Consider the following 57,671-nt stretch of genomic DNA (forward strand, 5'->3'; position numbering starts at 1 on the left):
CCACAAGAAAAACAAGGAGAGAAGAGTAAATTAGATAGCCCTCAAAAAAACAAAAGGCAGCTTGCAAAACATTGATGGTCCATAAATACAAAAAATACATCAATCACCTCTCAAATTACAGACCTCCTACATTCAATAGCAGAAACCTACTCATGCCAACCATTAAACTTTATAAAGAAAACCATTATCCCCTCTAAGAGCAACCTTTATTCATTATGAAGACAAACATTATGCATTAAACTAGCTAACCATAGACCATGTTTGCCCCCAATATTAACCCTATCTCCTAAAAACATCCATCTCAAAAACAGGTAACAAGAGACGAAATAGACAAGAAAGCCGAATAAGCAAAAAAACTGTACACATAGAACAATTGATTAAAGGCCTCCTCTCTCCATAGAGATTAATAAGGGATAGATAGGTGTGTCTTAAATTTTACTATCTTCGCTCTGCAGGGGGTGTCAAGCATATATAAATAGGTAATAGTATGTCTTCTCAACTTATTTCAATACGGGATTTTCTTTCGAATATTACACAGGAACCTTTTTCGTCTTCTCTATACAGTATCTTTTTTATACAAGAAGAATCCCGATTTACGATAGACGGCACTTCCTATCATTCCCAAGGAAACATTGTACTCTTTCTCTCGCCTTACCAAGTTTTGACATGGCAAAAAGAGCCATCGAAGTACCGTTTACTCTCTTTTCATGGTGATTTTTACTGTATTGAATACCACAAATACGAGGTGGCTTGCAACGGTTTACTTTTTAACAATGCCTATCTCAAGCCTTATGTCGAAGTTGATGACAATTTACACGCATACCTGCACCAACTAACCAACCATATCTCCAAAGAGAAAGCCTCCGAAGAGGACGTACAGCCCTTTACCTCTTCTATTATTAAGTCTTATCTGCAACTTCTACTTGCTCTTTGCAGCAGACAAAAAAACTCTGTAGAAGTGGAGCAAAAAAGATTGATAGACCAGCAAGCCTCACTTTTCGAGCGATTATTAGAAGAATATCATCTCTCTGAGCGCAGAGTTTCTTTCTATGCCAATCGGCTGGGAATATCCCCTGAAGTTCTCAGCAGAAAAAGTAAACAAGCATTTGGAAAGACTCCCACACAACTCATACAAGATCGTGTTATCATCGCGGCAAAAAAATATCTTCACCTCACCAATAAAAGCATCAAAGAGATAGCCATGCTACTCAAATTCGAAGACGAATTCTACTTTAGTCGATACTTCAAAAAGGCAACAGGACTCTCTCCCAAATACTTCAGAGAAGAAGTAGGCATATCTATTATAGATCGCAATCCACCACCTCAGAAAGAATAGTAGGGCACAATGGAGGCTAAGGTATACTCTTCTATCAGCTCTTCGTCAAAATTATCCATATCATTATCACTTTTATCCATTCTCCACACTACGAAAAAGAGAGAATTTTGCAGGGTAGATATTATAAGAAAATACTAATTATGAAGAGTTTTATTGAACAAGTATTCCAAACATCCAGCAAAATAGTTCTCAACTTAGAGCGTCCCTTTTTCAACTTTATGCGCATATCCATCTTCGTAGTTATGGCATGGATAGGGGGACTCAAAGCCTGTCAATATGAGGCGGATGGGATTGTTCATTTTGTGAGCAATAGCCCCTTTATGAGTTTCTTTTACACCAAATCGAATAGTTACGTAGAAAACGAAAAGGGCGAGGTAGTTAAGGAGTATACCCTACACAAAAACCCCGAAGGAAAAATGGTACGTAAAAACATTGAGTGGCATAATGAAAACGGCACCTACCCTTTTTCATACGGATTGGGAACGTTCATCGTATTGATTGGTCTATCTGTACTCTTGGGCATTTGGTTTCCTCGTATCGGACTTATTGGAGGATTACTGACATTCGGGATGTCGATCGTTACACTATCTTTCTTGATAACAACCCCCGAGGCATGGGTTCCAAATCTGGGAGGAGATTTTCCCACTCCTCACTACGGATTTCCCTACCTATCTGGAGTAGGACGATTGGTAATCAAAGATATAATCATGAGTGCTGGCGGTCTGCTCGTAGCGTGGGGTGCAGCAAAAGAAATAATCAAACGCTAAGCCTCCCCCTATAAAAAGAGAGTGTGCTATTCTTCAATGTAGCACACCTCTATCTTTGCAGAAGGCTACGCAAAGTGAACTCCTATTAACTGCCTATTTCATATTTTCCTAAAAAGAGCTTTTACAAACTACTATATTGAAAAACGGCAAAAAAGATTTTCTCTTTTACTCCTAATCACAGAGCGAATAAACGTGATGATGATACTCAAGCATTCGTTCTTTAACAATCTCTCAGAAATCGCTTTCAGAAGAACTTCTGAAGCACCCCCTATCGAAGGGTCGAATTAGACACACATCGAGAACACAAATTAGATGCATATAAATATCCTCATTGGCATGTAGCAAAGATTTTCGACACTTATCATTTCCTATCGCTCCATGCCAAAGATGTATTAAAAACAACCATCAAAAAATCTCTTCCGCCAACAGCTTTTTAGGAGATAAAGTATCTTCTTCTAATCATTTCTATGAGGATGAGCTAATGATTCTATGCGTTCACAAACTAAATCGGCACTAATAACAGCCATAGGTAAACCGGCACCCGGTACAGTAGAAGCTCCTACATAAAACAAGTTTCCAAACTGCTCGTCAAAGTTGGCAGGACGAAAACCTCCAATCTGCATCATCTTATGCGAAAGTCCTAAGCCACTTCCCTGGTATAGATTGAACTCTTGCTGCCACTCTTGAGGTGTGTAGACCGTTCTCGAAATAATATCAGGAAAAATATCTCTGCCTATTCGATTGGAAAAGTCCTCCAAAATACTATCTACAATAGCATCTTTATCACTCCAATCCTTTTTATATTGCAGGTTAGGAACAGGGCACACAAAGAAAAGACTCTCGCATCCCTCAGGAGCGCAATTCGGATTGTGCTTAGATATGACATTTACATAGTAATAAGGCTTTTGTAGCGTATCAGGATCTTGAAGGATATTATTGGCATACTCTTCATAATTCGTACCCAAGAAGTAGTTATGCTGGTCTAATTGAGGCAACTTACCCTTGACTCCTATATAAAAAGTCAAATACCCCATAGTCCACTCCTTTTGCGCAAGCTTCTCTTCGCTATACGCCTTTCTTCGTAACACACGACCTCTAAAAAGAGCTGCATCAGCATTACACAAAAAGAGATCCGACTCATAACAACGTCCCTCCTTATCAATCACAGCGGTAAGCTCGTTACCATTGAACGCAAAGTCTGTAATCTCAGCATTGAGGTGGAACGTTGCCCCTCTCTTCTCCAACTCCGATATCAACCCGCGCACAATATTGTACATCCCCCCCTTCACATTATAGTAGCCATCGTGACAAAACTCGGTATAGGAAAGAAGGCTATAAATAGCCATTGTATCGAAAGGCGTGCGTCCAAGGAAAAAGGCTACCAAAGAGATAATCTGCTGAGCTTCTTTGGAAGAAAAGTGTTCGGTAACGTGTTTCCAAAAAGTCTTCAATAGCAGGGGGATATGACGAGGATTGACCCTCACGAGGGTAGTGATATAGTCGAAAAGATTATCAAAATTGTTGCGTATAACGATGTCAAAGGTATCTTCAAATAAAGCCTTGGACTTCTTTAGATAACGTTGCATCTTGACTTCAAAATCAGGCTCAATGCCCTCGAATTGCTGGGCCAATTTTTGGACATCCTTATAAAGGTGGTAAACCTTATCATCTCCCCGAAAATTGACCGAGTAAAGAGGATCTAACTCGACAAACTCAAAGGGCAATGCCACACCACATTTGTCCAAAAACTCTTTGAACACATAGGACATACTAAAGAAACTAGGCCCCGTATCAAACGTAAAACCATCCTTTTGGATTTGATTCAACCGTCCTCCAGGGGTGGCATTTTTTTCCACAAACACCACCTCATAGCCTCTTTTTGACAGGAGAAGACCACTCGCTAATCCACCTAACCCCGTTCCTATAATCGTTATTTTCTTCCTCATGACATATTATGCTTTTGCTTAAACTTGGCATAAAGATTATCCTTTACCCACTTAAAGTTAGGTTCTTTTGCCAATATTTTTTTATAGTACCCATCGGCTCGTTTTACCTCATCTAACGCATCATAGGCTTGTGCGATCTGAACCCAAAGAGCAAGCACGTTCCAGTCCTTACCCTCCACTTCACCCGACTTCATTTTCGATAAGTATAGCTTTTCGGCAATGAGGTAGTATTTTATCGCCTCACGCTTGGAACCTCCAAAGAGAGCGGGACGGTAATAATCAATATTGCCTAACTGAACATACCCAAAAGCATTATTGGGGTCTAATTTGACCGACTTTTCGGCAGCAGTAACGCTCTTACGCCCTAAAACAGGAGCCTTAAACTTATTAAGCCCTACCCTATACCCCAAACAAGCCGACTCGTAAGCATAGAGCAAGGCAGGTTTTATGTCACGCTTCCTAAGCGAAGCTATCCGCACCTCTACCCTATCCATATAAATTTTGGCTAAAGAGGTTTTCTTATTACCCATACACCACCCAATATAACCATACTCAAAGTTGAGTAAATCGAGTTCTTGCTCTACCGTTTTATCGGGTATCGTATGCATTCTATCAATAATACGCTTCCAAGACTCCATATCATTGAAGATATAGGCATTGTATATGCTCTCCCTTTCTGATGCCATAAGCGAGAAAGGGAAAAGGGCAAATAGCAATAAAAAAAGTATTTTACAACGTTTCATATAGATTAATTTATATCGCGCGACCTTTCCATAAAAACTGTCGACGCCTTTTATTATACCAAGATTTGAATATAAAAGCCCCGAGCATAAGTTGCTGGGGAAGCATAAGCAATATGTTGAAAAAAGGAGATTGTTGGGCGGTCAAAGAGACAAATAGCTTGTCAGTACGATGATAGAAATATAACCCACCAATAAAAAAGAAGAGCGAGTACAGATTATGGGCAAAATACCCAAGGTCGTTATAACCCAATAGAGAAGCGCAACAAAATAGGAATTAGAGTGTCCAAAGAAATAGGTTACATTTTTCGCAAAACCTTCCAACGCCCCACGCCAATCACTATACATCTTGCAATGAATAGACTTAGTCCCTGTGAGACACGCCACTCTATATTGACTCCGCTTGAAGTACCGAGCTATCTCTATATCCTCTGCTCTACTGTGTCGGTAAGTAGCATGAGGCCGTAGCTTCCAATAGCTATTACGACGAAAAAGCATACACTGCCCATTCGCCGCCGATAGAGAAACTCTTTTGGAAAGCCTAACCATTGGAAGAAATAGAAGTGTCAGAAGAATAATATGCATATTCGGCACAGAGACTTTCTCTGCCCAAGTCTTCATATCCTGAGTAGGAAATAATGTAAGTAAGTCTACCTGCCTTCTCTGAACATAGGCAATAGCACTCTCTACGAATCCTACTTCTATACGCACATCTGCATCAAGAAAAAGCAAAAAATCTCCCTTTGCTTCCATAGCAAGGGTATGGCAAGCATGGTTCTTGCCTAACCATCCATCTGGCAGAGTTGAAGAAGAGATTAGTCGAAAGCGAGTGTCTCGTGCACAATAATGAGCTACAACCTCTGCCGTACTATCTTCAGACTGGTCATCACACACAATAACCTCACAAATACTTTCGCTCCCCATCTTCTCAATGTCGGATAGGAGATGTCCTATATTATCTGCCTCATTACGAGCAGGAATAAGCACAGAGACATAGTATTTTTCAGGTAGCTTTATTTCATTGGAGTTTGGCAATCGCTCCAAAAAAAGCAAGTTCAGCAATGCTATCAATCCTCGCAACAAGGTAAACCCCAAAACAATATATGCTAAATACTCTATCATTCCACTACATCGGTTTGTTGTAATAAAGAGTCCGCATAAAATCTATTATAAGCTTCCTGCAATGCCTCACAAGAGAAAGTCCCCTCGAACTCCTTTATGTACATCGTTACTGTCGGCTTAGAATGCTCAAGGAAATCAACAAGATTGGCACTAAAAACGACCTGTACTCTTCCCTCATTATTCCGAACGATGCGTTCTATCCCCTGTTGAAAAAAGAACTCCGATTGATAAATTGATTGAAGTCTACCTTGAGGATAGATAAGTAGCATGTTCTTTGTATCTTCTAGAACTTCACGAGCATACTGCAAAGAACGAACAATCTCCCGGCTCCCTTTCTTCACTGAAAAAGCACCTGTACGATTGAAAAAACGATATCGAAGCAACTGCTCCTCTTGCATCATAAAGAAGAACTTACGCTTAAAGACTTTCCGCTTTAGATACATGGCCCAAAAACCATCCCACCAACCGATATGATTGGCTATAAGCAACACAGGCAATTCTCTATCTAAAAATGTTCCCATCACCCTTACAGAATGGAATTTACTCCTAAGCAGATATTCCGTGTAATATTGAAAAAAAGGGTAAACAATCGGATGATGCCTTGCTTCAAGCATAACTTATACTATCAATATAATCGAGAAGAAGAAAAACTGAATAGAAAATAGGAATAGAGCCATTTTGTTGCGAACACTTATATTCATCACATATCTCAACGTATGAAAAAGTAGGGCAAGAAATGCCCAGACTGCATAATTCTGTAAGGGAACTACATCTCCACCCCAAGACCACATACCCATGCGAGGTGCTACCTGTTCCATAACGACATCGTATCCTACCATAAGGGCAGAGGGTAGAACAATCCAATAGAGGGGGCTACGAGGAAAAGAACTCAACATAGCTGCACTTAAATAAATCAAGAGTACCCAATTTACCCCTATGATAAGAGGTGTATCAGCCACTTTCACCCCCAGCTCTGCACCATAGCTATAACTACCAAATACCACTCCTGTTGCCACTCCACACACCTCCACAACAAAACTCACCACGGCAACGAGAAGCATAAAAAACAATAGCTTAAGCCTCTGCTGAGTTTGATCATAAAAGCTCAAAAAGAGTATCGAGAGAAGAAGTACCCAAGGTGTCATACCTGCGTAAAGAGCTCTCATCTCTGGATGCCCTAATTGAATAGCCCCAAAAATGTAAAAGAGCGACATCACGCCCATTATCAGCCCGTCCGTCTTATTATAGTTTTGCATTGTTATTGATTTATCTTGTCTCCACTATTCAAAAAGAGAAGTTCATGCAAGTGAGGGAGAGCTTTTTGATAGATAATCTTAAACCAAGGAGTAAAAGATTCAGAATCCAAGATTATTTCTTTATCAAGAGCAGTATGAGACAAATACTTCCAATCCATTACCTCCTGTTGATTGGGTCGTGGATAAGCATCCGTGATGTAGAAAAAAACTCTATCATACTCATGCTCTATCAGATTATTATTAAGAGAGACTTTATAAGTAAAATCGAAAAGACAGATAAGATGCGCTGGACTAATCTCCATTCCCATCTCCTCTCTCATCCGTCTACAAGCCGCCTCTTCATACGCTTCCCCCTCAAACGGATGTGTACAACAAGCATTGGTCCATAAGCCTCCAGCATGATACTTCTCTTTCGCCCTTTGATGCAATAACCATTCTCCTTGGGTATTAAATACAAGAACAGAAACAGCTCTGTGCATTGCACCCTTTCTATGAGCCTCCATCTTCTCCATAGTACCCAGTGGATTATCATTAATATCCACAAGAACCACTCTATTCTTTACACTATTTGAAGTCATGAAATACAATTTGATTTTTGATTATTAAAGAGAGAAGAAGTAACCCTTTCTGATAGTTAGGTACACGAACTCTTGTCTTCACCAACCGTTCTGCGGGCGTCCTCTTTATTTTATTAAGCAAACCTCTATAATACTTGTAAGCTGTATACACTGCAAGACGAACTCCTACAGGCAACTTTTTTATGCCACTATAAGCCTCTTCAAAATCTTGCTCTATCTCTCGCACCAACTCTATTTTAGTGGCTTCGTTAATTCTATCTATGGAAAGATTGGGAAAATATATGCGCCCCAACACCAAACAATCATCTTGTAAATCTCGAAGGAAATTGACCTTCTGGAAAGCCGACCCTAATTTCATTGCTGGGTACTCCAGTTCCTTGAAAAGTTTTTCATCTCCTTGACAAAAAACTTTCAAACACATAAGACCGACCACATCGGCAGAACCATAAATATATTTGGCTGTCTCTTCTACTGTCTTATACTCTTTCTTCTCCAGATCCGCCCTCATACTGGAAAGAAAAGCCTCTATATACTCTTCGGAAATGCCATATTTACGAACTGTTAATTGAAATGAATGTAAAACAGGATTCGTGCTTACTCCCTGCTCGTAAGCCAAACGATAAGATTGCTCGAATGCATCTAAGAGTTCTTTTTGATTGTGCTCATGAAAAGAGTCCACAATCTCATCTGCAATCCTTACAAAACCATAGATACTATATATTGCAGAACGTATATTTTTAGAAAAAAGGCTTGACGCTGAATAAAAAGATGTACTGTACATCTTGGTGAGAGCACGACTCATTTCAAAAGAACAAGAGTGGTACTTTTGATAGTTAGAGGTATTAATATTCTTCATCGCGAAAGATTTATATTACACCTTAAAAAAGATATTTTTGTTCTACACTTTTGCCTCCCCATATTCGTTTCTTCTATACTTTCCCCTCTAAGTTACATAAAAACCCAAAACTACACCAGATTATTCTAAATAAATCAAGTATTATTTCCAAATCATTTTTCTACACTCATGACACTAATCAAGAATGTACTGTTTTTCAAGATCATATAACAAGTCTCTGAAAGTATTAAATGTTTGATAAGCAAAGAGGAGAATGTAGGGCTCTTTTATCTATCGAAATTCAATATCTAACACTAAGAGAGTGTTGAATAACATCCATATTCATGGGGGGGGGTATCGACCTTCTGAATAATATCTAAAAAAAGCTCTTCTCTTAAATTCGATTCTGAGCAATAGAGAAAGTGAATGCAGAAAATAAAAAGAACACCCTTAGAATTCAGTTCTAAGGATGCTCTCATTTAGTTCGAAATATGAAATTTGTATCAGTTATTCTTTACCACATCTCTCGCAGAGTAGCTAATGTTAAGAGCATCGGCTCTACGCAATTGATACTTGATATCTGATATAATCTTCATTTTTGTATCTGCATCTGCTTTGATAGAAATTGTCATGAGTTTTTTACGCTCATCTCTGATTTTGGTTTCTTCTTGTTTTACGAAATCGTATACCAACTCAGGGTTTTGAACAATCTTATCGTTAATCTGAATGCAGGAATTATTACCAAACTTGTCTCTATAAGCTGCTACAGGCTTTCCGACATAGAGGTAAGAAACGAGAGATTTCTCCTCCAATTTTGTTAGCTCCGTTGCTCGAGGAAGATTGTTGTACTCCACCTTTGCTGTTACTTCACGTATGCTGGTAACCATCATGATGAAGAACAAGAATGCGAAAATAAGGTCAGGAAGAGATGAAGTATTCAACTCCGGCATTTCTCTACCACCATTTTTATTAAACTTTCCCATTATCTATTCCTCCCCTTACTTTAAGTTTGACAAAGGCATTTCAGATACGTGCATAGGATAGGCCTCCAATACTTGCTTCTGCTTTTCTACAGACAATTCTTTGTAGGCAGTGCGGAAGCGAGCTATTGCAAACTCGTCCCAAACCTCATTATATGCCTTAAGAATCTCATTCTGTACATTGATGTACATTTGGTAGCTCGTTTCTACCTCATTTTTTAGAGATATTGCATAGCTTGAGGTGGTAACCTCTACTCGTCCTAAACCCTCAATATCACGAACTTCCTTTTCAGGTAGTTCTGGATTGTTTCTTGGGTTTACGATGAATTCCTTTACACGATTCTTCAAATCATCTATAGGAACAATGATCGTCCTATCGCCAGCTGAAGTTTTTTTCAGTATGGCAATCTGGTCTCTACGGTTAACGAGCAACTGCATAATGTTGCGGTCGTTAATCTCAATATCCTGACGTTGTTCTTCTTTGGGTACAAGTGGCGGCAAGCGACGCTTAATACCCTTGTCGGTATCCATTGAAGTAGTTATCAAAAAGAATATCAGAAGAATGAAAGAGATATCGGCCATCGACGATCCATTAATGGAAGGTACTTTCTTTTTTGTTTTAGCCATTGCTCTTCGGTTTTAGATATTACTTCTTTGATATAGCCTTGCGGATAGCCCCCCAGATCATAGCAACTATAATAGCAACTACAAGCACATAGCTTGAATAGAGTACCATATCGCTGGTCTTAAGCCATCCTTCTGTTAGATACTTTTGGGAATCTTCGTTTACTCCACGCATCGTTTCTGCACTACCATCTCCTATTGCGTAAGTTACACCCAAGAGAACAAAGAGTGCCACAATAGAAAGAAGAGAAGTCATACCCTTTTTGGGGTTACGAGAAAACACGCCAAAGAAACTGGACAAAGAAAAACACACTGTAGTTAGTAGCGTGATGACTACCAACGCATAAGCCCAATAGAGATAAGCTCCTGTCAACTCGTAGGCTTTGTTTGTGCCTTCCATATGGGAACCTCCCAAGAAGAGGGCCACAAACATAACCACGGAGATTACCAACAAAAGCAGTAGTACTCCACTAGATATTTTGCGACTTTTAGTTACGGCCATAGTTGATATTACTTAGCGTTTGAGGTTGTATTTGATAACTAAATCCAAGAGAGAGATAGAAGCATCTTCCATTTTGTTAAGGATAGCCTCTACTTTGCTAAGGATATAGTTATAGAAGAGTTGAAGGATAAGAGCTACAATAAGACCTGCAATGGTTGTGATAAGAGCTACTTTCATACCTCCTGCTACAACTGTAGGACTGATGTCTCCAACTTTTTCAATTTTGTCGAACGCCATAACCATACCCACAACAGTTCCTAAGAACCCGAGAGATGGAGCCATAGCGATGAAAAGAGTAATCCAAGAGAGGTTCTTTTCCAAAAGACCACCTTGTACACCTCCGTAAGCTGTGATAGAACGCTCAACTACGTCCAAGCCCTCGTCCATACGCATAAGACCTTGGTAGGCAATAGAAGCAATAGGACCACGTGTGTTACGTGCGATATTCTTAGCTTCTTCCACATTACCTTTTGCCAAAGATGCTTCGATTTGTTTAAGAAGCTTTTCGCTGTTTGTATCGGCAAGGTTAAGATAAATAATACGCTCCAAACAAAGTGCGAGACCAAGAATTAAAGCCAATACGATAACGGCCATAAAGTCAGCGCCCCCTTCGATGAACTTTGTCTTAAGAGCTTGGTGGAAACCAGCATCCTCTGCAGGAGCTTCAATTTCTGTCATTGCATCTTGTTCGGCAGCTTCCATTTCAAGAGCTGGTTGTTCTGTGGCCTCCACCTGCTCAGTAGTAGCTTCGGTTGTACCTGTTGCAGGTTGATCTTGAGCCACATAGTAGAGGAAATACTCACTGACAGCAAAGCTGTGCAGGCAAGTGTTGCAAAAAATCTTTTCATCTCGAAATTGTTTAGATTAGTACTTTTCTATTATTTGTTATTATTCTCTTTATTGTAAAATAGTTGTATGATAGAGACACCTTACACAAAAAGGGTAACCCGAACTCAACATCCCTCAATGCAGATTATACAAAGGGAAAAGAGTAGCACTATCCATATACACCAACATTACAGCGGAGAGAGCGGGATTCGAACCCGCGAAACGCTTTTGGCGTTTACACACTTTCCAGGCGTGCCTCTTCAACCACTCGAGCACCTCTCCATGGCAGAAACTTTTCAAAAGCAAAGGTCAATACCCCTCCATCCATGGATTATCAACGACCTCCTCTGAAAAGCTCCTCGCTAATTCACCGCAAATCTAATCTTTTTTCATCACCTAATTGCTATTCTAAAACAATTGTTTTTAGAAAAAGCTCTACTCACAGACTCTTTGAAAAACACAACCCTTCCCCTAAAACCCTATGAATAAGACTATTATGAAACAACAAAGGCTCTTTCAGGGAGCTACATTAACCTCACAACCTATGTTACGAAAGAAGACTTTACACACTTCATTATAGAAAAAAACGTAGGCAAGCTATAACCAAAAGAATATCTCGGCAACTTTTATCTGCATAGGTCATAAGCAAATCTCTCCTACCGAAATAGAGTAACCCATAGAGTTCAGCAAGATTTAGAAAAGGTAGTCCTCTATCTCCATACTGTTTTTTAAAATACTTCTCTCCCTCCAGCATAGTACATAAAAGAGGATAATCTTTCCAATTAGGAACTATCAGATTGTGGAGAGTACAATCTTGCGCTATAGCAGACAGGTGAAAATCCAAATTGTGACCCACTAAAGTAACTTCGGGCGACAAATCTTCTAAAAAACAACGATACACTAAAGCTGGGACTTCTCCTATTTCCTGCATTTCCTCATTAGATATACCGTGTATTCTCTCGGCAGACTTACTTATAATTCTATCCTGCTTAAGCGTACGACTCTCCTCTCGGATAACCGTTGCCTGCTCATCTAAAAGTGTCCAAGATAGACGCACTACGGGAGGAAGTTGAGAGGGAATATGCCCTCCCAAAGGAGCTTCTTCAGTCTCTACACTATTTGCATCAGGGATTATATCGACCGTTTCTGTATCAATCACCATGTAATAGGGCTTTGCCCCTATAGGAGCTTTTGGGAAATGAAAGAGAGAAGAACTGGTTACATCTATCTGATTAGTCGGAGTAAAGGCAGTTTCCTCCGTTTGGACAAATCTTTTTCGACCTCTACGACTAAACCAATAAAGTACCCCACTACCCCCATTAACATAAGTATATCTAAGAAGCGCATAGTATAAAGAAAGTTGTGTATTAATAGGATATAGGGAAAGTTTCAAAAGAACAGCTGTTTCACAAAAAAAAGAATAGGATAGAGACAATTACCCTCGAGGCTACTCATTGGTTACATAGCCCCATACGTTCTTCTCTTCGAGGACATTCCTTTGCAACAAAAGACTCCCAAATAGACTTACTTAGAAGCTTTTGAGAGTCTATATAAAGGATTCAATTATCCGATTTTGCTTCCTGGAGCTATATCGTCACTAAGAATCGTTACTTTGAGCGTACCTGTTTTATAATCTTCGGCAGAGAGTATCATCTTCGGAAGTAATCCCCATCATTTTTCGTGGAGGGAGGTTAGCTATAAAACAGATATTCTTACCCAGCAACTCCTCTGGCTGATAAAATTTAGCAATGCCCGAGAGAATAGTACGCCCTTGGAGTCCATCGTCAATTTGAAAACGAAGTAGTTTATCTGATTTAGGTACTCTTTCACAAGCAAGCACTCGTCCCACTCGTAAATCCATTTTCACAAACTCATCAAAAGAGGTATTCTCTGCAATAGGAAGTGCCTTACGCAGAGATGCTTCGTTGGCTTTCTTTATATTTTGCAGGCGTTGTATTTGCTGTTCAATGGAGCTATCCTCAATTTTTTCGAAGAGAAGCTCTGCTTCGCCAATGGTATGTCCCTCTGCCAATAGAGAGGAAGTGCCTAATTGTGCCCATTCAAAAGGAATAGTTTGTAACATACGAAGCAATTTTTCTGTACTAAAGGGAAGGAAAGGGGCGAAGGCTATCGTGAGATTAGCTGTGATCTGTAAAGCCACATGGAGTATAGTAGCTACACGCTCCATATCGCTCTTAGCCACCTTCCAAGGTTCTGTCTCTGCAAGATACTTATTACCAATGCGAGCTATCATCATAGCCTCACGCAAGGCCTCGCGGAAGTGGAAACTTTCGAGGTTTTGAGAAAGTCGAGGAGCAATGGCAACAACTTCGTCCAAAATTTCCTTATCAAAATCGGTTAGCACGCCACAAGGAGCACTTTGCCATCGAAATACTTATGGGTCAAGACTAAAGTGCGATTGACAAAGTTGCCATATATAGCCACTAACTCATTGTTATTACGGGCTTGGAAGTCCTTCCATGTGAAGTCATTGTCTTTCGTTTCTGGAGCGTTGGCAGTGAGTACATAGCGAAGCACATCCTCCTTACCGGGAAAATCCTGCAGATATTCGTGGAGCCAAACTGCCCAATTACGACTAGTAGATATTTTATCGCCCTCTAAATTGAGAAATTCATTGGCGGGGACATTATCAGGCAAGATAAAACTACCCTCTGCCTTAAGCATAGCAGGAAAGACGATACAGTGAAATACAATATTATCCTTTCCGATGAAATGAATCATACGAGTAGATTCATCCTTCCACCAAGTCTCCCAAGAATCGGGAAGCAACTCTTTCGTATTACTTATATAACCGATAGGAGCATCAAACCAAACGTAGAGCACCTTTCCCTCTGCCCCCTCGACAGGTACAGGCACCCCCCAATCCAAGTCTCGACTCACGGCTCTGGGCTGTAACCCCATATCAATCCAACTCTTGCATTGACCATATACATTAGGCTTCCACTCTTTATGTTGCTCCAATATCCACTCACGCAACCATGTCTCATCTTTATCCAAAGGGAGATACCAATGCTTGGTATTCTTGAGGATAGGTTTAGCTCCGCTGATAGAACTTCGAGGCTCGATCAAGTCGGTAGCACTGAGCGAAGTACCGCAAGCCTCGCATTGATCTCCATAAGCTCCTTCTTTATGGCAGTGCGGGCAGATTCCAACGATATAGCGGTCTGCCAAAAACATGTTGGCTTCGGGGTCATAATACTGCTCGGAGTCTTGCTCTACAAAGTGTTTTTTATCGTACAAAGTGCGAAAGAATGCCGAGGCAGTCTCTTTGTGTGTAGGACTTGTGGTACGAGAATAGATGTCGAAAGATATACCAAATTCTTTGAAAGACTTCTTTATCAACTCATGATAGCGGTCTACCACCTCCTGTGGAGTACAGCCCTCTGCCTTTGCTTTGAGCGAGATAGGCACTCCATGTTCGTCAGAACCACCTATAAATAGAACCTCTTCTCCCAAAAGTCGCTTATAGCGAGCATAAATATCTGCTGGAACATATACCCCTGCTAAGTGTCCTATATGCACAGGACCATTAGCATAAGGGAGCGCACTGGTTATGAGGGTTCGTTTGAACTGAGATATCTTATCGTTTTCTTGACTTTGTTTCATCTAAATCTCCTTTATATATAAAGTGTATCTTTTATGCTTCAAAGGTACAAATTTACTCTATACCCTTATAAGAAAGAAGCATTACATAGGCGTAATTAAAGAGGGGCACAAAAGGAACAATGTATAGAGAATAAATCTCTATTTCTTCCGCGGCAAGGGAGTGAGAACTCTCAAAATAACAGTAAATATGTATCGTGAGAGCTTTCTTTCCGGCTTTTCATGCCCTACTCTCTCACATCAACTTTTTGGTTTGCTCAATGATACGCTGAGAGTGTTTGTATATATCATCTATCGTTTCAATATAAACCGCCTCTTCCTTTTTGTTATCATCAAGAAAAACAAGCTTTTTTGTATTCGAAGAATTCAGATATAGGCGACACACTGTTTTACGATTATTATCATCCAAGAATATCGCAAAATAGCGCTGGGCATCTCGATAAGTAACTCGACTTAAATCTATCGTATCCTTTAATATAGATTTGACTATATAAAAAGATTGAAGCTCTTCCTCCGTAGTTTCTATTTTACATTCACTTTCCTCCTTACCACTTTCTTTAATTTCATCCTCACTTGAAGAGGCTTCTTCTTTTACGATAGCAGCCTTCAACCTATCTGATATTAAATCAGACACATAACTACTGATGGTCCTTTTTACGAGAAGTGTAAATTGCTCTAATGCTTTAGCATTAAAAACTCCATCATAAACCTGTTTCCCAATAAAGCGAACAAAATCAGGAGAAGGATTAGCAAACTCTTTGATTATTACAGAACGTAGCTCATGCATATACTTCAGCTCATTGGCAGAACTAAGGATAGTATCTACATCAAAATACGATTTATGAAATTTCTTCAGCTCTTCAATTTGAGCATCTTTTAGATCTAATAAATTCACTTCCAAGAAGGGCTTTTCGTCCATTTTATTAGGCTCCGCCAAGTCTGTATAAAACTTGTAAATGATACCATTTGTCAAAAGTCCAAATTTAGCCTTCGACACATTAAAATAACGGATCAGTTGATTATCATGAAGAGTTAGATTTTGCGCCCAATGTTTACATTCTATCAATATAATAGGTGTTCCATCTCGAAGTATTGCATAGTCTATTTTTTCTCCCTTCTTCATTGCTATATCGCAAGTCATCTCTGGTTGCACCTCAAAAGGATTAAAAACATCATATCCAAGAGCCGATAAAAAAGGCATTATCAGGCATTTTTGGTAGCCTCTTCTGTTAACAAACTATCCTTTACCTTCTCTATTTTTTCCGAAATCTGTTTTATTGAGTCCTTAAAATCCATTGCTTTGTTCTTTCTGTATTTAATGCCATACTATTCGTTATTCTTAATACTCGGAGTACTTATTTCCTCTCAAGAAAAAGTAGTAATAGGGAACCTATACAAAGCCTAACGCCACAATGAAACATTCTTCAATTCCCTTAAAGGGAACACATCCAAAGATGCTAAAAAAGATTAGTTGAGCTTTCTTTTTCTGGCTAATTATCTTTCTTGACAGATAGTTTCTCCTCTTTTGCCCTTGGCAATCACTTTTTCTAAAATTGAGTTAAGCTCTACGCAATAACAGCACCCCATTTTTGAGGTTACGTGATATACATTAGCGATAAAATTAGATTGGTAGGACACATTAGACTCTAATCCATAAACTTGGTAGTATGAATATTATGCTTCTGTTAAATGAATCAATGCTCCGACCTCTGCAAAGATACAAATTGTCGCTCAATGCATAGCACAACCTCTTCTTGGGGAAGATAAGGAAAAAGATATAATGCTTTCAAAAGTTTGCACAGATGGTTTCGAGAGTTTACTCGGAGGGTTTCGGAAGTTTGCACAGAGGGAACTATTCGAGGAAAGGGCATTGGGGAGCAGATGGAGGGTAAGTGGATGAGAGTGAGAGGGATTTGCGGAATATTGCAGTGGTTTGCATTGGGGTGTAAAGAGCAGAAGGTGTGGATTTATGAAGAAGTTCCGTTACCAAATCATTAGTCGATTCGTTGAATGGTAACGGTGGGGCAAAAGGAGGTAACCGAAGAGGGTTTCGTCTGTCATGAATTTTTCCTCTTCTGCGGTGCTGATGCTCTATGCCACAAAGTTTTGCGTAACAGAGAACGCTTCGGTAACGGGTAACTTTGCCCATAAAAACAGAAGCGTATGAATAGAGACAAATTCAAGGTGTTGCTCTACCTGAAAAAGAGCGGATTGGACAAGTTGGGGCAAGCTCCAATCATGGGGCGGATAACGTACGGGCGAACCATGGCGCAGTTCAGTTGCAAGCTTTCATGCGACCCCGATTTGTGGAACGCTCGTGAGAGCAGATTGAACGGCAAAAGTCGCGAGGCAGTGGTTACGAACGGCAAGTTGGAGCGTTTGCTCCTCTCGGTGCATTCGGCTTATCGGAGACTTTGTGAACGAGGTGCGGTGTTTACGGCAACGGACATCAAGGAGTTGTTTCAGGGAAGTATGCAGGGTCAGACGACTTTCTTGGAACGATACGACCGCTTGTTTGAAGAGATGGAGAAATTGGTCGGAGTGGAAATCAAAGCTTCTTCGCTGTATTCCTATCGCTCGACTCGAAAGCATTTGCAACGCTTCATCCTCCATCAGTTTCACTCTTCGGACATCGCTTTCGGACAAATTGGGGATGATTTCCTCTCGCAGTTGGAACATTATATCAAGGGCGTGTCGGGGCTGTCGCAAGGCAGTTACAGACGAATCGCTTTGTACTCCAAGAAGATTCTCCGTTTGGCGTATCAAGAGGGACTTATCGACCGCTTGTTGTTCGATACGGTCGAAATAGAGCGAGGCGAGAACAGAGTACCTCGTGCATTGGATAAGGGATCATTGGAGAAGTTACGGGCTTTGACTTTCGATGCTCACGAAGCGGCACTGGAGACAGCTCGAGATTTGTTTGTTTTCTCTTGTTTCACGGGTGTTGCCTATTGCGATATGGTTACCCTTGGTCGGGAGCATCTTTTTACGGATGATGAAGGGGCATGGTGGCTGAAGTTCCGCAGACAAAAGACCGACACTCTTTGCCGTGTTAAGCTTCTGCCCGAAGCGGTGCGTTTGATAGAGCGGTATCAGTCAGAGGAACGAATCACGCTCTTTGAGCCCGTTGCCTATTCAGTTTACCTTGCTCAACTCAAGGCTTTGCAACTTCGGGCGGGCATCGCTGTTCCACTTTCGGCTCACGTCGGTCGCCACACTTTTGCCACACTCATAACGTTGGAACGAGGTGTCCCCATCGAGACCGTGAGCCGAATGTTGGGGCATGGCAGCATCAAAACCACGGAACGATATGCCCACGTCACCCCGAAGAAGCTCTTCGATGAGTTCGAGCGATTTATCGCTTTCACCGAAGATTTACGACTCTCTTTGTGACATTCAAGAATATGCACCGAAAAGCACCTAAGCTTTTCCGAGAAAGCAATAAAGCTTTTGTCTGAAAGCTTAGGAGCTTTTGGAGGCAAAGTAATTACCATTCATACAGCACACGAAAAGATTATGCGCAGTACATTCAAAATCCTATTCTATATCAATAAGAGTAAAGTCAAAACAGATGGTACGACAGGCATCCTTTGTCGCATCACCATCGACGGAGCAAATGTTGTGATGAGCACGGGCGAAAGCATTGCTCCCCACGAGTGGAACCTGAAACGAGGTGAAACAACCGATAAGAAAACGAATCAACGCTTGGAAGCCTTTCGGGACGAAATCGAACTGGGGTACAACAACCTACTCCATCGGTTTGGAGCAGTGAGTGCGGAACTGCTGAAAAATCATTTGCAGGGTGTGGGCAAAGCTCCGACAACACTTTTGGCAATGAGTCGGGCAGAAGAGCAACGACAAAGCGAGGAAGTTGAAAAATCCAAGAGCGAAAGCACCTGTCGGCAAAATGGTTATTCGGACAGGCAGTTGAGAAACTTTGTGCGAAGTCGAGGCGAAGAGGATGTACCTCTTACAGCTGTTACGGTGAGATTCTTCGACGATTATCGCTTCTATCTGAAGAGAGAGAATTATGCTCCTGCAACGATAAACAAACATCTCTGCTGGTTGAGCCGATTGATGTATCGAGCCGTCAGCCAAGGGACAATCCGTTTCAATCCGTTTGAGGGTGTGAAGTATGAGACAGTGGAGCGCAAACCTCGCTTCCTCTCCAAGGGCGACGTGGCGAAGCTCTTGGCTTTTCCATTGCAGGATGAAGGGGCAGAACTAAGTCGAAGAATGTTTCTTTTCTCTGTCTTTACAGGTTTGGCTTTTGCAGACTTGCAGAGCCTGCGAGTTTCACAAATCGAAACGAACAGCGAGGGGAGACAATATATCCGCAAAGCAAGACAGAAAACGGAAATCGAGAGCCTGATACCCCTGCATCCGATAGCAGAACAGGTTCTTGCTCTCTACTTGAAAGAGGAAGACTGCAGCAATGACCACGAAGTATTTCCCGACACGATAACCAAAAACCAACTTATCGCCCACCTCAAAGCCATAGGTTTGGCTTGTGGTATCCGCACTCCGCTGACTTGGCACGTTGCAAGACATAGCTTTGGCACACTGACCTTGGAAGCTGGTATCCCGATGGAGAGCATCGCCAAAATGATGGGACATGCCTCCATCTCCAGCACGCAAATCTACGCGCAAATCACAGACCAAAAGATTGCAAGGGATATGGACAGATTGATACAATAGCAATGTACCCATTAATAGGTGGAGATATAGATTCACACCATCATTATAACAAATGATAGGCATTCTGTAGTACGTATTCTCACAGCATCTATTTTATAATTACATTTGGAGACGGTAGCAAGAGATATTCTCTTGTCGCGTGGAATTTCACTAATTAAAATTATGTAGTAACAAGTTATGAAGAAACTATTTAAAAGCAACTTGCTATTGATCTTAATCGCTGTTCTTCTATTCGGCTGTCGTGGTCAAAAAGAAGATTTTTTAGCATCTTCCGTATCCTCTGTCATTGAGGAGAAGATGCCTTCAGAGAGTTCAACATTACGCTCAGGGAACGAATTTCTTACTCTTTCTGAAGCTGATAAATCTATCATTAAAAACTATTGTAATGACTTAAAAACATTGGCTTTTGAGTCAAGTGCAATGACCGCAAAGGCTCTGAATTACGACTCATATAAAGAAGTCCCTATAGAAGAAATTCTACGTAATCCAATGGTAGCACACCTCCAATTTTTAGATATAAAAGAAGAGGGGACAAATAACCCAATCCGTTTTTATGATCTTTCTTTAGAGGATAGAGAGGAGTTTCTAAATGCATACCTAAAAGAAGAACAGAAAAGTATCGAAGAGAAGGTGGCTCTCGTTCCAGAACTCTTAACAGAGATAGAAAAGTACGATCTTGCTTGTGAGAAAATATTCTCCTCCCAACATATTGAGCGCTTAGACTATGAAAACATGGACTTTAGTAAATTCTCTATAGCAAAAACACAATCTTCTAAAACCCTCAAAAGATATTCAACCTCAACTAAAGAAGTAGATCTTTTCGACTTAATAGAGGAAGAACTGGACTCTCAGAATAATATTCAAGACCATGTGGATATGTCCGATGGTTTAAGCCCAGCGATGCTAAGAAGTAGCAGTAGTAGTGGAGGGGGAGGAAATACTTCTGTTAGAAATAAAATTATTTCCAAACACTTGGAGGCAAGAGTCCGCAAAGGGGATATATTAATACGAGAGAAAAATTTGTTCGCTATAGGCAAAAATTTTTCTATTGGAGGGCATACAGCTATCATCAACACACCTCTGAATTGGAATTCCCAATCCTGGCACAATTTATCTATTGATTCAACTCCTAAAGACAAAAAGGAAGGGCATTCTGATGGTGTTCAAGAGATGACATTTGATACTTGGTGTCGTCCTCATGCAGTACTTGGAATACGGAAAGTCATAACACGTAGGAGTAAGGTGAAAATAAGGGGTCGTCGTCGTTACTATCGCTCTTATGTTCCAATAGAAGATCTTTCGAGGATGGCAGATAGAGCAAAAACATATATTGGGAGACCTTACGGCAATGTATTCAAAACAATGAAAGAGGTTCCAAACAAATTTATTTGTAGTTCTCTTGTTTGGTATTGTGCTAAAATGGAATATGGTGTTGATATATCAAATGGGTCGCGAAAGTATGTTTGGCCAAGCGATATTCTTAAAGATTCTGAGACATACATAAAGACAGAATACAAGAAGTAATTATGAAGAATGTTTATTATGCTATTTTAAAATTCACGACTATTGCATTAGCTGTGTGTTGTACCCTAACTTCTTGTCAAATGGGCAGGATAGAAATTAAACGCTATCGTGATAGACCTAAAGATCCTGCACTTATTGGAGAGTGGTTATATTTAGGTGTTTTTGATGAGATAAAATCGAATCCCGATTTTGTGGAGAACAATCGTAATGATGTCAATTTTCTTGCAGGGATCGTATATCATAGCAATGGAGATCTACAAGTGATTAGATTACACTATTACGAAGACAGTTCTGAGCCCAGATTGGTAAGAGAGGCTCCTAACCATGCATTTTACACGAAAGATGGAGTCATTTATTATATAGAAACCCATCCTAAGAGAGGGGATTACCCCAATTGCACTGAAGAAACGTATATAATCAAAGGCAATCTATTATGCACAGATCCTATTGATGGGCAATGGAAGCCACAGTATGAACGAAAGACTGTAACTGTAGATCTTTTCCCTAGTAGGGTTGTGGAGTGATAGGGGGGAACTAGTGTTTTAATTTTGCACCCGAAAAGTTCATATTCAACTTTTCGGGTGCTTTTCTTTATATCATCTTCAATCTAATATCAATCTGTACTTTGTACTTATGGATACAGATATTTTATTTGTGCTTTTATAGTTCTCTTGTAGTAGTTGGTCGATGTCTGAGAGTCGATAGAGTATTTTCCCTGCAATTTGGGTGTAGGGGATAACACCCTTGTCTCGATAGTCTTGCAATGTACGAGGAGAGATGAAAAGACGTTCGCAGACTTCTCGCCCTGTGAGATAGATTTCTCCTCCGAAAAGCGGACGATGTGTCTCAGCAATCTCTTTCAGCCGCTTTGTCATCTCTCTGATGCCCGAAATGAGTTCTTTCATTTCGGGTGTTTCTCTGTTTACAATCTCGTGTTCCATAGTTACTGTTTCTTGTGGTTAGACTTTGCGAGGAGTGCTTCCACATCCTCACGTTTGTAATAACACTTATGCCCGATTTGGATAAAGGGCAATACGGAAGTATCCCGATAGTGCTGGAGCGTCCGTTTACTGATATTCAGGATGCGACAGACATCTCCGTTGTGCAACAGGTCGGGGACTTCGGGCTTCGTGCCGAAATGTTCTCTCATGCAAAGAGCCAGCTCTTCGATGCTCTTTTTCAGTTCCTCCCAAGCGGAGGTGTCAATAGCGGTAAATCTCATATTGGAATGCTGTTTTTGTTACTCTGTTTTTGTTTTTTGATGCAAATGTAGGAAGCCTCTTCATTCGTTCTTTCAGTCAGGGATAACCGAGGAAACAGAGGGAACTCGCAGGCAAATATAGAGGCACATACCTACACAGAAAAGGCTTTCGGTTAAGTGCGTACTTGTGGCTTCGATAAGGTATGAAATGGCTTCCTATCCGATAAAAAAACGCAACTCGTTTCTCTTCCGATGCAAAAGGGTGCAGAAGTATGAAGCCCGATGCTGTCGCTTGAGAGCAGTCTCTCTTTGTTCGATTCTTTTTTGAGGTGTTTTTGTCCTGATTCCCGCTCTATTTCCTTCTCTTTTTCGAAGCATTGTATAGCACCCGAAAGCAACAAACTCGCAAAGCTTGTCTTCTCATTCTCGGCTCTCTAACTTGGTTTCAGCATCCGTTTTCGGGTGAAAGTTCAAAATCAAGAAAAAAGAGGCAATGGGAACAATGAAAGGAAAAAGCCATCGGCAACAAAATAAAAACAGTTCACTCTTCTTCTTTCACTGTAAGAATATATATACAGTGAAAGGGAAAAGTGGAGAAATCTATTTTTGTCCATCGAAGAGCAAAAAGACTCAACCCTTCCGACCTCCGTGAGAACACGCTCTTTCTCCTTTCACCGTTCTCCTCCTCTCTCATCATTTCATCCTATGGACTTATGAAACCAAGATATTACGACATTCAAACCATCAAACAGCAGCCTATATCGGCTTACCTGAAATCCTGCGGTATTGCTCCTGCCAAAGAATACACGCACTATGCCCTTTATCATGCCCCCTATCGAAATGACCACAATGCCAGCCTGAAAGTGGACTTTCGGCAAAACCTCTGGCACGACTACGGAATAGGTAAAGGCGGAAGCATCATCGACCTTGTGATGCTGATGAGAGGATGCAGTGCCTATGAAGCTATGGCGCATCTTGCCGATGAAGAGTTGTCTGACCAACAAAAGCGTGAGCCTTCCGCCTTTCATCGTTCAATACCTTCCCAAACGAGCAATTCTCCAGCAAATACAAGGCATATTCTCTCCATCGGTGAAGAATTGCCCCCGCATTTGAAAAACTATCTCCACGGAGTTCGCAAGATAGACCTTGCCGTGGCAAGCCCTTATCTCCGCCATATTCGTTACACCATCGGAGGACGAGAGTATGTTGCTATCGGCTTTCCCAATCGTTCGGGAGGTTATGAGCTTCGAGATAATAGAAATTTCAAAGGGAGTATCGCTCCGAAAGATATTTCTCTGATTAACGGAGAATCCGATGGAGCACTTTGTCTTTTCGAAGGCTTTATCGACTTCCTCTCCCTTCTCACGATGAAAGGAAAAGAAATCGCTCCTTGTCTTATCCTGAACTCGGTAAGCAATCTGCACAAAGCCGTGGCTTATCTCCAAGAAGTAAAAATCTTCTCGGTCAAAGCCTTCTTCGACAACGATGAAGCAGGGCGACAAGCTGTTCGTGCACTTCGTGCCACAGGCATAGAGGTGGAGGATATGAGCAGGTGTCTCTATCCACATCATAAAGACCTCAATGAGTATCACGTAGCCCAAAGTAAGCAACAACAAGAAGTACAGCAGGTAAAGCCTGCCATTGTAAAACGTAGAATCAGATAAGCCATGAAAGAAGAATTTGATTTATCCCACTATTTGAACGTAGGGAAAGAAACTCAAGAGAAACAGTCGGAGCGATCCCAACCATCCGAGTCCACCAAGCTCTCTTCGACATCTGAGCAAACACTGCCTTCCGAGTCTCTGAATGAAGAGAAAGACAACCTGAAAGCAGAGCAATCCGAGCAAGAGAAGGAACAAGCGACACCAAGCATTCAAAGACGTATCAGCCATAAGCAACGTAAAGAGAACTTGGAAAGCTATCGGGAATCCTTTCTCGTTCCTCACAAAATCATCGACCGAAAGGCAACCTATCTTAGTCGCTCCACATGGGAACGTTTAGAGTTCGTTGTCCGTCGATTGGGTGATTATGGAGCCAATGTTTCAAGTTTCTTAGAACGTATTGCTCTTCAACATTTGGAAGAGTACGGAGACGACATAGAACACTGGCGCAAACTCTAATCTCGGTATTCCGAGCCATCAGTAATGAAATGAACAATCGGCATTCTCAAAAGGTAAGAAGAACAAGTAATGGAAGCCAATCATAGTATATGTGCAGGTATTCATCGGTAGTAGTGCAAGACATCAGTTTGTAGCCACAAACTGCGCTTGCCTCCTCACTCGTTGGTTCGGGAGGGTAGCCGTAATCACTTCGTTCTCATCGGCTGGGATGCCTTAATAAGCAAGTTAAGATGAAACCAAAAACAGATAAAGAGAGAAGAAACAAGGGGGATAATAAGACCCAAATTCTTCGGATACGTTGTTCTGAGGAGGAACAACGAAAGATACGGAGGAGAGCAGAGCAATCGGGAAAGAAACTATCCGAATTCTCTCGTGAGATGCTTCTGACGGGAGAGGTAATTGCCATCCCGAAGTTGGAGGCAAACGAACAGGAAGCTGTTCGGATTTTGCAACGCATCTCCCATTTCTTTACCCATATCTCTAACCTCATTAAGACAAAGGATGCCTCTTGGGTAGTAGTGACCAAGAATCTTTCGCTCGTCTCGTTGGAGGCTTTTAAGCGGTTTTATAATCCTCGCCATCGAGTTGTAGACGAGGTGTATGACATCTTAAAGATAGAGCGCAATGATCGCTAAGTGCAAAGCCATAGCGCACGGTAAGGTAGCCTTGGAGTATATTTTCAGGGAAGCAAAACTCAAGAACAGGCTCTTATTTCAAGAACTTTGTTCGGACACACCACGAGGGATATACGAAGAGATGTGCCTATTGAGTGACTACAATAGTCGTTGTCGCAATAAGTTCCTTAGAATTGAAATCGGCATTGCTCCCGCAGATGAGGCAAAGATGAACGCTGTGAAGCTCCGACATCTGGTGTCTGAATTTATACAAATCATGGGATTGGGAAGGCATCAAGCCGTTGCCGTTACGCACAAGGATACGGACAATCTGCACATTCATATCATCGCCAATCGAATCAGTATGGATAGAGTTGTCTATGATACGACCTTTGTGAGCAATCGGGCTGCACGAGTCGCGGAAGAGTTGAGTCGCAAGCACGGTCTAATCATTGCCAATAAGATACGGGCAGAGAAACGGTATCAAAAGCCGAGAGCCAATCAGACACGGGAGGCGAGCAAGGAGAGACTTCGTACAATGGCTTACGGACTGTTGGGAAAGTATGCAAATGGCGGACTGAATGGCTACGCTTCCTTTCGATATGAATTGAGACGACAAGGAGTAACCGTTGAACAGATGATGAATAAGAAGGGGGGAATCTATGGTCTGAAATTTCTTTTTGAGGGGCAGACGTTCAAGGCTTCGGAAATAGGACGAGAGTTCGGATACAACTCACTGTTGAAACAATTCGGGCTCTCCTATGCCACTCCCTACCACTCTTCAGTTCCGATTTATCAGCCGAAAGAAGTTGTACAGGAAGAAAAGCTACAACCAGTACCAAGCCTTGAACCAAGCCTTGTTGAAAGCGTGGTGGATGTTGCAGAAGGGATTGCATCAGGAATTGGCAGCGTGTTGGACTTCCAAGTTCATGGAGAGGATTATGCTGAGACCGACTTTCAGCGAAGACTGCGCCACGAAGCCAACAAGAGAAAGAAACGGGGACGAAGGATGTAAAAACAGACTTTCCCCTTCCAAAAGAAATTCATGACGGAACGCTCACTTTCTCACGCAAAAGAGTATCTTTGCCAAAGATAAGGTGAGCGTTCTTTGTTAGTACAAACACGAGCAACAAAAAGCACCTCGCTCATTTCCAAATCGTTACCTGTCTGTCACTCTCTTGCCGGTAACACCTTATTCTTCAATAAGATAGTTCTATCTCAAATTTTTCAGAGGGTTTTTCGAGTTAACTATATAGCTTTTGGCGGAGAGACATAAAAGAATGAAAAAGAGAGTGATAGCTATATGTAAAAAAGAGATAGAAGTTTTTTTCGTACGATTTAAAGAGCGGTGCTGGTTATTTCTGCAAAAGGGAGTAATTTTGGGTATTGAAAAGAGAAACAGATTAACCCTCTACAGCGTATGAATCCAATAATATCTCCCTCTCTACTCAGTGCAGACTTTCTACATTTGGGACAAGCTATCGAATTAATCAACGAGAGTGCTGCCGATTGGCTACACATAGATATTATGGATGGGGTGTTTGTGCCTAATCTGTCTTTCGGGTTTCCTATTTTGGAAGCAATAGCACCCATCTGCAAAAAACCATTGGATGTACATCTAATGGTAGTAGAGCCACTGAAGTTTCTCCCCCAACTTCGGGACTTGGGAGTAGAGATTATGAACGTACACTACGAAACTTCTCCCCACCTACACCGCTCACTAACAGCCATACGTTCGGCAGGCATGAAGTCGGGCGTTACACTTAATCCTCACACCCCTGTAGAGTTACTGTGCGATGTTTTAGAGGAATGCGATTTGGTACTACTAATGAGTGTTAATCCTGGTTTTGGGGGACAAAAATTCATTCCACAGGCTTTGGATAAAGTGCATCGCCTGCGTCGTATGATTGACGAACGTGGACTCTCGACTATTATCGAAGTAGACGGAGGAGTGAATCAAGAAACGGGACGTATGCTCGTAGAGGCTGGAGCCGATGCCCTCGTGCAGGTAGCTATGTCTTTGGTCATACCAGTCCTAAGGAGGCTGTTGCAGGATTGAAGCAACTACAACGCCTCTAATTCACCGAAGAGTGGCACTCAACCTCTCCCCTAAGGTTAGTAAAAAGACCTCGTTGGTAAAGAAGAAGAAAGAGTTCGCTTTGAAAAAGCGTTGAGGTTATAATAAAAAGAGCATATCAGACTATACAGCGGAGTGCGAACGTTGGCAATAGCGTAATCTCAATTCCATAATGCAACACTCTTACCTCAACTCTTACTTTCATTTTCTACAAGCGCCTGCCCTTAAAGTTATCTTTCCTTTTGTTCTTGGACTCCTTTTGGGCTACACCTTCCCTTATACCTTATTATACGCACTCTCAAGCTTTCCTCTTACAATTTTATTCGTCTGGAGTTACTTCGGCACATTAGAGAGCAACCGTAGCAAACTCCTCACCTACTTAAGTGTGGGTATTTTTTTACTGGGAGGAGCTTTTTACAGCTCTTGGGATTATAATAGATTAGCAGAGGTATACCTCCCCATAGAAAGAAAAGTACGATGGGTGGTACAGAAAACACCTCGACAAACTCGATCAGGACTTCGCATCAAAGCAAAAAGACTACAAGGAGAATCTTCTAACACCTTCTCCGAAATGCTCTACGTAACACATCCCCCACAAAAGCTATCGGTAGGAGATACGCTTTATGCCGATTATGTAACATTGAAACCCACCGGGCATTTGCAACGCAGGAGCTACAAAAGCTATCTTATAGCGCAACGATGTAGTGCCGTTGGATATGTAGACACGCTTATCTCAACGCCAAGGGATAAAGCACAAAGCATTACGATGCTCGCTGTGGATGTGCAAAACCAACTATTAAAACAAATGAACAACCTCCCCCTTTCTCCTCTACAAAAAGAGATGTTGGGAGCTATGTGTCTGGGCTACAAAGCAGAGAGTATCGAGGCAGAGAGTCTCTTCAAAAAAGCAGGAGTCATACACATCCTATCGGTTAGTGGTTTTCACTTAGGGGTAGTCTGTTTGTTTTTGGGTTTCCTTTGCGTCCCTCTTCGGCGTCTTTCAAAAGGACTATACATAAGTATCCTAATACAGATTATCGCTACTTGGCTTTTTGTCGGACTAACAGGATTTTCTGCTCCAGCAGTAAGAGCAGCAGTGATGTTGGCACTCTATCAATTATCCTTTCTACTCAAACGACCCAGCAATGTCATAAATATCCTGTCGTTTAGTGCCTTGTTACTCCTACTACTTAAACCCTCTTACATATTAGATATAGGATTTCAGCTTAGCTATGCAGCTGTTTTATCAATAAGCCTTTTCTATCCCCTATTTATACGTTCTGTTCCATCAGCAAGCAATTTGCTATTAAGGTATTTATATCAATCCATATCTCTATGCCTCTCTGCTCAACTATTGACAATACCTCTCACGCTATATCACTTTGGAGAACTCTCTCTACTTTCCCTATGGAGCAACATTCCTCTCGTTTTTCTAAGCACCCTACTAATACCTTTAGGATTGATTTATATGATATTCTCTTCGTGGAGTCTTTCTTCTTGGCTCATAAGTAAGGGAGTGGAGATATTAGCGGGAGCAATGGAAAGCGTCCTTGTTCTCCTTACGCCCATTGAAGCAATGCACCTAAAAGGAGGCATCTCCCTACTCCAATGTCTCGGACTTTATATCATCATCTCCACAATCTACATCTCTTGGAGTTATTGGCTTCATAGGAAAAATAGCAATGTACTTTGAAATTGTTAGTCAAGAGGGAAGCCTGTGCGAGATAGAAAAACATCTAATCGAATACAAAAAAAGACCCTTTTTCTCCCGAAAAAAGATCTCATCCTATTGTGACCGCGATAGGATTCAAACCTATAACCTTCTGATCCGTAGTCAGATGCTCTATTCAGTTGAGCTACGCGGCCATCCTTACGCTGTGACCGATAAAGGATTCAAACCTTTAACCTTCTGATCCGTAGTCAGATGCTCTATTCAGTTGAGCTAATCGGCCTTATGAGAGTCTTCTAAACAACTCTCTTTTCTGTGAACCGCCTGGGGCTCGAACCCAGGACCCCAACATTAAAAGTGTTGTGCTCTACCTGCTGAGCTAGCGATTCCCAAATGCTTTCCATGAAAAAATCATTCTCGCAAAAAGCTCTGCAAAGGTACGACTTATTTTGGAATATACAATACATCTACCACATATGTATTGATTTTATGAGTCGTTTCATAGTATAGTTGGAGTGTTATTAGCAAAATAATTAGCTGATTTCCTTTCATTTATTTCCCTACAACAGGTAAGGATTCATCGGAAAAGTTTTTCTTTTTTGCGTTACCCATCTCATATTGGTCTCCTTTTCTTCTTGAAAAACCAAGGTCACTATTGAAGTAAATGAAGCTCTGTATTCCATTGCACATGGTGTATATGATGGAGACATCTTTCCTTACTCTATGTTTTAGCAAGAGAGAATAGAATAAGAGGTTTCTATGAGTTTCTAACTCTGTCTCGAAAAATTTGTGTAGGGTTCTTGCAGAATCGAAAACTTATTGTACCTTTGTCGTCGCAAAAGAATGGAAAGCCTTTTTAGTGGTTTCATTTATTGCATTGATAGTGGCCCTTTCGTCTATCGGTTAGGACGCAAGGTTTTCATCCTTGAAAGAGGGGTTCGATTCCCCTAGGGGCTACTAAATACAAGAACAAGATTTTAGATTTTAGATAACGAACAACAGAATATTATATAGAGATGGCAAATCATAAATCATCATTAAAGAGAATACGCCAAGCTAGTGTACGTCGTTTACATAACCGCTACTATGGTCGTTCTACACGTAACCAAATCAAGCGTTTCCGTATGTTGACAGATAAGGACGAAGCTAAGGCGATGCTCCCTAAGGTGTCTTCTATGATTGACAAGTTAGCTCGTGAGCGCATTATTCACAAGAATAAAGCTGCTAACTTGAAGAGCAAACTCGCTCGTCAGCTTAACCGCATGGTTGCGGCATAAAATAGGAATTACGAGTAAGACTCGAGGTCAGAGCAAGGATTGTTAGGCGTAGCAACCTTCACTTAGAGTTAGTCCAATCACTTTTATTACTCCTCTTAATTAGGAGTTCTTGATAAAAGTTAGTCCTACGGCCCTTTCGTCTATCGGTTAGGACGCAAGGTTTTCATCCTTGAAAGAGGGGTTCGATTCCCCTAGGGGCTACATAGATAAATGTTCTCATAATGAATTATGTTTGTAAGGAGGAGCGTTTAACCCGTTTCTCCTTATTTTTTTGCAGTATAACTTTCAGCTAACCTCTTTTTCTTAGCAAAAAGCAACGCGAGAAATCCAAGAAGGAAAAAGTTGCCCTCTGAAAGAAAGAAAAAAGCTACCAAACGAGCAAAAATAGAACTTCTGGGAACACTCTCTTAAATATTCACACAACTATCTACACTATGGACAGACAAAACAGGAGCCAGAAACTCTATAGGAGATAGAAACAACTCTTTATTATTGAAATGACATTTGAAGAATTAAACATATCCCAATCCCTTATAAAGGCAGTAGAAGAGCTAGGCTTTATAGAGCCAATGCCCGTACAAGCCGAAGTCATACCCTATCTTTTGGGCGACAACTTAGATTTAATAGCTCTTGCCCAAACAGGAACTGGAAAAACGGCAGCCTACGGACTTCCTCTTTTGGAGCGTTTGACCATCAAAGGAGCACAGCCAACAGCCTTAATACTATCTCCCACAAGAGAACTTTGCCTACAGATAGCCGATGACTTGGCATCCTATGCAAAGTATCTATCGGAGATACACATTGTACCCGTCTACGGAGGAGTTTCTATAGATATGCAAATCAAAGCATTACGTCGAGGGGCTAATATCGTTGTGGCTACACCGGGGCGTCTTCTAGATTTATTACGCAGAGAAGCCCTATCGCTCGACGCTATCGAAAGCGTGGTACTGGACGAGGCTGATGAAATGCTCAATATGGGCTTTAGTGAAGATCTTAAAGAGATTTTATCCCAAATTCCCAACGAACGAAGACTATTACTCTTTTCGGCAACAATGTCCCCCGAAATGAACTCTATCGCCCGAAGCTATCTAAAGTCTCCAAAAGAAATTGTTATCGGTCGCAAGAATGAAGCAAACAACAATATCTCTCACCACTGTTGCTTAGTACCCGCTCGCCAAAAATATCTCGCACTAAAACGAATCGTAGACTACTATCCTGCTATTTATGGGATTATTTTCTGCCGTACTCGCATGGAAACAAAAGAGATTGCTGAGCAACTTATTCGAGATGGTTACAATGCCGATGCCCTCCATGGAGACCTGAGTCAAGAACAGAGAGACCGAGTAATGCAACGTTTTCGTATAGGGAATTTGCAACTATTAGTTGCTACCGACGTGGCAGCAAGAGGACTTGATGTAGACAACCTTACTCACGTAATCCACTATGGCCTACCCGATGATGTTGAAAATTACACTCACAGAAGCGGTCGAACTGCTCGTGCTGGAAAAAAGGGCATATCTATTGCGCTCTGCCACTTGCGAGAGAAGGGGCGACTGCGCTCCATCGAGAAACTCATTGGTGTAAAAATCGACAACATTGTTATACCAACAGGGAAAGACATTTGCTCGAAGCAACTTTTCCACTTAGCAGACCGTTTGGAACGAGTAGATACCGAAGAGGGACAGCAAGACATTGAGGCAATTCTCCCTGAGGTGTGTCGCAAGTTAGATTGGATTCCCAAGGAGGATCTTATCCGACGACTCATGACACTCGAATTCCAACGTTTCTTCGAATATTACCGTTCAGCAGAAGAAATTGAACAAACTACTGTAGAAAAGGAGAGCAAAAAAGAGCCACGTTCTAAACGTGCACCTTTTGAAACAGAAGAAGGAATGACGCGCCTCTTTATCAATTTTGGTAAGTCGGACAGACTATTCCCCAACAAATTAATCGAACTGATCAACCGATGTGTACCAGGCAGGGTTGCAGTCGGTAAGATTGATTTGATGCAAAAATTTTCCTTTTTCGATGTCGATTCAGAGGAAGCAGGACGAGTAATTGACGAATTATCTCAATACGAAGTCGAAGGCAGAAAGATCATTGTAGACTATGCAGATAAGGCTTCCGAAAAGAGAGAAGGGACTCAGAAGAAGAAAACTAATGGAACTCGTTCCTCTTTTTCACGAGCCGAGAGAAGGTACTCTTCTTATGAAAAGCCCCAAAAAAGACAAGACAGAGATAGAGGGAAAATAGACTCTGCCTCTTCTCGAAAGAAAGGAAAATCTCGTCGTTAGAACAACTGCACTTCCCTTAACTCTTCATCAAGCTATATACGGAAAAGCCCCGTGTATAGCTTTTTTTATTCCCAAAGAAAGGTGATTGTATTGCTCCAGCTAAAGAGTTTCCACTGCACACTATCTCCTTTATTGCAAAGACATTACACAAGATCTATTGAAATCCACATAACGATCTAAAAAACTCCATAAAGACATCTCCTAACCGATCACAACCACATCAAACAAGATGCAAAATCCTCTTTAAAACATCGCACCCGACACATCCTTTCACACAACGCTCTACTTTAGATTATATTTCATCTTTTTATAGATTGAGAATGTTGTTTTTTATAAATACTATTGTTAGATTTGTACTCGATTTTTTGACCAACTATCCTTTTGTATTTTTGGATAAGTCTCTCTATTTTTTTCTGTTAGAAAATACGAGAAAAGAGTTATGTAAGAATACTTGATAACTGGAATAAGTTTTAGCAATCATAAATTAAGTTATAGTATGAAAAAGTATTTACTACTTAAACGGAGCATTGTTGCAGTATTGGCTGTTACAACAGGTTTATTAACTTGGGGCTCGGCCTCTGCTTCTCCTCAAAAAGCAACCCCTGAGAAAAAACAGGTATTACGAGATGGAGAAAGTACCGTAATTATTGAAGAGAGTTTCTCAACTGGGTTTCCTGAAGGCTGGTTTGCCAGAGATATAGATGGCAATGGCAAGACTTTTACGTGGACCAAATGGCAAAACCACGGTACGGGGCCAGACATTGATTACTCTGGTACTGGAGGGTCTATGACTTCTGACTCTTTTATCTCCAGTGAAAAGCCTCTCAGTAACTGGTTAATAGCACCACGCCTAAACCTTCCTAATGGAGGAGAAGTTTCTTTTTGGACAACCACTTATTCGAGTCAATTTCCTGCCGAAAAATATTCCGTTTGTTACTCAACCACTGGTAGCAATCCTGAGGACTTCATTGAATTAATGACTGAAACTCTTACGAAAGAACGAGTTATGGTATGGAAGAACTTTACATTACAACTGCCTGCTGGCACAAAGTATGTAGCCTTTCACCACCATGATTGTCAAGAAAGTGGGCTAAGTCTTGATGACGTGAAGATTTCGGGAGTAGGAGGAAGTCTTGCCAACGATTTACCCACTTATGTAGTCTCTGTAGAAGAAACAGAGAGAGGAACAGTTCAAGTAAAGGATAGTAAAGACGCCATCGTTGAGAATTTGAATGCTGTGAAAGAAGGCTCCAAACTCAGAATTACAGCAACAGCTAATGAAGGCTTCAATTACAGAGGGTTAAAAATTAACGGAATTGCGATTAACGACTTCTATTCAGGAGATCCTTATGAATTTAACATTGCAGGCAATACAACTATCGCAGCAGTGTTTAAGAAAAGAACGCACTCTATTCGTTTGCCTTGGCAAGTAGAAAATGGTAAAATTGAACTTGAGGGCTTAGGAGACCAACAAGTATGGGAAGTAGAAGAAGATACAGAAGTTACGGTAAAACCTATTCCTAACCCAGGTTATAAAGTAGGAGAGGTACGTCTTGACGAAGAAGTATTAGCAGCACCTTACACCTTCATTCTGAAAAAGAGCGTTTCAATTAACGTTACTTTTGTACCAGAGTCTCAAGAACCTGAAGAAGGAGTTGCTACTCTATCTGAGAACTTCGATGGAGCGGATGTAGATTTTAGCAATTTACCCCAAGGATGGGAAAAGAAAAGCAAGTCAGAACCAACGATCCTTACACAGGCTGGGGGTATTACAATGCAGCAGCAGGTGTACATTCAGGAAGAGCTTCTATGCGTTCTTATGGAAGCTCAAACACTAAGTACTCTAACCTCTTAATTACTCCAAGATTAGCTTTGAAGAAGGAATCTTTCTTGTCGTTTTTCATAAAAACAGGTTCTCCCAACCAAACTGTTCCCTATAAAGTATTGGGGTCTAAGAGCGACACAGAGATAGCTTCTTTCACAGAAATTCTCTTTACAGAAAGCATTCCATATTCAGAAAAAACTTACGCTAAAAAAGTCGTAAAAGTACCTGCCGACATAAAGTACATTGCTTTTGTCCACTTTGCAGAAAATCCTGTTTCTTACTCCACCGACCTTTTAATCGATGATATAGTACTACAAGAAGAACCTATAGCTATAACCTATGAAGTCGTTCTATTGGGAGTGGAAAATGGTACTATTGCTATCGAAGGCAAAACAGCCGAAGAGCTTAAGGCTATTCCTGAGGGAACAGAACTAACAGTTGTTGCTACCCCCAACGAAAACTATGAGCTACGCTCTGTGTTTGTGAATCAAAATGCCATCGAAGCTCCCTATCGCTTCACAGTAAAAGAAAGAACCGAAGTAGGAGCTACTTTTGCCAAGAAGGTAACAACCTACCCTGTTACAATCCAAGTAAAAGGTAAAGGATTTGCCTCTATCGAAGGCTATACTACCGATATGCTCAAAGCAGTCCCCGAAGGCACTACACTTACCATTAAGGCTCAACCTTCACAGGGACACACTCTCAAGAGCATTACGGTAAATGGAGTGGCACTCCCCTCTAATGGGTTCACATTCACCGTGAGCAAAGCAACTGAAGTCATTGTTACTTTTGAAAAAGAAGTTGCCACCTACCCCGTAACCCTACAAATAGTTGGTGAGAACTGCCTCTATCGAAAACTACACCGATGATATGCTCAAAGCAGTCCCCGAAGGTACTACACTCACTATTAAGGCTCAACCCAAGCAGGGACACCTTCTTAAGAGCATCACGGTAAATGGTACAGCACTTCCTGCCAACACACTTACATTCAAGGTAGAGAAAGCTACAACTGTGATAATTACCTTCGAAAAGCAAATTGTTACTTACACCGTAACACTCGCTCCTACAGAAAATGGTACTATCAGTATCAAGAATAAGACAGCAGAGGAGCTTAAAGCTATCGCTGAAGGTACGGATCTAATCGTAGAGGTTACACCTCTTGACAAGTACGAGCTATCAACTCTCACGCTAATAATGTAGACATTAAGGCCACCCGCACCTTCAAGGTAACTGCCAATACAGAGGTTAAGGCTACCTTCAAATTGATTGATGCTATTGAGGGTATCAACGGCAACAAGGCAACTATTTACCCCAACCCTGCACAAGACTTTGTAGCCATAGAGGGCATTGAAGCCAACACGTTGGTTCGTCTGACTACTATGGATGGACGTGTAATAGCCGAAGCATTGGCTTCAGAACTCGGAGTAGCTCGCTTCAACGTATCAGGTCTTGCTCGTGGCAACTACTTGCTGGTTGTAGCTGGTAAAGCTCAAGTTATCGTTCTTAAGTAATTGAATAAATTGAACAAACTCTCTCCTACCAATTGGGTAGGAGAGTACCTTTCTCATGAAATGGGTAGATGCTTCATGTGTCTACCCATTTTTATCTCTTCTTGACTTTGAGAAGCATTAAAGGTTACGCCGTAAAGTATCCGTGCAAACCCTCAAAACCATTAATGCAAACTTCTGAAACCATCCGAGTAAACTCTCGCAACCTACGTACCTTTTGAAAGAAAGTATCCGCCTCTGCCGTCAAATGACATAATAGAGGACAAAATAAATAGCCATCAAATTGCCAAAATCATCTCCCAAACGAAAAAAGGCTGTGCTCAAATTCAGTTTTGACACAGCCTTTTCTTCGTGCTCTGTATTTTGAGTTTTGTACTCCAGCTACGTTTGCTATTTGCTTCACTTAATCCATAGCCAATAAAAGTTGTTGAAAGAATTATAAACCGCTCATATAAAAACTATAACTATCCTTCTAAGAAAGCCTTATAGCGTTCAAAAGCCTCCTGTACAGCTATTGTTTTAGGTTCAAGTTCGGGCTCGAAGTAAGTCACAGAAAGAGGGTTGTTTTTCCTCCTTTTTTCGTACTTCCATAGCCCCACAATATGCCCTTGGTCAGCAATAAGGGGATAAAAAATACCATTCTTGGAGTAGAGATTGACTCCTGTAGGATGAATAACCTCCTCACGACCTTTGTAAGCAATTACATACTCATCGTAGGCTGGCAAAAAGTGCACAGACGGCACCGGCGTTGAGGGCGTGGAAGTAACATCAGCGTGAATGTAATAAATCTTATCAGCTCCGGAGAATTCGTGGAGGGATTCTTTAATTGCTTCTATTCCTGCTCTGGCCTCACGAACCGCCAAACCCGACCACCAAACAAAATCGGCAAGTGTTGCTGGTGAATGACTACGAAAATATCTATCAGTAAGGCGTACAATGCTCTCTTCTCTCGACAATTCGGGCATAAGGGGAACACGCTCATCCAAGAGCGCATAGGTCGGTTTGCCCTGCTTATCTCTGCCACTACAAACCAATCCAATTGTCTCGGCAAACATAAGCAACCTATACATCGTACCTGTTACACAAGAGATACCCTCGGCTACAAAAGTCTCTTCAAGCTCGTCTTTGGTTAACCCGGAGGAGCCTGCAAGATGTTTCTCGAAAAGGTTACAAGCCTTTACAAAGAGCTTCTCACTCAATGCCAAAGCCTCCATGCGCTTCCTATCTTTAATAACATTTTGTATGCTCGAAGCAGATAGGCTACACATCCAACGAATATCCTCTGCGGATACAATGTGCCACGTAGCGCGCATCACATGAGTTCGTAGTATTTTACCTTCGTCTAACGCTTGCTGGACTTGAGAGAGACCCACTTCGCCTTTGAGGCGCATCCCCACAGCCCACTTGACCATATTATAGTCCTGCCCCTGCATTGCACCCATCCATGCTACTATATCTTTGGGCATTTCAAAGCGTGGTAAAATCAGTTGCTGAGACATCAGCCTCAAAGCTCTAAAATCCTGCATAATATGCTTCATTCTCTCTTACAAAACCTATTTACAAGGGTAAATGTAGTCATAAATATCTGTGTCCATTCATCTAATGAAACATTTTCTCTTGCCACAAAGGGCACGAGAAAAAGCCCAAGATTAACTTCTTTATGAGCCTTGGTCAAAAGTGAACTCGGGCGTAACATCTCTCCATCGGCATTTACTACCAGAAAATACAAAAGCTAAACTTTCAATCCCCTATAAAAGTGCTTGACATATATCTGCAACAACGTTGCACTTGAGACTGGAATCTACACAATCGTTTCTTTCAGTAGTCTACTGATGACTTACACAAAAAGTGTTACTTTTGCCGCAAAGGAGGTAGAGAAAATTGAAACTCTTTATTATGATAAGGCAACATTTTCTATCCCTTAGCCCTACTTTTTTGATGAGTATCAAAATGTTTAGGATAACATTGACTACATATCCAAAAACAGATTAAGTCGCAACTATGATTCGATTTTTTATATTTACCCTGCTCTTCGTAGTTGCTGGGCAGGTCTGCTTAGCTCAAGAGAATATCTACCAACTGAGAGGGGTGATTACAACGAGTGAACGGGAGGCTTTGCCAGCAGCCACTATCACCCTACAAGATTCTATCCAAAAGAATGTGATTGGTGCCGTAAGCGATGCTAACGGACGCTATGCATTAAAACTGCACAAGGCAGGAAGATACCTTGTAAAGATTCGTTGTGTAGGTTATAAGACTTTATTAAAAAGTATTACAGTAACCCAATCCTATACTGAACAAGATTTTATATTGGAGGAAAACACGGAAGAATTATCGGAAGTAGTCGTTATCGCAAAACACACCAAACTAAAGCCCAATGGTAATATCCGAGTGCAGTTTAAGGGGAACCCTATGAGCAAAGGGAAATCTATGGGGGAGGCTCTTCGCTTTGTACCAAGTATCGAAGTCATCGGAGATAATCTTCTTATTAATGGCAAAGAGGATAATTTGATTTACATAGGTGATCAAGTCATTACACTACAACAATTGAATACAATACCAGCCTCTATGATTGACCACATTGAGGTTATACCCAATCCTGGTGTTTCTTTTGGTAAAGGTGTTAAGGGCGGAATTATTATGGTTACACTGCGAGCACAAGAAGGCATCCTCGGATCTACCACTCTACCACTCCAATTCGATCGTTTAGGACTCGTAGAGGTGATGCCTATGCTTTTCCTACAATATCAAAAGGGCGATGTCACTTTCTATAATACCTTACGTGGCGGACTCGGGCGTTACACAACAAAGTACGAACGACAAGACCGATACGAAGCCTCCTCTTCGAGCCTCGCAAAAACAATCATTGATAGCAAAACAAGGGATTATGCAGTAATGGACAATTTGGGTGTTCAGTACCAAATCAACAAACAACAACGCTTAGGATTTTTCGGCGGTGTCGTATACGATATACCTCAAGTAACGACAAAAAACACAAATGCTCAGATGCAGAATATCCTCACACAAGGGTATAATCAGCAATCTCTCAATGTCAGCGGCGGTCTGAGCTACAATGCCCATTTGAATATATGTGAGGGAATGAACATATCTTCTACTATAAGTTATAGTCATTCGCAAAACAATCTCGCTAACTACTATACCTCAACCAAAGACAACACAGCTTTCTCTAACAACCGCACACGCTACTTTGTAGTCAATCCAAAAGCCTCTCTCTCCTTTGTAAATGGACACTTGCTCACAGGTGGTATCACCTATGCTTATGCATTTGACCAAAACAATACAGATGGTATTAGCGATAGTTCACTGAAACAACTCACAGAAAAGAAATTCATAATCTCGGGCTTCGATTTTGCTCCTTTCATTGAATACAGTAAAATGTTTGGTAAACGTATTTATCTACAAGCAGGGATAAGCTATCAAACCACAGTCATGCAATATCGAGACCTCCTACATCAAAATCAAGATTATAAAGTACCCAACCATGGACTCTACCCCAAAATGCTTCTACAATACATGATAAATCCTAATCAAGCATCGGGGATTGCTTTAGTTTATAGGCACTTTTTCTCTTTGCCTAACTATGGATACTATTCTCCCATTGCAACCTACCATACTGAAAACCTATACAGCATTGGGAATCAAAAGCTCAAGCAAGAGACTTTCGATGAAATGGAATTAAACTATTACCTCAACCGTGATTGGAATTTTACATATCGCCTCTGTTATGGGCGAGACATCATTCAAATCATGACCTATCCAGACGAGAGTGCTCCAAACTTATTCTACACACAGCCCAACAATATAGGCACACAGTGGCACCATTACGCATCCGCTTCTTTTAACAAACACCTATTCTCTTTTTGGCATACCAACAACCTTCTTTATCTGCGCCACGACAGGGAACAGATGCCACAGCGTTCCGTTCAATCCCTCTCCATAGGTGGGACTTCTACACATCAACTGGCGCTCTCGAAGTCCACAGGCGTAACCATTGCATTTTCGGGGCAAAGTGCTCAACAGAAATTGGGGTATACCTTAGGGGCTCAATTCGCCCTTGATGCTGGCTGTTACACCTCCCTCCTAAGAGATCAACTACAACTCAGTTTATCGTTGAACAATATACTTCACAGCCAGAATACACTTACAACTCGAATCGGGAACTCGGAACTAATTCGTTTTGATCTATCGCCTCGTACTCGTTTGAAGCTCTCAATCACATATACATTCTCCTCGGGAGATAAAGTTGATAGGGTGAGAGGTGAAAAAGCTAGCACACTCTCTCAAGAAAAACCTATTTTGTAGCAATCTTGTCATAAACATTTTGATAAACCCGTATTTTACAGCAGTAAGTGCACCTCTTGCAAATCTATTGCATATCAGTCTCTATATAGTTCTTTTATACTATTTTTGTGAGACGTGTTGGGTGAACTACAAAAGAAAAGTCTACTATGCTACGAGGATTAGTGAAGGATACTGCTGTTTACGGTCTTTCGAGTATTATAGGACGCTTCCTAAATTGGGCTTTAGTACCCCTCTACACACGTGTCCTACAAGACACAGGGGAGTTTGGCATTGTTACAAATCTCTATGCATGGACAGCTCTCCTTCTCATCATCCTAACCTATGGAATGGAGACGGGCTTTTTCCGTTTTGTCAACAAAGAGCCTAATCCAAGACAAGTCTACTCGACGACCCTTATTTCGGTAGGTTTCACGTCCCTTCTATTTGTCGCTTTAAGCCTACTCTTTTTGACTCCTCTGAGCAGAGTTCTCTCCTATCCAGAGCATAAAGATTTGATAACGATGCTCATCTTAATAGTGGCAAGTGATGCTTTTATGGCTATCCCCTTTGCTTATCTCCGCTACAAACAAAAGCCATGGCGTTTTGCTCTCATCAAACTAATCTTTATTGCAGTAAATATAGGGTTCAATCTTTTCTTCCTTCTCTTAGCTCCTTTCCTTATGAAAAAAGCTCCCTATTTAGTTGATTGGTTCTTCGACCCCAACTATTCGGTGGGCTACATATTTGTTTCAAATCTTATAGGTAATATTGTCATCTTCCTTCTGTTACTTCCTTATATCTTCACAGCAGGATTTAATTATTCAGGGCAACTTCTCAAGCGGATGCTCCGCTACTCCTTACCCATACTCGTTTTAGGCATAGCAGGGATATTCAATCAGATGGCGGACAAGATATTGTTCCCTATGCTCTACGATGATGTAGAGTATGCTCGTCAGCAATTGGGCATCTATGGAGCTTGCTTTAAGATTGCAGTCGTAATGGTCATGTTTACACAAGCCTTCCGCTATGCCTATGAACCGATTATTTTTAACAAGAAAAAAGGCAACGACCAAGCAGAGAGAATCTCCTATGCCGTGGCAATGAAGTACTACATCGTTTCTGCTCTCTGCATATACATAGGGGTAATGGCATACTTAGACATTATAAAGGTTTTTGTGGGTCAGAACTATTATGCTGGTTTAAGTGTTGTTCCAATTGTAATGTGGGGAGAACTAATGATGGGAGTTTATTTCAATCTTTCATTGTGGTATAAGCTGGTAGATAAAACTTGGTGGGGCGGCATTATCTCTTTTGTAGGCTGCCTTTTCACTGTATTTATTATCATCTTTGGAGTACCTCGATGGGGCTTTATGGCATGTGCTTGGGCTTCGGCAATAAGTAATACCATAATGGTTGCCATCTGTTATGTTTTGGGGCAACACTATTACAAAGTAGATTATGATTGGAAAAATGCTCTTTTCTACCTTCTTATAGCCTCTATTATTGTGGTAGGTCTCCTAGTTACCGAGCTTATGCAGAGTCTATAGGTTGGATTCGCTGGGTAGTCAATACGCTCCTCCTACTCACTTTTGCGACTATAGTAGTAAAGAAAGACTTTCCTCTAACCCTACTATTCAACCAATTGAAAAAATAAGGAACCTATGATACAAGAAGAAAAAAATAAAGACATCGACCAACTATTTCAAGACGAGCCTGACAAACAATCTTCCGTAGCATCTCCCTCCGAGCCAGCGGTTGAAGTAGACACTCGCACGCGTTGGGAAAAAGTTGTACAAGAAGTAAAGCGCATCTTAGATATTACTTCGGACAAAATCGATCCTCACTTAACCATAGATCAAGTACGCCAAGATGTAGACTTTAGGGGTACTAAACTTTGGGTTTTGATTTGTGCCATCTTCGTAGCTTCTTTGGGGCTAAATATGAACTCGACGGCAGTCATTATCGGAGCCATGCTTATCTCTCCTCTTATGGGGCCGATTATTGGATTCGGTACAGCTTTGGGAATTTATGACTTCGACTTGCTCAAACGCTCGTTACGCAACTTAGCTCTAACGACTCTTTTTAGTATTGTAACGGCTACAATATACTTTATCATTACACCTCTCACAGAAAATGGTAGCGAACTATTGGGACGTACCACCCCCAATATATACGATGTATTGATAGCTTTCTTCGGAGGAGCCGCTGGAATGATTGCAAGTAGTACCAAAAGTAAAGGGCAGGTATTACCTGGGGTGGCTATTGCAACAGCTTTAATGCCCCCTTTATGTACCGCAGGGTATGGTGTTGCTACGGGACAATGGAGTTTCTTTTTCGGAGCCTTTTACCTCTATCTCATCAACTCTGTCTTCATTGCTCTTGCCACCTATTTAGTAGTCCGCTATCTGAAATTCCCCGAAAAGGTTTTTATGAATGCGTTGCGCAAACAAAAGGTGCGTCGCATTATGCTCATTGTAGCCCTCTCTACCCTGCTTCCTAGTGTTTATTTAAGTATCGGATTGGTGCAGGATAGCATCCGCAAACAGAATGCAAGAAATTTTGTTGAGCGCGAACTCAACTTCCCCGATGCACAAGTAGTAAAATACGAAATTGCCAAGGAAAAAGGTCTTTGGTATGTAGATGTAGTTATGGTAGGTCGTGCCTTAGAGACAAAACTAATAGACAGCCTTAACAAAAAACTACCTGATTATGTACCTGGAGCACTTCTCAATATTCATCAAGGCTTCGAGGAAAAAACAGACTTGGGACAACTCAAAACAGATTTGCTCAAGGACCTTTATGAAAATAGCGAGGCTATCATACAGAGACAGCGTCAAGAAATAGACTCCCTTAGAACTCTTGTGGAGAGGTACAATCGCTATGGGGCGATGGAGAAATCTTTAGTTCAAGAGATGAAAGCTCTCTTCCCTCAAGTCGAAAATGTTTACATTGCTTCGCCTCTTAATTTGGCTCAAGGAGCCGACTCGGTGCTAAGAGTTGTACTCCAACCTGTTGAAAAAACTTCTATCTCAGATCTTGAAAGAAATCGTTTAGCAAATTGGCTAAAAACTCGTTCGGATAGCAAGTATGTCAAAATAGTTATTGATAATTCTAAATAAATTAGTTTGTATTTTTATGAAGTTGAAAAGCATTCTTCTATCTGTAACCCTTTTCTTGGGTCTAAGCTCTACTGCTTTGGCCGACAAGGGGATGTGGTTACTTAATGAGCTCAATGAGCAAAACATGGAGCGCATGCAAGAGTTAGGATTTACCCTAACTATGGATGAGTTGTACAGTCCTGGCAAGCCCTCAGTGGCAAGTGCTGTAGTTATCTTTGGTCGTGGCTGTACAGGGATTACTGTATCAGATCAATCCCTTATCTTCACCAACCATCACTGCGGTTACGATGCTATCCAAAGCCAAAGTAGTGTAGATCATGACTACCTTCGAGATGGGTTTAGTGCAAAAACATTGCAAGACGAACTTCCTATTCCTGACCTTGAAATTCGTTATCTCAAAGAGATTGTAGATGTAACACCTCGCATCGAAGCTGCTGTAAAGGGTATTACAGACGAGATGCAACGCATCCAAACTATTAAAGAGATTAGTAAGAAAATCGCAGCAGAGTACACCAAAGGCGATTTTGTTGAAGGTAAGGTAATCTCTTACTATGCAGGCAATAAGTACTATGCCGTTGTGTACAATGTATTCCGCGATGTGCGTATGGTTATGGCTCCTCCAAGCTCAGTAGGTAAATTCGGTGGAGACACAGACAACTGGATGTGGACTCGCCACACTGGAGACTTCTCTGTATTTCGTGTTTATGCTGGAGCTAACAATGAACCTGCTCATTATAGTGCTTCCAATAAACCTTACAAACCCATATCTTTTGCGCCCGTTTCGCTCGATGGTTATCGCGAAGGCAGCTATGCAATGACTATCGGATTCCCAGGATCGACTTCTCGCTACCTTACTTCTTGGGGAGTAGAAGATGTTATCAACAACGAAAACAAACCTCGCATCGAAGTACGTGGCATCAAACAAGCTATCTGGAAAGAAGCTATGGAAGCAGACCAAGCTACTCGCATTATGTATGCCAGTAAATATGCCCAAAGTGCGAATTACTGGAAAAACTCTATCGGGATGAACAGAGGTTTGAAAAATCTCGATGTGGTAGCTCGTAAACAAGCTGAAGAAACTGCTTTCGAAGCATGGGTACAAAAAACCTCTGCACAATCTACATATGGACAGATTTTGCCCGCTATGAAAGAGGCTTACGCACGCAGTGGTGAAACAAATAAAAAACTCAATTACCTCTACGAGGCTCTCTTTGGAGGAACTGAAATTGTTCGTATGGCTCTCCAAGCCGAGTCCTTAAAGCAACTTCCAGAAGGACATGCTTCTCAAGCTAAGGGCGCCCTTAAGGAACTCTACAAAGATTACCTCCCATCACTTGATGCTAAGGTACTCCCTGCTATGCTCGATGTGGTACGCAAGAACCTCCCTGCATCTGAATTGCCCGAAATATACAAGACTATCGACAAGAAATTCAAGGGAGACAGCAAACTTTATGCAGAGTATGTATTCAAGAAGAGCGTTGTGCCTTACGCAGACCGTATGGAAGAGCTTTTGAATATGACTGCTAAAAAGCGTAATAAGATTCTTGACAACGATCCTGCCATCTTGTTGGCAAAGACCATTCTTCCCACAGCACAGGCCTTGCAAGAAAAAGCTCAAAACGACTTCCTAACCATTGAAAAAGGTAAGCGTGAGTACTTTGCTGCTACACGTACTATGGATCCTAAGCGTCAAATGCCTTCGGATGCCAACTTCACTATGCGTATGAGCTACGGCTCTGTTAAGGGATATGCTCCTAAAGACGGAGCATGGTACAATTACTATACTACCGAGCGTGGTGTATTCGAAAAACAAGACCCAACAAGTTCTGAATTCTATGTTCAGCCAGAGATACTTTCACTCCTCCGCTCTAAAGACTTTGGAGACTATGGTGTAAATGGCGAGCTTCGTCTATGCTTCCTTTCCGACAACGATATTACAGGTGGTAACTCCGGTAGTCCTGTATTCGATGGAAGAGGTAACTTGATAGGTCTTGCTTTCGATGGTAACTGGGAAGCAATGAGTGGAGATATCGAGTTCGAACCTGAATTGCAACGCACTATCAGCGTAGATATTCGCTATGTCCTCTTCATGATTGAAAAATGGGCTAAAAATCCTCGTTTGATTCAAGAACTCAAACTCATTAAGGGTCAGAACAGTTGTGCTAAAGCAACTTGTCCTAAAACAGGTAAGGTAGGTAATGTTTGCCCTAAAGCGGGAAAAGCGTGCGCCGCTGATGCTAAAGCAACTTGCCCTAAAACTGGAAAGACAGGCTGTGTTTGCCCTAAAGCTGGAAAAGCATGCGCTGCTAATGCTAAAGCAACTTGTCCTAAAACTGGAAAGACAGGCTGTGTTTGCCCTAAAAAAAATAGTAAGACTAAAAAGTAATAAATTAGAATTTGGTCAATAAGACTTACTCACAAGATAAGGTAAGTCAAAGTAAAAGGGGAGAGGGTTTAGGATCCTTCTCCTCTTTTTTATTAAGGAAGGAAGAGAGAATAAGGTATAAATACAAGGGCTAAATATCCAAATATCAAGAGGAAAAAGGGTTGTGAATTTGTGGATATCAAAAAAAAGATGTTACTTTGCAGGACGATTAGAGGTATCTATCCTTATCAAAGCATATCGGGCAGATGATGCTACGCTCTATATCTACGATAAAATAGGAGTTTCTCTATAATTATTGTATTACAAATAAAAAACGAATATAACGAGATGTCTAAGGCTTGTCAAATAACAGGAAAGCGGGCGATGATAGGGAACCACGTTTCACACTCCAACCATCGTACAAAACGCACTTTCAATGTCAATTTATTCGAAAAGAAATTCTATTGGGTAGAGCAGGAATGCTGGATTCGTCTCAAAGTATCTGCAGATGGGCTCCGCCTCATTAACAAAATTGGATTGGATGCTGCTTTGAAACGTGCAGCAGAAAAAGGATACTTGGGTGTATAATCAAGCTTAAAGAAACAATAGTAGAGCTATGGCAAAGAAAGTAAAAGGTAACCGTGTACAGGTAATCCTCGAATGTACAGAACATAAGGAAAGTGGAATGCCAGGTACATCACGCTACATAACAACTAAGAACCGCAAGAATACAACACAACGTCTTGAGCTTAAGAAGTATAATGCTGTACTTAAGCGCTACACCCTTCATAGAGAAATTAAGTAATAATATAAGGAGAACTACGAAATGGCAAAGAAATCCGTTGCAACGTTTAGAAGTGGCAGTAAAGATGGTCGCGCCTACTCCAAGGTGATAAAGATGGTTAAGTCTCCTAAAACTGGAGCTTACTGTTTTCAAGAAGAGATGGTCCTCAACGAAGCTGTTAAAGACTTCTTCAAATAAGATTTACTTCCCTTTCGGCACAAAAAGAGTCGAAAAACGTTTAAGATATAAGCAGAGGAGAGATTTAATAAATCTCTCCTCTGCTTTTTCTTATTATTGGTCCACAAACAGTAGTGTCCGAAAAAGTGTGTAAGCCCCGTAGAAAAAAAACTCTACATACACTCTCAACAAGCAATCGATAAAAATCTTATGAGAAGATTCAGTAAAAGTTTTTTGAGATTAACCAAACACTCTCTCAAACTCACTAAATAGAAAATTAAGGCTACCTTTTTATGCTTAAGTTAGGCTCTCTTCTTCATTCATAAAGTAAGTCGTTAGTCGTCGAGTAAAGAGAAAGCTAAAAAGTAGAAGAAAAGACGAAATACCCTTAGAAAACGAGTAAACTCTCGCTGCTTAAAGCAGTGATTTATAAAACAAAGAGAATAAGGATTGGAAAAGTTGTATCGGACACCCATGAAAAATACTATAGCCTCACAAAAAGACTACAGGTTCAAACTATTTATGTTACCACACTCATCGCATTATTATCAAAATTCAGACTGGATACTTCTCGTACACCTCTTAAAGTTCCAGCTCTTGTGATTAGAACTTTCTATAAAGTCTTGTAAAGTCTAAGACGACAAGTTCTTAGAGTTCACACAATAGTTTCAAAAAGGAATTAGAGAAAACTCACAATAAAAAATGGTAGAGAAATAATATCTCTACCATCCATCTCTCAAGTTCTTTCAAAACAAAGAACCGTTCAAAACTTACGCTTCTTTCTCAATAGCGAGCTTACCACGATAATAACCACAAGCACCACACACAGTATGGTAAATATGCCATTCTCCGCATTGTGGGCATTTTGTCAAAGTTGGCATAGCTGCCTTATCATGAGTTCTGCGCTTAAGCGTTCTTGATTTTGATTGTCTACGTTTAGGATGTGCCATATAAACTAAGCCTTTCTATCTATATTTATAATCTATTTATTTCTCTCCAAATATTTCTTCTACTCTTGATTTTCCGTATTAAGTTGCTTTAGCACACTCCATCGAGGATCTTCTTTCTCCTGATTTTGAGAGCGATAAAAATCTTCTACCTCTTCAAGACATCCTCCCTCTTCGTGTACCTTACGCATCGGCAAGCTCAATACGGCAAACTCAAACAACAAGTCATCCAAATTGAGGATGGGTTCATTGCGAGAGATCAAAATCTCTTCATCGCCATCTTGTTGCCCTTCCGCATTAATCAACTCTACCGAAAGAGGAAACTCATTGCCTACCTCCAGAGAAAAAGGAGTATTACACCTATCACAGATGGTATCTACCATTCCTTCTACGATGAAAGTCATCTGAAACTTATCTTCTGTACGAACACCTTCGACAAAAACAGTTAACTCCCCTCCCAAGAGTTCAAAAGGATTTTCCTGTGCCAAGAACTCGCTGTCCAACACGAATTGTTCAGAGAACTCCCCTTCTGGGATTGTATTCAACGCAAGAAAAAAGCGATCTTTTTGAACTGCCATACAAAAAATTAATATCCTCCTGACACAAAGTCAGAAAACAAATATCCTCGCAAAGGTACAAATTATTTCCTATAACTAAAGCACTACTCCAAGAGTTCTCCCCATAAAAAGAGTATTTTACGACATTCAGTACCTAAAGAGAGTAGTTTTCCCCCTTTATATGCAGAGAATGTATAACAACGAGAGAGATAAAACCCTCTTCCATACAGAGCTGCAAAATTTTCTGTAAACACTATAGATACCCATATATTGTATTACCCATTACCTGCTAAAAGGAGGTATAAATGCGAGAAAGAAAGACTATTCAAATAAAAAAAGGGATAAATACATACCTACTTATTGGTAGTATCAAAAGAATAACATATCTTTGCAACGTAATCAAGAAATAACAATCGAACACAAACTAAAACAAGAGAGAAAATGGCTTACGTAATTACAGATGGCTGTGTAGCCTGTGGATCATGTATTGATGAATGTCCAGTTGGAGCAATTTCAGAAGGCGATATCTACAAGATTGATGCTGCAGCTTGCATTGACTGTGGTTCTTGTGCAGGAGCTTGTCCTTCAGAAGCAATCGTTCAAGGATAAGGAATTGTCCTTTAATTAGAATTATTAGAGAGCTCTTCTCCCCTTCGGCAGAGGAGCTTTTTCTTATATTTCTCCGCCATTATAAAGCGTTACATTGATCAAAAAAGCACCACTTGACCATTACCATCAAGGCTTTCAGATACTCATCCCCTCCCTACTCTAACAATCTTGTAACTATAGCACCCCTAAAGTCTCACAAAAATATCACAGTAAGACTTTGAAAGTTGTACAACAACAGGTCTAATTAGCAAAGCAGATACACTCTTTTACAATTGAACTAACAAAGAAACCTCTCTTCCTACTTTTTTGTACAGTGGAAGCACCAACAAAAATAGAAAAACCTAAAAACGAGCAACTAAAACAGTCTACGATTTCTACAGCTTTTCTAAAAACATCACAACAAATCCCCCAAAGCTATAATGGTTTTACTCGAAAGGATTATAGCTTTGGGAAGTTAGCACAGAAGGTTTTAACCCAAAGGATTATACCTTTTCCTTATTACCCTAATAAGAGAATACCCAAAAAGCAAAGCATTACGTACAGAAGAAAAAGAACTTGCTGATAAAAAACAAAGTTTCACCCCATAGCCTATAGTCTTTATCGTCAGAAACTGGAAGTCTCTCTCACTAAGGATAACAAAGCATCTCAAGAAAGAAAAGAAAACCTTTTCTCCCAACAATATATATAGAGAGATTTAAACGAGAAAAGCTCCCCCACAACTTGAGTATTTGCTATAGAAAAGATCTTATCATATTTTTCAGCATTTACAACCATCTCTCAAATCTATACAACACCTACTATCTATAAAATCAAGCGATTATCATCTGAATTCTCATCCGTCCTCCATTCCTTCAAAAAAAATATGTAACCCGATTAAGTAGTTCAAAAACGTTCTTTTAAGAGACACTCCCCATTTCGGATAGAGGTATCTATAAAAAGCACAAAAGCAATTATCGTCTCTTTTATCTTCTCATTTTTTCGCATTGAAATCCCTATTAATGAAATAGTCCAAAAGAATATTCTCCCCTCTCTTTCTACTATTCAAAATAGGAAAAACATCCTAAAAAAAAGCCCGTTCATCCTTTTGAGTGGCTCAACCTATCGCTCTCTTCTCCCTTTCAGGACAAATGGCTGGAAAGAAAGATATTCTCAAAAAAACTCTTTTCAAGTATCCATTAAACAAATTAAAAAGAGGAACAAGGAAAGAGAAAATGAACAAAGCGTGTAAAAGCAACGATGTAGCAATAGATTTTAGCAAACACTTCGACAAAAAAGGAATATAGAGCACGCGCTCTCTTGTTTATTTAGGAATAAAAATATATCTTTGCAAGGTGTTTTTCATGGTATTAGATTTTAAGGTTAATGGAAAGGGTTTGTCGGGAGACAAGCCTTTTTTTTATTTCTAAAGGCCGCCCATCTATGCTTTTCACATCTACTCAATCCTCCTTTATAGGTATATAAAGTCAATCGACAGAGAGTTCTCCTAAACTTTTCAAAAAGGAGGTTTTAGTACCTACAAGTAATGATACATTTTTTTACTATCATCAATAATAGAACGGTACCTTTGTATTTATGAAATTATCTGATGTAACTACAGGCCAAAAAGCCATCATTAAAAAGATAGGAGGGAGGGGCGCCTTTCGTAAGAGAATCTTAGAAATGGGGTTTATCCAAGGGAAGGTCGTTACTGTTGTACAGAATGCTCCTTTCAAAGACCCCGTCTACTATCGTATAATGGACTATAACGTCTCTCTGAGACGGAAAGATGCCGCTCTCATCGAAGTCAGTCTCTACTCTTCGGAGAAAGAAGAACATCTAATATCTCAAAAGAAGCAGAATAACGCTTCTTCTCCTTTATCTCTACAAAAAGAGATTATTACTCCCAATTTTTCTATTGAAAATAGAGACAAAACAACTTCGCCTAAACGTATAAAAGTTGCCTTAGTGGGCAATCCTAACTGTGGTAAGACTTCTCTTTTCAACTTGGCAAGTGGAGCCCACGAACACGTTGGCAATTACAGCGGTGTAACAGTAGATGCCAAAGAAGCCTACTTCAAACATAAAGGGTATCGCATAGACATTGTCGATTTGCCTGGGAGCTATTCGCTATCGCCCTATAGCCCCGAGGAACTTTTTATCCGCAACTATCTAACCGACCCAAGCACACGCCCCGATGTAGTTATTGATGTTATTGACATTTGTAACTTAGAGCGCAACCTATACCTCACGCTACAAATCAAGGAGATGAAGCTCCCTTTGGTAGCAGCTCTCAATATGTTCGATGAGTTCGAAAAGAGTCAATCGAAACTCGATATTCCTCTCCTTTCTCAACTTTTAGATATTCCTATGATTCCAACAGTAGGGAGAGTAGCAAGGGGGATAGAGGAACTTTTTGATGCCGTAATAGCTGTTGCTGAAGGCAAAATCAAATTCGAAAGAGATATACGCATCCCCTATGGTAATACGCTGGAGCCTGCTATCGAAAATCTAACCGAGCAGATTGCTAATCACCTACAACTTCCCAACCAATTACCCAACCGCTACATCGCGATCAAGTTGCTTGAAGAAGATGCTGCCACGATAGAATACCTACACCCTCTACCTCACGGGTCAAAGATTATCAAAGAGGCAGAAGAGGCTCGATCCTCTCTCAATAAACAGTTAGGCAACACCGATACCGAAACACTCATCACCGACCAACGTTATGGATTCATTGCGGGTGCACTGCGAGAAACCTATCGACCCGAACGGCGTACCCTGCGTACTCAAACCGACAAATTAGACCATGTACTCATCAATCCAAAGTGGGGTTTTCCGATATTCCTTCTTTTCCTTTTAGTGATGTTCGAGTGTACCTTTATGTTGGGTGCCTATCCTCAAGAATGGATTGAACTTTTAGTAGACTGGATAGCTGGAGGCGTTGGCAACATTTTGAGCGAAGGGCCTCTTAAAGACCTTATCACCGACGGAATAATACAAGGTGTCGGAGGAGTTATTGTCTTCCTGCCCCAAATTCTTATCCTCTACCTCTTTATCTCCATTATGGAAGACACGGGTTATATGGCACGCGCCGCCTTTATGATGGACAAATTAATGCACCGTATGGGCCTACATGGCAAATCGTTCATTCCTCTTATTATGGGGTTTGGTTGCAATGTGCCCGCCATTATGGCCACTCGTACTATCGAAAGCCGACAGAGTAGACTCATCACGATACTTGTAACACCGTTAATGAGTTGTAGTGCCAGACTACCGGTCTATGTGCTTATCGCTGGAGCCTTTTTCGGGGTCTATGCGGGCGTAGTACTCTTTGCAGTCTATTTGGTAGGCATCCTCCTTGCCGTTCTTTTGGCTCGTCTATTCCGCAAAGCACTATTTACCACAGAAGACATTCCTTTCGTGATGGAACTCCCCCCTATCGAGTGCCTACCGCCAAATCCGTACTGATACACATGTGGGAAAAAGCCAAAGAGTATCTTCAAAAGATGGGAACCATCATTCTCGCAGCCTCTATCATTATTTGGTTCTTGGGCTATTTCCCTCGTGCTGAAGTATTAAAACACACCGAACAAAAGGTAGAATCGCTTACTGCCAAGTGGCAAGGCTCAGAAGAAGAATTGGCAGAACAAATCGAAGAGATAGAAACTCAGGGACGCATCGAACAGCAAGAAAACTCTTACTTAGGCAAAATGGGTAAAGGCATCGAACCTCTTCTCTCTCCCTTAGGGTTTGACTGGAAGATGAGTATTGCCCTTGTCTCTGGACTTCCTGCAAAAGAAGTGGTAGTTAGCACACTGGGAGTTATCTACACTGGAGATGGAGATGATTCTGAAGAAGCCTCTTCAAGGCTCTCCGAACGCATCAAAATGGATAAAAACGAAAAGGGAAATCCTACCTTTACGCCTCTTGTCGCTTTAAGTTTCATGCTTTTTGTTCTACTCTATTTTCCTTGTATTGCTACTGTTATTGCAGTGGGAAGAGAAGCAGGAAGTCCTAAATGGGGACTTTTCCTCATGGTGTACACATGTGTTCTAGCTTGGGTTGTTTCGTTTATCACCTATCAGGGGGGCTCTCTACTGGGCTTCGGATAATGAATTAGACAAGTTTCTTTTCGGATAAAATATGAATACTCTACTACAAAACATCATAGTGTACGCCATTGTAGCCATTGCGATAATAGCCTCTTTGTTAGGGCTCTGGCGTATAGTACGCCCTCGTAAAAAGGGGGATGCTCCCTCCTCTCCCTGCTGTGGGTGCAAAGGTTGTAGTGTATCTCCTCGTAAGAAAAAAGAATAGTCAGGGTGGCTATCATACAAGAGAGATTATTACATACATAGAACAACATATTACGTTGTTATTGACATTCAGGTTCTGCGACGTGGTTCTGTACACTCCTTTCGGCACTGGTCTCTATATCTTGAGATTACAGCATCCTGAAAAATCTGGTCAAGAGAATATTCTTAATGCTCCTTAATAGTCTTACAAGGGGAAAATAATAGCGACAAAAAAAGCTCCGCCACTTGATAAAAGTAGCGGAGCTTATCTTTAGAAGGTTTATACGAAATAACCTTTCTTAGAGTTTTGGATTAGTTCTTGTCGTCCAAGCGTTCACGAAGAGCAGCTAACTCTCCCAAGTCACCAAGGGTAGCCTTCTCTGCAGGAGCTTGAGCAGCAGCTTGTGAAGAGGCTTCACGAGACTGTTTCTTCTGTTCCTTCTCTGCACGAGCAGCATCACGTTGCTTATCTTCAAAAATACGGCTATGAGAAACGATAATACGGTGCTTGTTCTTGTTGAACTCGAGTACCTTAAACTCTAACTTCTCATCAATTTGTGCCTTAGAACCATCTTCTTTAACGAGGTGCATTTGAGTAGCAAATCCTTCTACGCCATAAGGAAGAGCGATGATAGCACCCTTATCGGTAGATTCGATGATAGTTCCTTCGTGGATAGAACCTGTAGTAAATACAGTTTCAAACACATCCCAAGGATTTTCTTCGGTTTGTTTGTGTCCGAGGCTGAGAGACGGTTATCCTTGTCGATTTCGAGTACTTCTACCTCAATAGGAGCACCGATCTCCGTAATTTCACTTGGGTGTTTAATTTTCTTGGTCCAAGAAAGATCGCTCAAGTGAATGAGACCATCTACCCCCTCTTCTACCTCTACGAATACCCCAAAGTTAGTAAAGTTGCGCACCTTAGCTGTATGACGTGAACCCACAGGGAAGCGAGTTTCAATATCTTGCCATGGATCGGGCTTAAGTTGCTTCATACCGAGGCTCATCTTACGCTCTTCACGATCCAAAGTAAGGATAACAGCTTCTACTTCTTGACCTACCTTGAGGAAGTCTTGTGCGCTGCGGAGGTGCTGTGTCCAAGACATTTCTGATACGTGGATAAGCCCTTCGATACCAGGAGCTACCTCTACGAAAGCACCATAATCTGTGATCAACTCTACACGACCCTTAAGGATGTCGCCAGGAGCCAAGTTAGGATCCAAAGCATCCCATGGATTAGGAGTAAGTTGCTTGAGACCTAAAGCGATGCGGGTCTTTTCTTCATCGAAGTCAAGGATAACCACATTAATTTTTTGGTCTAATTGTACCACTTCACTGGGGTGAGAAACACGTTCCCAAGAGAGGTCGGTAATGTGGATAAGTCCGTCTACACCGCCGAGGTCAACAAATACCCCAAAGTTAAGGAGGTTCTTAACCACCCCTTCGAGTACTTGTCCCTTTTCAAGTTTGCTGATAATATCACGTTTCTGTTGCTCCAACTCGGCCTCGATAAGTATCTTGTGCGATACGACAATGTTCTTTTGCTCATGATTTACTTTCACAATCTTGAACTCCATTGTCTTATCTACCAAGCTATCGTAGTCGCGGATGGGGCGAACATCGATTTGTGAACCGGGCAAGAAGGCTTCGATACCGAATACATCGACAATCATACCTCCCTTGGTGCGGCTCTTGATATAACCAAGGATTACTTCGTCCTTTTCGAGCGCCTCTGTTACACGCTCCCAAGAACGTTCTGCACGTGCCAAATAGTGAGAAAGCACGGGCTGTCCCATAGGACCTTCGGGAGAGATTACGAAAACCTCTACTTGATCGCCCACCTTGAGATCCTTGTTGTAACGAAACTCAGGATAGGGGATGCTACCAAGAGATTTGTAACCAACGTCTACAAGCACTTCGCGAGGTGTCTTGTCGTTGTATACAATCTCTTTAACGGTGCCCATTACCACTTCTTTTTCTTTGATGTTGCTAAGCGTTTCTTCGTACAAACGCTCTTGCTCTGCACGAGCATCTGAAGATAGGGTACTACCCTTTTCATACTGATCCCAATCAAAATCTGGATTAGGCACTCTAAATTGATGATTGCTCATCTGTTTTTCTTTTAAAAGTGAAACAATAAAATAATAACTCTCTATTCAGACAACCATGGTCCGAACAGAGAGCAAAGATACAACTACTTTTTGTACCAACAAGTATTTGACAACTACAACATAATGAAAGAGAGCGACTTCTTAAGCCAATACAAAGGCTCTACCCCTCCACGCATAAGAACTCCTAATCAGAGTTCTGTATAAGATTCTTACGAATACGCTCAATGAGAAGCGAAGCTCGGGTAGGAGGAGCGTCGGGAAGGTCATGCTGAGAAACGACTAATAGAATATCTCCGATATGCAGTTTTAAGGCACCTTTGGGTACGATAAATCGGTTCTTACGTCGCACCAAGATGACCAATTCTCCCTCATGCAGAGCAAGTTTCTTCAGCTCATCTCCTCCCTCAAGCATCTGAGCATTGACCTCTCTCTCCTCCATCACAGTACCCATCTCTTCGGGCATCTCAACCCCCATAAAGTTTCCCTCTGGGGGAGCAGGTGTAGAGAGCTTGAAGAGGCGAGCCACGGGAGTGATGGTCATACCTTGGATAAGCAGAGAAAGCAACGTTATAATAAAGACGATACTAAATATATGATTACCCTCTGAGACGCCATTAACAACAGGATAGGTCGCAAAGATGATAGGAGCTGCCCCTCTGAGTCCCACCCATGAGAGAAAAGCCTTGCCCTTCATGGAAAGTTTGCGAAAAGGGAGTAGCGACAAATGACAAGCCAACGGACGACCCAGAAACATCATAAAGAGTGCCACCAATACAGAGAGCAAAAGCACCTCGGGCATCTCATGCGGATTAACCAGCAAGCCTAATATCAAAAAGAGTATAATCTGCACTAACCAAGTGATACCATCGAAAAAGTGATTGACCGCACTCCGCTGTTGCAATCGAGTATTGCCCGCTATAATCCCCGCTATATAAACGGCAAGATAACCATTACCCTGCAAGATATTAGCTATAGAAAATGTAAAAAAGAGGAGCGATAGTAGGAGAATAGGATAGAGCATCCTATTGGATATATTAATGCGATTGATGAGCCAAACGGCACAGTAACCCAAGAAGATACCTACTGCCGCCCCGACAATGAACTGAAATGCGAAATGAAGTAAGAAATGTCCAAAGTTGAGCGAAGAGTTGTTGATATACTCAATAAGCACGATGGTGAGCATATATGCCATAGGGTCATTACTACCACTCTCCAACTCCAACATTGGCTTAAGGTTCTCTTTGAGATGTACTCTCTGCGAACGGAGTATAGCAAACACCGAGGCAGAGTCGGTACTCGACATCGTAGCAGCCAATAGGAGAGAGAGAGGTAAACTAAAAACTACCCCCATCCCAGGAGAGAAATAGTTCGTCACACCATAGATAAAGAGTCCTGTAAAAAGAGTTGTTAGCAGTACCCCCAAAGTAGAAAGACAGATACCAGGCAGGAGGATAGGGCGTATCTCTTTCATCTTCGTGTCCATTCCCCCCGTAAAGAGGATAATAGAGAGCGCCACCATACCTATATTCTGTGTCATCTTAGCATCCTCAAAGCGCAGTCCTAAACCATCGACTCCAAAAAGCATTCCCGTAAAGAGGAAGAGCAAAAGAGCTGGTATGCCGAAACGAGCCCCCACCTTACCGATGAGAATACCGACGAAGACAATAACAGAAAATATTAAAATAAAAGTCTCTACACTAAATACCATACGCTTGCCAAAATGCCATCATTCTATCCTACACAGCCCCAGAGAGAGGAGATTCTCTCCTCTTTTTCTCAACTTAGGCATAACCGGATGTGTCGTAAAAATATACCCGAAGATACAAAAATGTACACTAAGAACACCTCTTATAACAGGAAAATCTTCTCTAAAGAGAGTCCTAAAACTTTAAAGGAAGAATGGGTAAAGAGCCTACAAAAGCAGGTAACAGGGGCAAATATGTAGCTCTACACAAGAGAGCCTTCGGCACAAAAAACAAAAGGATTAATGGTTTCGAGAAAAAGGTACGTAGGTTTCAAGGGTTAGCACAGATACTTTTCAGCATTACCATTAACCTTTCATGGGTACAATACAACGACGTATTGTTGGAAGTATCTAAGATGTTCTCTTTTTCTTCCGGATAGTTTTACTTTGCTGTTTCTGCACATACCTCCAAACCTTAAGAGGGAGTAATTCTTCATTATCGTGAGGTCTCAATCGTTGATAGGTTGCTTGGCAGCTTCGAAAGTTGTTGGCACTGGTATCCAGTGCATTCCCCCCTCGAAGTTAGGGACAAGTTCCCATAAAAACCAATTGTCTAAAAACTCCGCTTGAAAAACCTCCTGACCAATACTATCTTCGCAAAAGTGAGCTACAGCCGATAGTTCAGAATAACTCTTACTGCCTTCTTGAGCATCTGCCTTTTTCGATATATATACCCTTTTATAACGGTAATACAAAGTAAACTTAACCCCCATTGACAGAAACTCCTCATTATCTAT

The 57,671-nt window shown here is 41.2% G+C and carries 47 protein-coding genes, 6 tRNA genes and 6 pseudogenes (1 of these 59 running past the window's edge); 33 read left to right on the forward strand and 26 right to left on the reverse strand.

Annotation, left to right across the window (positions count from 1 at the left end; translation table 11 throughout):
* The first annotated feature begins 661 nt into the window (after positions 1-661).
* Together JCM15907_RS06750 and JCM15907_RS06760 are read left to right on the forward strand one after the other, a co-directional pair.
* Positions 662-1,336 carry a helix-turn-helix domain-containing protein gene (locus tag JCM15907_RS06750; RefSeq protein ID WP_199897232.1) on the forward strand — a complete coding sequence of 225 codons (675 nt, stop codon included), beginning with the start codon at positions 662-664 and terminating at the stop codon, positions 1,334-1,336.
* 140 nt (positions 1,337-1,476) lie between these two features.
* Positions 1,477-2,103 carry a DUF417 family protein gene (locus JCM15907_RS06760; protein WP_051522426.1) on the forward strand — a complete coding sequence of 209 codons (627 nt, stop codon included), beginning with the start codon at positions 1,477-1,479 and terminating at the stop codon, positions 2,101-2,103.
* A gap of 455 nt (positions 2,104-2,558) precedes the next feature.
* Here the strand turns inward: JCM15907_RS06760 and JCM15907_RS06765 are convergent, their stop codons facing one another.
* The 15 genes and pseudogenes from JCM15907_RS06765 to JCM15907_RS11225 form a co-directional block, all read right to left on the reverse strand.
* A complete protein-coding gene (locus JCM15907_RS06765) occupies positions 2,559-4,049 on the reverse strand; it encodes a phytoene desaturase family protein (protein ID WP_025843230.1) in 1,491 nt (496 codons plus the stop codon).
* Positions 4,046-4,792 (reverse strand): tetratricopeptide repeat protein, encoded by a 747-nt coding sequence (locus tag JCM15907_RS06770; RefSeq protein ID WP_025843231.1) that lies wholly within the window; start codon positions 4,790-4,792, stop codon positions 4,046-4,048. The genes JCM15907_RS06765 and JCM15907_RS06770 overlap by 4 nt, the downstream gene beginning before the upstream one ends.
* Positions 4,793-4,933: 141 nt before the next feature.
* The gene (locus JCM15907_RS06775; RefSeq protein ID WP_025843232.1) at positions 4,934-5,911 is read right to left on the reverse strand and encodes a glycosyltransferase family 2 protein; all 978 of its coding nucleotides are present in this window, start codon (positions 5,909-5,911) and stop codon (positions 4,934-4,936) included.
* Complete coding sequence (locus JCM15907_RS06780) at positions 5,908-6,432, reverse strand: lysophospholipid acyltransferase family protein (protein WP_025843233.1); 525 nt, start codon at positions 6,430-6,432, stop codon at positions 5,908-5,910. Before JCM15907_RS06780 ends, JCM15907_RS06775 begins: the two co-directional genes overlap by 4 nt.
* A 96-nt stretch (positions 6,433-6,528) precedes the next feature.
* Positions 6,529-7,167: a carotenoid biosynthesis protein gene (locus JCM15907_RS11215; protein WP_051522427.1), complete on the reverse strand. Its 639-nt coding sequence runs from the start codon at positions 7,165-7,167 to the stop codon at positions 6,529-6,531.
* 2 nt (positions 7,168-7,169) lie between these two features.
* Positions 7,170-7,745, reverse strand: coding sequence for an isopentenyl-diphosphate Delta-isomerase (gene idi / locus JCM15907_RS06790; RefSeq protein WP_025843235.1), 576 nt, complete (start codon positions 7,743-7,745; stop codon positions 7,170-7,172).
* Positions 7,732-8,601 carry a phytoene/squalene synthase family protein gene (locus JCM15907_RS06795; protein ID WP_025843236.1) on the reverse strand — a complete coding sequence of 290 codons (870 nt, stop codon included), beginning with the start codon at positions 8,599-8,601 and terminating at the stop codon, positions 7,732-7,734. The genes idi and JCM15907_RS06795 overlap by 14 nt, the downstream gene beginning before the upstream one ends.
* A 482-nt stretch (positions 8,602-9,083) precedes the next feature.
* Positions 9,084-9,563: an ExbD/TolR family protein gene (locus JCM15907_RS06805; protein WP_025843237.1), complete on the reverse strand. Its 480-nt coding sequence runs from the start codon at positions 9,561-9,563 to the stop codon at positions 9,084-9,086.
* 15 nt (positions 9,564-9,578) lie between these two features.
* Positions 9,579-10,187, reverse strand: a complete 609-nt coding sequence (locus JCM15907_RS06810) for an ExbD/TolR family protein (protein ID WP_025843238.1) — start codon at positions 10,185-10,187, stop codon at positions 9,579-9,581.
* 19 nt (positions 10,188-10,206) lie between these two features.
* Positions 10,207-10,686 (reverse strand): hypothetical protein, encoded by a 480-nt coding sequence (locus JCM15907_RS06815; RefSeq protein ID WP_025843239.1) that lies wholly within the window; start codon positions 10,684-10,686, stop codon positions 10,207-10,209.
* 12 nt (positions 10,687-10,698) lie between these two features.
* Complete coding sequence (locus JCM15907_RS06820) at positions 10,699-11,388, reverse strand: MotA/TolQ/ExbB proton channel family protein (protein WP_051522433.1); 690 nt, start codon at positions 11,386-11,388, stop codon at positions 10,699-10,701.
* A gap of 320 nt (positions 11,389-11,708) precedes the next feature.
* Positions 11,709-11,796: transfer RNA gene (locus tag JCM15907_RS06825), tRNA-Ser, on the reverse strand.
* Between the two features lie 292 nt (positions 11,797-12,088).
* Entirely contained in the window at positions 12,089-12,907 is an 819-nt protein-coding gene (locus JCM15907_RS06830) for a 3'-5' exonuclease family protein (protein WP_025843241.1), read from the reverse strand.
* Between the two features lie 170 nt (positions 12,908-13,077).
* A pseudogene (gene metG / locus JCM15907_RS11220) lies at positions 13,078-15,141 on the reverse strand (methionine--tRNA ligase).
* A gap of 232 nt (positions 15,142-15,373) precedes the next feature.
* Positions 15,374-16,339, reverse strand: a complete 966-nt coding sequence (locus tag JCM15907_RS11225) for a type I restriction endonuclease (RefSeq protein ID WP_306305483.1) — start codon at positions 16,337-16,339, stop codon at positions 15,374-15,376.
* Positions 16,340-17,148: 809 nt separating this feature from the next.
* Between JCM15907_RS11225 and JCM15907_RS13695 the strand changes: the two genes are divergently transcribed.
* The 5 genes from JCM15907_RS13695 (at position 17,149) to JCM15907_RS06870 (ending at position 21,884) form a co-directional block, all read left to right on the forward strand.
* Positions 17,149-17,277, forward strand: coding sequence for a hypothetical protein (locus tag JCM15907_RS13695; RefSeq protein ID WP_277907058.1), 129 nt, complete (start codon positions 17,149-17,151; stop codon positions 17,275-17,277).
* Positions 17,278-17,301: 24 nt separating this feature from the next.
* On the forward strand, positions 17,302-18,531 hold the full coding sequence (locus tag JCM15907_RS06855) for a site-specific integrase (RefSeq protein WP_025843243.1): 1,230 nt from the start codon (positions 17,302-17,304) through the stop codon (positions 18,529-18,531).
* 123 nt (positions 18,532-18,654) lie between these two features.
* Positions 18,655-19,836 (forward strand): site-specific integrase, encoded by a 1,182-nt coding sequence (locus tag JCM15907_RS06860; protein ID WP_025843244.1) that lies wholly within the window; start codon positions 18,655-18,657, stop codon positions 19,834-19,836.
* Between the two features lie 177 nt (positions 19,837-20,013).
* On the forward strand, positions 20,014-21,360 hold the full coding sequence (locus tag JCM15907_RS06865) for a hypothetical protein (protein WP_025843245.1): 1,347 nt from the start codon (positions 20,014-20,016) through the stop codon (positions 21,358-21,360).
* Positions 21,361-21,440: 80 nt separating this feature from the next.
* The gene (locus JCM15907_RS06870) at positions 21,441-21,884 is read left to right on the forward strand and encodes a hypothetical protein (RefSeq protein ID WP_148297482.1); all 444 of its coding nucleotides are present in this window, start codon (positions 21,441-21,443) and stop codon (positions 21,882-21,884) included.
* Positions 21,885-21,962: 78 nt separating this feature from the next.
* Here JCM15907_RS06870 and JCM15907_RS06875 read toward each other — a convergent pair whose 3' ends face one another.
* Positions 21,963-22,301 carry a helix-turn-helix domain-containing protein gene (locus JCM15907_RS06875; protein WP_025843247.1) on the reverse strand — a complete coding sequence of 113 codons (339 nt, stop codon included), beginning with the start codon at positions 22,299-22,301 and terminating at the stop codon, positions 21,963-21,965.
* A gap of 2 nt (positions 22,302-22,303) precedes the next feature.
* Positions 22,304-22,582, reverse strand: coding sequence for a helix-turn-helix domain-containing protein (locus JCM15907_RS06880; RefSeq protein WP_025843248.1), 279 nt, complete (start codon positions 22,580-22,582; stop codon positions 22,304-22,306).
* 692 nt (positions 22,583-23,274) lie between these two features.
* Between JCM15907_RS06880 and JCM15907_RS06885 the strand changes: the two genes are divergently transcribed.
* The 6 genes and pseudogenes from JCM15907_RS06885 (at position 23,275) to JCM15907_RS12360 (ending at position 29,065) form a co-directional block, all read left to right on the forward strand.
* A complete protein-coding gene (locus JCM15907_RS06885) occupies positions 23,275-24,225 on the forward strand; it encodes a DUF8464 domain-containing protein (RefSeq protein WP_025843249.1) in 951 nt (316 codons plus the stop codon).
* Positions 24,226-24,228: 3 nt separating this feature from the next.
* Entirely contained in the window at positions 24,229-24,681 is a 453-nt protein-coding gene (locus JCM15907_RS06890) for a DUF3408 domain-containing protein (protein WP_025843250.1), read from the forward strand.
* Between the two features lie 230 nt (positions 24,682-24,911).
* Positions 24,912-25,316 carry a plasmid mobilization protein gene (locus JCM15907_RS06895; protein ID WP_025843251.1) on the forward strand — a complete coding sequence of 135 codons (405 nt, stop codon included), beginning with the start codon at positions 24,912-24,914 and terminating at the stop codon, positions 25,314-25,316.
* Positions 25,306-26,310, forward strand: coding sequence for a relaxase/mobilization nuclease domain-containing protein (locus JCM15907_RS06900; protein WP_025843252.1), 1,005 nt, complete (start codon positions 25,306-25,308; stop codon positions 26,308-26,310). The genes JCM15907_RS06895 and JCM15907_RS06900 overlap by 11 nt, the downstream gene beginning before the upstream one ends.
* A gap of 405 nt (positions 26,311-26,715) precedes the next feature.
* A pseudogene (rpe, locus tag JCM15907_RS11230) lies at positions 26,716-27,374 on the forward strand (ribulose-phosphate 3-epimerase).
* 170 nt (positions 27,375-27,544) lie between these two features.
* A complete protein-coding gene (locus JCM15907_RS12360) occupies positions 27,545-29,065 on the forward strand; it encodes a ComEC/Rec2 family competence protein (RefSeq protein ID WP_025843253.1) in 1,521 nt (506 codons plus the stop codon).
* A 99-nt stretch (positions 29,066-29,164) separates the two neighbouring features.
* Here JCM15907_RS12360 and JCM15907_RS06920 read toward each other — a convergent pair.
* From JCM15907_RS06920 to JCM15907_RS06930, 3 genes are all read right to left on the reverse strand, one after another.
* A tRNA-Arg gene (locus JCM15907_RS06920) sits at positions 29,165-29,238 on the reverse strand.
* Positions 29,239-29,250: 12 nt separating this feature from the next.
* Positions 29,251-29,324, reverse strand: a tRNA-Arg gene (locus JCM15907_RS06925).
* Between the two features lie 33 nt (positions 29,325-29,357).
* Positions 29,358-29,430: transfer RNA gene (locus JCM15907_RS06930), tRNA-Lys, on the reverse strand.
* A gap of 496 nt (positions 29,431-29,926) precedes the next feature.
* Between JCM15907_RS06930 and JCM15907_RS06940 the strand changes: the two genes are divergently transcribed.
* From JCM15907_RS06940 to JCM15907_RS06980, 8 genes are all read left to right on the forward strand, one after another.
* Positions 29,927-29,998, forward strand: a tRNA-Glu gene (locus JCM15907_RS06940).
* A gap of 59 nt (positions 29,999-30,057) precedes the next feature.
* On the forward strand, positions 30,058-30,318 hold the full coding sequence (gene rpsT / locus JCM15907_RS06945) for a 30S ribosomal protein S20 (protein ID WP_025843254.1): 261 nt from the start codon (positions 30,058-30,060) through the stop codon (positions 30,316-30,318).
* Positions 30,319-30,447: 129 nt separating this feature from the next.
* A tRNA-Glu gene (locus tag JCM15907_RS06950) sits at positions 30,448-30,519 on the forward strand.
* A gap of 296 nt (positions 30,520-30,815) precedes the next feature.
* Positions 30,816-32,612 carry a DEAD/DEAH box helicase gene (locus tag JCM15907_RS06955; RefSeq protein WP_025843255.1) on the forward strand — a complete coding sequence of 599 codons (1,797 nt, stop codon included), beginning with the start codon at positions 30,816-30,818 and terminating at the stop codon, positions 32,610-32,612.
* 496 nt (positions 32,613-33,108) lie between these two features.
* The gene (locus JCM15907_RS06965) at positions 33,109-34,467 is read left to right on the forward strand and encodes a choice-of-anchor J domain-containing protein (protein ID WP_025843256.1); all 1,359 of its coding nucleotides are present in this window, start codon (positions 33,109-33,111) and stop codon (positions 34,465-34,467) included.
* Entirely contained in the window at positions 34,422-35,306 is an 885-nt protein-coding gene (locus JCM15907_RS06970; RefSeq protein ID WP_025843257.1) for a choice-of-anchor J domain-containing protein, read from the forward strand. Before JCM15907_RS06965 ends, JCM15907_RS06970 begins: the two co-directional genes overlap by 46 nt.
* Positions 35,272-35,637, forward strand: a complete 366-nt coding sequence (locus JCM15907_RS06975) for an InlB B-repeat-containing protein (protein ID WP_148297483.1) — start codon at positions 35,272-35,274, stop codon at positions 35,635-35,637. Before JCM15907_RS06970 ends, JCM15907_RS06975 begins: the two co-directional genes overlap by 35 nt.
* 62 nt (positions 35,638-35,699) lie before the next feature.
* Positions 35,700-35,948 (forward strand): T9SS type A sorting domain-containing protein, encoded by a 249-nt coding sequence (locus tag JCM15907_RS06980; protein WP_025843259.1) that lies wholly within the window; start codon positions 35,700-35,702, stop codon positions 35,946-35,948.
* Positions 35,949-36,409: 461 nt separating this feature from the next.
* Here JCM15907_RS06980 and JCM15907_RS06985 read toward each other — a convergent pair whose 3' ends face one another.
* Positions 36,410-37,471, reverse strand: a complete 1,062-nt coding sequence (locus JCM15907_RS06985; protein ID WP_025843260.1) for a winged helix DNA-binding domain-containing protein — start codon at positions 37,469-37,471, stop codon at positions 36,410-36,412.
* Between the two features lie 475 nt (positions 37,472-37,946).
* On the opposite strand from JCM15907_RS06985, the gene JCM15907_RS06990 reads away from it, so the two are divergent.
* The 8 genes and pseudogenes from JCM15907_RS06990 (at position 37,947) to JCM15907_RS12635 (ending at position 46,713) form a co-directional block, all read left to right on the forward strand.
* On the forward strand, positions 37,947-40,268 hold the full coding sequence (locus JCM15907_RS06990) for a TonB-dependent receptor (protein ID WP_025843261.1): 2,322 nt from the start codon (positions 37,947-37,949) through the stop codon (positions 40,266-40,268).
* Between the two features lie 146 nt (positions 40,269-40,414).
* Positions 40,415-41,901: pseudogene (locus JCM15907_RS11245) on the forward strand (lipopolysaccharide biosynthesis protein).
* A 7-nt stretch (positions 41,902-41,908) separates the two neighbouring features.
* Positions 41,909-43,366 carry a DUF389 domain-containing protein gene (locus JCM15907_RS07000; RefSeq protein ID WP_025843262.1) on the forward strand — a complete coding sequence of 486 codons (1,458 nt, stop codon included), beginning with the start codon at positions 41,909-41,911 and terminating at the stop codon, positions 43,364-43,366.
* 16 nt (positions 43,367-43,382) lie between these two features.
* Positions 43,383-45,509 (forward strand): annotated as a pseudogene (gene dpp7, locus JCM15907_RS07005) (dipeptidyl-peptidase Dpp7); the annotation flags it as partial.
* A gap of 406 nt (positions 45,510-45,915) precedes the next feature.
* Positions 45,916-46,044, forward strand: a complete 129-nt coding sequence (locus JCM15907_RS13700; RefSeq protein ID WP_277907067.1) for a hypothetical protein — start codon at positions 45,916-45,918, stop codon at positions 46,042-46,044.
* A gap of 35 nt (positions 46,045-46,079) precedes the next feature.
* On the forward strand, positions 46,080-46,319 hold the full coding sequence (gene rpmB / locus JCM15907_RS07010) for a 50S ribosomal protein L28 (protein WP_025843264.1): 240 nt from the start codon (positions 46,080-46,082) through the stop codon (positions 46,317-46,319).
* Between the two features lie 28 nt (positions 46,320-46,347).
* Positions 46,348-46,536 (forward strand): 50S ribosomal protein L33, encoded by a 189-nt coding sequence (rpmG, locus tag JCM15907_RS07015; protein ID WP_025843265.1) that lies wholly within the window; start codon positions 46,348-46,350, stop codon positions 46,534-46,536.
* A 21-nt stretch (positions 46,537-46,557) separates the two neighbouring features.
* Positions 46,558-46,713, forward strand: a complete 156-nt coding sequence (locus JCM15907_RS12635) for a DUF4295 domain-containing protein (protein WP_078736578.1) — start codon at positions 46,558-46,560, stop codon at positions 46,711-46,713.
* Between the two features lie 749 nt (positions 46,714-47,462).
* Here JCM15907_RS12635 and rpmF read toward each other — a convergent pair.
* On the reverse strand, positions 47,463-47,642 hold the full coding sequence (gene rpmF / locus JCM15907_RS12640) for a 50S ribosomal protein L32 (RefSeq protein ID WP_081773824.1): 180 nt from the start codon (positions 47,640-47,642) through the stop codon (positions 47,463-47,465).
* A 59-nt stretch (positions 47,643-47,701) separates the two neighbouring features.
* Positions 47,702-48,217, reverse strand: a complete 516-nt coding sequence (locus tag JCM15907_RS07025; protein ID WP_025843266.1) for a YceD family protein — start codon at positions 48,215-48,217, stop codon at positions 47,702-47,704.
* Positions 48,218-48,637: 420 nt separating this feature from the next.
* Between JCM15907_RS07025 and fdxA the strand changes: the two genes are divergently transcribed.
* The 3 genes and pseudogenes from fdxA (at position 48,638) to JCM15907_RS12650 (ending at position 53,101) form a co-directional block, all read left to right on the forward strand.
* On the forward strand, positions 48,638-48,805 hold the full coding sequence (gene fdxA / locus JCM15907_RS12645; protein WP_081773825.1) for a 4Fe-4S ferredoxin: 168 nt from the start codon (positions 48,638-48,640) through the stop codon (positions 48,803-48,805).
* Positions 48,806-50,377: 1,572 nt separating this feature from the next.
* Positions 50,378-52,896: pseudogene (gene feoB, locus JCM15907_RS11250) on the forward strand (ferrous iron transport protein B).
* A 31-nt stretch (positions 52,897-52,927) separates the two neighbouring features.
* Positions 52,928-53,101 (forward strand): FeoB-associated Cys-rich membrane protein, encoded by a 174-nt coding sequence (locus tag JCM15907_RS12650; RefSeq protein ID WP_081773826.1) that lies wholly within the window; start codon positions 52,928-52,930, stop codon positions 53,099-53,101.
* A gap of 290 nt (positions 53,102-53,391) precedes the next feature.
* Here the strand turns inward: JCM15907_RS12650 and rpsA are convergent.
* Positions 53,392-55,190, reverse strand: a pseudogene (gene rpsA / locus JCM15907_RS11255) (30S ribosomal protein S1).
* A gap of 184 nt (positions 55,191-55,374) precedes the next feature.
* The gene (locus JCM15907_RS07075; protein ID WP_025843269.1) at positions 55,375-56,898 is read right to left on the reverse strand and encodes a potassium/proton antiporter; all 1,524 of its coding nucleotides are present in this window, start codon (positions 56,896-56,898) and stop codon (positions 55,375-55,377) included.
* Between the two features lie 191 nt (positions 56,899-57,089).
* Here JCM15907_RS07075 and JCM15907_RS07080 point away from each other — a divergent pair, with 191 nt between their 5' ends.
* Positions 57,090-57,314 carry a hypothetical protein gene (locus tag JCM15907_RS07080; RefSeq protein WP_025843270.1) on the forward strand — a complete coding sequence of 75 codons (225 nt, stop codon included), beginning with the start codon at positions 57,090-57,092 and terminating at the stop codon, positions 57,312-57,314.
* A 69-nt stretch (positions 57,315-57,383) separates the two neighbouring features.
* Here the strand turns inward: JCM15907_RS07080 and JCM15907_RS07085 are convergent, their stop codons facing one another.
* Positions 57,384-57,671: the 3' portion of a hypothetical protein gene (locus JCM15907_RS07085; RefSeq protein WP_148297484.1), read on the reverse strand. The gene runs 186 nt beyond the window's last position; only the last 288 of its 474 coding nucleotides appear in the window; its start codon lies beyond the right edge, outside the window — the gene reads right to left on this strand; its stop codon occupies positions 57,384-57,386.

It is taken from the genome of Porphyromonas gingivicanis JCM 15907 (assembly GCF_000614585.1).
GTDB classification, from domain to species: Bacteria; Bacteroidota; Bacteroidia; order Bacteroidales; family Porphyromonadaceae; genus Porphyromonas; species Porphyromonas gingivicanis.

Coding starts and splice junctions, on each gene's coding strand:
- JCM15907_RS06760 (WP_051522426.1), top strand. CDS start 1,477: ATGAAGAGTTTTATTGAACAAGTATTCCAAACATCCAGCAAAATAGTT.
- JCM15907_RS06765 (WP_025843230.1), bottom strand. CDS start 4,049: ATGAGGAAGAAAATAACGATTATAGGAACGGGGTTAGGTGGATTAGCG.
- JCM15907_RS06770 (WP_025843231.1), bottom strand. CDS start 4,792: ATGAAACGTTGTAAAATACTTTTTTTATTGCTATTTGCCCTTTTCCCT.
- JCM15907_RS06775 (WP_025843232.1), bottom strand. CDS start 5,911: ATGATAGAGTATTTAGCATATATTGTTTTGGGGTTTACCTTGTTGCGA.
- JCM15907_RS06780 (WP_025843233.1), bottom strand. CDS start 6,432: ATGGGAACATTTTTAGATAGAGAATTGCCTGTGTTGCTTATAGCCAAT.
- JCM15907_RS11215 (WP_051522427.1), bottom strand. CDS start 7,167: ATGCAAAACTATAATAAGACGGACGGGCTGATAATGGGCGTGATGTCG.
- idi (WP_025843235.1), bottom strand. CDS start 7,745: ATGACTTCAAATAGTGTAAAGAATAGAGTGGTTCTTGTGGATATTAAT.
- JCM15907_RS06795 (WP_025843236.1), bottom strand. CDS start 8,601: ATGAAGAATATTAATACCTCTAACTATCAAAAGTACCACTCTTGTTCT.
- JCM15907_RS06805 (WP_025843237.1), bottom strand. CDS start 9,563: ATGGGAAAGTTTAATAAAAATGGTGGTAGAGAAATGCCGGAGTTGAAT.
- JCM15907_RS06810 (WP_025843238.1), bottom strand. CDS start 10,187: ATGGCTAAAACAAAAAAGAAAGTACCTTCCATTAATGGATCGTCGATG.
- JCM15907_RS06815 (WP_025843239.1), bottom strand. CDS start 10,686: ATGGCCGTAACTAAAAGTCGCAAAATATCTAGTGGAGTACTACTGCTT.
- JCM15907_RS06820 (WP_051522433.1), bottom strand. CDS start 11,388: ATGGAAGCTGCCGAACAAGATGCAATGACAGAAATTGAAGCTCCTGCA.
- JCM15907_RS11225 (WP_306305483.1), bottom strand. CDS start 16,339: ATGCCTTTTTTATCGGCTCTTGGATATGATGTTTTTAATCCTTTTGAG.
- JCM15907_RS13695 (WP_277907058.1), top strand. CDS start 17,149: ATGGTAACGGTGGGGCAAAAGGAGGTAACCGAAGAGGGTTTCGTCTGT.
- JCM15907_RS06855 (WP_025843243.1), top strand. CDS start 17,302: ATGAATAGAGACAAATTCAAGGTGTTGCTCTACCTGAAAAAGAGCGGA.
- JCM15907_RS06860 (WP_025843244.1), top strand. CDS start 18,655: ATGCGCAGTACATTCAAAATCCTATTCTATATCAATAAGAGTAAAGTC.
- JCM15907_RS06865 (WP_025843245.1), top strand. CDS start 20,014: ATGAAGAAACTATTTAAAAGCAACTTGCTATTGATCTTAATCGCTGTT.
- JCM15907_RS06870 (WP_148297482.1), top strand. CDS start 21,441: ATGGGCAGGATAGAAATTAAACGCTATCGTGATAGACCTAAAGATCCT.
- JCM15907_RS06875 (WP_025843247.1), bottom strand. CDS start 22,301: ATGGAACACGAGATTGTAAACAGAGAAACACCCGAAATGAAAGAACTC.
- JCM15907_RS06880 (WP_025843248.1), bottom strand. CDS start 22,582: ATGAGATTTACCGCTATTGACACCTCCGCTTGGGAGGAACTGAAAAAG.
- JCM15907_RS06885 (WP_025843249.1), top strand. CDS start 23,275: ATGAAACCAAGATATTACGACATTCAAACCATCAAACAGCAGCCTATA.
- JCM15907_RS06890 (WP_025843250.1), top strand. CDS start 24,229: ATGAAAGAAGAATTTGATTTATCCCACTATTTGAACGTAGGGAAAGAA.
- JCM15907_RS06895 (WP_025843251.1), top strand. CDS start 24,912: ATGAAACCAAAAACAGATAAAGAGAGAAGAAACAAGGGGGATAATAAG.
- JCM15907_RS06900 (WP_025843252.1), top strand. CDS start 25,306: ATGATCGCTAAGTGCAAAGCCATAGCGCACGGTAAGGTAGCCTTGGAG.
- JCM15907_RS12360 (WP_025843253.1), top strand. CDS start 27,545: ATGCAACACTCTTACCTCAACTCTTACTTTCATTTTCTACAAGCGCCT.
- rpsT (WP_025843254.1), top strand. CDS start 30,058: ATGGCAAATCATAAATCATCATTAAAGAGAATACGCCAAGCTAGTGTA.
- JCM15907_RS06955 (WP_025843255.1), top strand. CDS start 30,816: ATGACATTTGAAGAATTAAACATATCCCAATCCCTTATAAAGGCAGTA.
- JCM15907_RS06965 (WP_025843256.1), top strand. CDS start 33,109: ATGAAAAAGTATTTACTACTTAAACGGAGCATTGTTGCAGTATTGGCT.
- JCM15907_RS06970 (WP_025843257.1), top strand. CDS start 34,422: ATGCGTTCTTATGGAAGCTCAAACACTAAGTACTCTAACCTCTTAATT.
- JCM15907_RS06985 (WP_025843260.1), bottom strand. CDS start 37,471: ATGCAGGATTTTAGAGCTTTGAGGCTGATGTCTCAGCAACTGATTTTA.
- JCM15907_RS06990 (WP_025843261.1), top strand. CDS start 37,947: ATGATTCGATTTTTTATATTTACCCTGCTCTTCGTAGTTGCTGGGCAG.
- JCM15907_RS07000 (WP_025843262.1), top strand. CDS start 41,909: ATGATACAAGAAGAAAAAAATAAAGACATCGACCAACTATTTCAAGAC.
- rpmB (WP_025843264.1), top strand. CDS start 46,080: ATGTCTAAGGCTTGTCAAATAACAGGAAAGCGGGCGATGATAGGGAAC.
- rpmG (WP_025843265.1), top strand. CDS start 46,348: ATGGCAAAGAAAGTAAAAGGTAACCGTGTACAGGTAATCCTCGAATGT.
- JCM15907_RS12635 (WP_078736578.1), top strand. CDS start 46,558: ATGGCAAAGAAATCCGTTGCAACGTTTAGAAGTGGCAGTAAAGATGGT.
- rpmF (WP_081773824.1), bottom strand. CDS start 47,642: ATGGCACATCCTAAACGTAGACAATCAAAATCAAGAACGCTTAAGCGC.
- JCM15907_RS07025 (WP_025843266.1), bottom strand. CDS start 48,217: ATGGCAGTTCAAAAAGATCGCTTTTTTCTTGCGTTGAATACAATCCCA.
- fdxA (WP_081773825.1), top strand. CDS start 48,638: ATGGCTTACGTAATTACAGATGGCTGTGTAGCCTGTGGATCATGTATT.
- JCM15907_RS12650 (WP_081773826.1), top strand. CDS start 52,928: ATGAATACTCTACTACAAAACATCATAGTGTACGCCATTGTAGCCATT.
- JCM15907_RS07075 (WP_025843269.1), bottom strand. CDS start 56,898: ATGGTATTTAGTGTAGAGACTTTTATTTTAATATTTTCTGTTATTGTC.
- JCM15907_RS07080 (WP_025843270.1), top strand. CDS start 57,090: ATGGGTAAAGAGCCTACAAAAGCAGGTAACAGGGGCAAATATGTAGCT.